Origin of the sequence: Azonexus sp., assembly GCF_041909095.1 — a bacterium.
Classification (GTDB): Bacteria; Pseudomonadota; Gammaproteobacteria; order Burkholderiales; family Rhodocyclaceae; genus Azonexus.
On the sequence record NZ_JAYREB010000005.1, the window covers coordinates 1 to 56,675 of the forward strand.

The window sequence follows — 56,675 nt, forward strand, 5'->3', positions numbered from 1 at the left end:
ACCGTGAAGCTCACCACCGTCAGCGTGTCGTCAAGATCGCTGTCGTTCTCCAGCACGTTGCCGCTCGCCACCGCGTCTTCGAACACCGTCTTCGTGTCCGCAACCAGAACGCTCGGGTCGTTCACCGGCGTGACGCCGATCGTCACCGTCGATGTCGCCGTGCCGCCCTTGCCGTCGTCGATCGTCACCGTGAAGCTGTCAGTTCCGTTGTAGTCCGGGCCCGGCACATAGGTCCAGGTACCGTCGCCATTGACCGTCACCGTGCCGTGCTGCGGGTCGTTGCCCTTGCCGTAGGTTAGCGTGTCGCCGTCCTTGTCCGAGCCGACGACGCGACCGGAAACCGGCGTGTCTTCCTGGGTCGTGACGTTGTAGTTGCCGGTCGTCGGATCGAAGTTCGGGTTGCTCGGATCGTCCGGAATCGGCGGGTCATTGACCGGCGTGACGCCGATCGTCACCGTCGACGTTGCCGTGCCGCCCTTCCCGTCGTCGATCGTCACGGTGAAGCTGTCAGTTCCGTTGTAGTCCGGGCCCGGCACATAGGTCCAGGTGCCGTCGCCATTGACCGTCACCGTGCCGTGCTGCGGGTCGTTGCCCTTGCCGTAGGTCAGCGGGTCGCCGTCCTTGTCCGAGCCGACGACGCGACCGGAAACCGGCGTGTCTTCCTGCGTCGTCACGCTGTAGTTGCCGCTCGTCGGGTCGAAGTTCGGGTTGGTCGGATCGTCCGGGATCGGCGGATCATTGACCGGCGTCACGCCGATCGTCACCGTCGACGTCGCGATTCCGCCATTGCCGTCGTCGATCGTCACCGTGAAGCTGTCGCCGCCGTTGTAGTCCGGGTCCGGCACATAGGTCCAGGTGCCGTCGCCATTGACCGTAACCGTGCCGTGCTGCGGGTCGTTGCCCTTGGCGTAGGTCAGCGGGTCGCCGTCCTGATCGACGGCGACGACACGACCGGAAACCGGGGTGTCTTCATCCGTGGTCACCGTGTAATCGGTGGCGGCAGGAGCTTCGTTTTCCTGATTGAGGTCGCCGCCGTTGAAGCTGTCTTCCGCCGCCAGACGCTCGGTGGAGAATTGATAGGACTGCCCGCCAACGCTTTCGACGATGCGGGCGAATTCGACGAAGCCATGCCCTTCGTTGCCGGCGCCAGCCTCACCGGCCGCGGTGGCTTCTGCTTCGAGCAGGGCATCGAGGTCGCTACCCTGGGCGATGACTGCGGCAATCGGCGCCAGTGCCTTGCCGTCATTGGCCAGCGCGCTGTCGCTGGCATCAGGCTTTTCAAGCGCCGCCACTTCGGCGTCGAGGGTCACGCTCTGCTGGCCGGCAACAGTGACATTGCGGCCATCATTCATGGTCAGCACGACTTGCGTGCCATTGCCGGAAACTACCGTTTCACCTTCGCGGAGGACATCCCCGACCTTGAGCGGGCGCAGATTACCGGACGCGTCGCGGGCGAACGCTTCGCCGTTGATCGACAATACTTTTGCAATGACAGCAGCCATTTTGATTCTCCAGACACGGAAGGTGATACCTCAGTGTAGGGAGTCAAATAGAGCTTGACTATTGAACCAAAGTCCAGTTGCCAATGGCATCTATAGCTTGACGCCGTTGATCCTCAGTGAAAGCTGCAAGCGGTCACGCGCACCGGTCTTCTCGAAGATCGCGGTAAGGTGCGCCTTGACGGTGCGCTCGGCGATCTGCAGGCGATCGGCGATTTCCTTGTTGCTGGCCCCTGCGGCGACCAGCCTGGCCACCTGCTGCTCGCGTTCGGAAAGCCCGGGCAGAGGGTCGTCGGAGGACAGCTTGCCGCGCTGCGCCAGGGCCCGGGTGGTATTGCCGATCACCTGCTGCAGCAGCGACTGGCCAACCCACAAGCCGCCATTGGCAACCACCAGCGCCACCTGCTTCAGCACCTCGGGCGCGGCATGCGTGTTGCAGCAACCGGCCGCGCCAGCGGAGAGGCTCTCCAGCGTCAGCGCGTCGCTCGGCTCGTCAGCCAGGATCACCGTCCGGTAGCCGGGCAAGGCGGCCGGCAGATGCGGCAGGACGTCGCCGAGCTTTTCGCCGGTGCGCAAGCGGCACCAGCGGATGCCAACCCCGCTGCCATCGCCACCGGCGGTCGCCCGCCGCGAGACGACTGCTGCTGCCGGCATCGCATCGCGCCAGTTGGGCAACATCCGGGCTTCCCGGTCTACGATCAGATGGTTCATCAACGCTCCGTCATGGCGACGCTCTTGGCCCGCAGGACGGGCTTGAGCAGGTAGGTCAGGACGCTCTTCTTGCCAGTCAGGATATCAACTTCCGCGACCATCCCGGGAATAATCGGCAGGTTGGCATCGCCAAAACCAGGCTTGCTGGTGCGCACGCGGACCAGATAGAAGGCGTTGCCCTTCTCGTCGGTCACGGTGTCGGCACCGATGTGCTCCAGCGTTCCCTCGAGACCGCCATAGACGGCGAAATCATAGGCCGAGAACTTCACCATGGCCGGCTGCCCCGGCCGCAGGAAGGCGATGTCGCGCGGCAGGACGCGGGCTTCCAGGAGCAGCGCGTCCTCGAGCGGAACGATCTCGATCATGTCCTTGCCCGGCTGGACGACGCCGCCGACGGTATTGACCAGCAGGCGCTTGACCACGCCGCGCACCGGCGAGCGGATCGACGACTGCTTGACCCGGTCGGACAGCGCGACGCTGCCTTCGGCCAGGCCGCTCAGCTTGGTCATCGTCTCCGACAGCTCACGCCCGGCTTCGTTACGGAAGCTCAATTCAACCTCCTCGATCTTGCGGTGCGCTTCGGAGATTGCCGCCTGGATGCGTGTGATCTGCGCCGACGCCATGTCGCGCTCACCGCGATAGCGCGAAACGTCGCGCTCCAGGCGCAACAGGTCGACTTCGGAAACGGCGCCGGAATTGATCAGCGGCCGCGTCTGCGCCAGTTCCTGCGAGGTCAGGTCATAGCCTTGCGAAGCCTGCGCCCGGCGGGCGCTCGCCTCGTTCAGTTCCTGCTGACGCTGGGCCAGTTGCTGGCGGGCGATCGACACGGCGGCGTCGAGTTCGCTGCGGCGGGCGAGGAAAAGCTGGCTTTCCTGGGTCGCTATATCCGGCGCTTCCTTGGTCACCTCTTCCGGCGGCACGAACGCCTTGCCTTCCGAAATTGCCCGCAGGCGCGCCGCCTTGGCGAGCAGGCCGAGATACTGGGCGCGGTTCTCCTTGACCGAGGAAACGAAGCGCGTCTCGTCAATCTTGATCAGCAGCTGGTTCTCTTCGACGACATCGCCTTCGCGCACCTGGATATCGGACACCAGGCCACCGTCGATCGACTGCAGCACCTGCACCTGGCGAGACGGAATGACCCGGCCTTCACCGCGCGTCACCTCGTCAAGCCGGGCAAAAGCCGCCCAGACGAAGAAGAGCACGAAGACGAGAATGATCGAACGCAGCAGGACGCGCGCCCGCAACGGCTCCTGACGCAGGATGGCAAGGTCGGCGTCGGTGGCGAAATCGACGACCTCGATTTCCTCGCGGTTGGGCAGGCGTCCGAGCAGGCGCTCGACGCGCGGCCGGGCACGCTGTGCCACCCTTTCCAACCAGGCGTGGAGGGCGCTCAGGAAGGCTTTCAAGCGACTCATGACGCCCTCCCGATGCGACCGCTCTGCAGCGCCTGGATGACCTGGTCACGCGGGCCGTCGGCGACCACCTTGCCATCGTCGATGACGATGATGCGGGTCGCCAGATCGAGCAGGCTGTTGCGATGGGTGACGATGATCACCGTCTTGTGTGCGGCGATCGTCTTCAGGCGCTCCTTGAACTGCTGCTCGGACGAGAAGTCCATCGCGCTGGTCGGTTCGTCGAGCAGCAGGATCGGCGGGTCCATCAGGAAGGCGCGGGCGATCGCCACGCCCTGGCGCTGACCGCCGGACAGCGATTCGCCACGCTCGCCGATCATCATTTCGAAACCGTCCGGATGGCGATTGACGAATTCCGTCAGGCCGCCCGCCTCGGCCGCCGCCAGGATCGCCGTGTCGTCGGCGAAGGGCGCGCCGATCGAGATGTTGTCGCGCAGCGTGCCGTAGAACAGCGTCACGTCCTGCGGCACATAACCGATGTTGCGCCGCAGGTCGGCCGGATCGAGCTGGCGCACGTCCACCCCGTCGATGCTGACCGCGCCGCCGGTGGTCTGGTACAGCCCCATCAGCAGTTTCTGCAAGGTCGTCTTGCCGGAGCCGATGCGACCGATGACGACCACCTTCTCGCCTTCACGGATCGCGAAGCTGACGCTCTTCAGCGCCGCCACCTGAGTGTTCGGATAGTTGAAGGCGACGTCGCGAAATTCGATGTTGCCGCGCAGTTCGGGACGATGGACGAAATTGGCGTCGTTCGGCCGCTCGACCGGGTTGGCCATGACCTGTTCGAGCGAGGTCAGCGCCACCTTGGCGTTGTGATACTGCATCAGCAGGCCAACCACCTGGCCGAGCGGCGCCACCGCCCGCGACGACAGCATGGTGCAGGCGATCAGCCCGCCCATGCTGAGCATGCCTTCGCTGATCAGATAGACACCGGCGATGACGACCATCACATTGACCAGCTGCTGCACTTCCATCGCCCCGTTGGTCGCCGCCGCCGAGAGGAAACGCATCTGGTTGTTGACGCGGGCGACGAAGGCCACCGATTTTTCCCACTTGTTCTGCATGACACCTTCGGCGCCCTGCGTCTTGATCGTTTCCAGCGCTGTCAGGCTCTCGATCAGCGTCGCGTTGCGCAAGGCGCCGGCGCGGTAGGTCGTTTCCGACAGTTCGTGCATCTTGTGCTGCAGCACGTAGGCGTAGATCGTCACCAGAATCATCGCCGCCAGCACCGGGAAGATCAGCGGCCAGGCAATGATGCCGATGACGAGCAGGAAGAGCAGCGCAAACGGCAGATCGATGAAGGTGGTGACCGTCGCCGAGGTGATGAAGTCGCGCACCGACTCGAAGGAGCGCAGGTTGGAGGCGAAGGAGCCGACCGCCGCCGGCCGCGCCTCCATGCGCACGCCGAGGACGCGTTCCATGATCCTGGCCGACAACTGCATGTCGATGCGGGCGCTGGCGAGATCGATGAAATAGCCACGCAGCGTGCGCAGCACCAGATCGACGACAATCACCAGCGCAACGCCGAAAGCCAGCACCCAGAGCGTCTCGATCGCCCGGTTCGGCACCACCCGGTCATAGACGTTCATCGTGAACAGCGGCATGGTCAGCGCCATCACGTTGATCAGCAGCGCGGCCGCCAGCACGTCGCGATAGACCGGCCACTGGTCGGCCATGGCGCCCCAGAACCAGTGGCGCAGCTTGACCTCGCCGACCTGCGGGGTGCGCTTGTCGAAACGGAAATGCGGCCGGGCAAAGATGGCGATCCCGGTATAGCGTGCGGCGAGTTCGGCGCGGCCGAGGACGACCGTACCCTGCCCGGTTTCCGGGAACAGCAGGCGGGCGCTTTCGCCGCTTTCGTCCCAGCCGAGCAGGACGCAGGCTTCCTCGCCGTGCAGCATGAGGACGGCCGGTAGCAGCACGGCGTCGATGCGCTCGAGCGGCCGCCGCGACAGTTTGGCGGAAAGGCCGGCGCGGGCGGCAGCACGCGGAAACAAGGACGGCGTGAGAACGCCCTTTTCCAGCGGCAGCCCGGCAACCAGCGCAGCGCGGGTGCCCGGACGACCATGAATACGGGTCAGTTCGACCAGGCAGTCAAGCAGTGGATCGTGGTGCAATAAATCCGCCCGCACGCCGGTTTTGACCGCCTCAACGGAAATGCTCATCCCTGTTGTTGCCCTTCATGTTATTCGTATGGTTGCGGGATTCTACCTTTCAGCCCCCCGGCAAATGCAAAACATTGCAAATGGCGTCGTTCCACGAGCATGCCTCAGGGCACGAAAGGCTGCAAGCGCCGGGGCACCCGATGATTGCCCAGATGCACGTAGTCGGGCAGACCGTCGCGAAAGGGCGGCGGGTCCTCGCCCTCGATCAGCGGCTGCAGATAGGCCCGGCAGATGTCGGTGATATGAAAACCGTCGGCGGCAATGAATTCAGCCGGCATCCGCCGCTCCCGGTTGGCCACCGCGGTCAGCGGGACTTCGCCGATTTCCCAGCGGTAGGGCCGCTCGCCCAGACGGCGCAGGGTCAGCATGATGTCGCTGCGCCCGGCCAGCGCCCGGTCGACGGCGGCAACGCCAAGGGCATGCGCCTGCGCGACGTCGGTGCCGGAAGCGAGGTGACGTGCCGCCCGCTGCAGGTAGTCGGCGAGCGCCAGGTGGTACTTGTAACCAAGGCGGGCGTGGATCAGTTCGGCGACGTAGCGGCCGACGCCGCCGGCCCGGGTGTGACTGGGCAGCTCGCTCTGCGGCAGGGCGCCGATCTCGCAGCCGCCCTCGTCGCACAGGCCTTCGGCGGCGGCGATGGTGCAGTAGCCGAAACGCTGGACACAGGCCTCGACGCGGGCGAGGAAGCGCTCGGCGTCGAAGCGGACTTCCGGAAACAACAGCAGGTGCGGCGGCTCGCCTTCGTGGCCGCTGGCCAGTCCGGCGGCGGCAGCGATCCAGCCGGCGTGGCGGCCCATCGCTTCGAGGATGAAGATGCGGGTCGAGGTGCGCGCCATCGAGGCGACGTCGAAGCCGGCTTCGCGCATCGAGGTCGCCACGTACTTGGCGACCGAACCGAAACCGGGGCAGGTATCGGTCAGCACCAGGTCGTTGTCGACGGTTTTCGGCAGGCCGATCACCTGCAGCGGATAGCCGAGTTCGGCAAGCGTCTGCGACAAATGCCAGGCAGCACCCATGCTGCCATCGCCGCCGTTGATGAAGAGATAGCCGATGTCGTAGGCGCGAAAGACCTCGACCAGCCGCTCGAAATGGCGCCGGTGCGTGGCCAGCGGCCCGAGGTGGTAGCGGCTGGAGCCGAAGGCGCCGCCGGGCGCGTAGCGCAGGCGGGCGATGTCGGTGTCGGTCTCGAGGTCGGTGTCGATCAGTTCCTCGGTCAGCGCGCCGAGGATGCCGTCGTGGCCGGCGTACACCTTGCCGATCCGCTCCGGGTACTGCAAACGCAAACGGCGTGCTTCCTGGATCAGGCCGCACGCCGTCGCGTTGATGACGGCGGTGACGCCTCCCGACTGCGCGTAGAAGGCGTTTCTCGCCACCATGGTTTTACTTCAGGGCGTCGAAAACCGCCGCGGTGATGTTGTCGACACTGCCGACGCCAGCAATCTTGCGCACCTGCGGCGCTGCCGCGTCGCCTTCGGCCGCCCACTTGCCGTAGAAATCGACCAGCGGCTTGGTCTGCGAGTGATAGACGTCGAGCCGCTTCTTCACCGTTTCTTCCTTGTCGTCGTCGCGCTGGACCAGGTCTTCGCCGGTGACGTCGTCCTTGCCTTCGACCTTGGGCGGGTTGAACTTGACGTGGTAGGTGCGGCCCGACGCCAGGTGGGCGCGGCGGCCAGCCATGCGTTCGATGATGTCGCTGTCGGGAACGTCGATTTCCAGAACGAACTCGATCGGCACGCCGGCATCCTTCATTGCCTGCGCTTGCGGAATGGTGCGCGGGAAGCCGTCGAACAGGTAACCGTTCTGGCAGTCGTCCTGTTGCAGGCGGTCCTTGACCATGCCGATGATCACGGCGTCCGGCACCAGGCCGCCGGCGTCCATGTGCTTCTTGGCTTCCAGGCCGAGCGGGGTGCCGGCCTTGACCTGGGCGCGCAGCATGTCGCCGGTGGAAATCTGCGGAATCCCGAATTTTTCGCAGATGTACTTGGCCTGCGTACCCTTGCCGGCGCCGGGTGCGCCCAAAAGAATCAGTTTCATGGAAAGTCCCTCTGGTTACGTATGAAAATTCTTGTTGTCGGCTGTTGTGGCGCCGTTCTCTAGGCGACCGAAATTACCTGCTTATTCAGGTACGGTCAAACAGTTTGCGCATCCGCTCGGCGTCTTCCGGCGTATCGACACCGGGCGCCGGCGCCGCCTCCACCAGGGCGACGCTGATCCGGTAGCCATGCCACAGGGCGCGCAGCTGTTCGAGCGCCTCGAACTGCTCGGTCGGCGCCACGGCGAGGCCGGCGTAGGCCTTCAGGAAGCTGGCCCGGTAAGCGTAGAGGCCGACGTGACGCAGCGCCGGCAGCCCGTCGGGCAGGCTGGCGCCACCGCCCTCGCGGGCGAAATGGTCACGCGCATAAGGAATCGGCGCGCGCGAGAAATAGGCGGCATCGCCGTCGGCACGGCAAACCACCTTGACCACGTTGGGGTTGAAGAAATCGGCCGGCTCGGCGATCGGATGCGCGACGGTGGCGATGTCGGCGCCGCTGACTGCAAGCTGGCGCGCGGTATGGACGATGACCTCCGGCTCGATCAGCGGCTCGTCGCCCTGCACGTTGACGACGATGGTGTCGTTGCTCCAGCCGCGCTGGGCCACTACTTCGGCCAGACGGTCGGTGCCGGTGGCGTGGTCGGCGCGCGTCATCAGCGCGGCGACTTCGTGCGCCTCGCAGGCAGCACGCACTTCCGGATGATCGGTCGCCACCCAGACCTCCTCGGCACCTGCCAGGCGCGCCCGCTCGGCAACGCGGACGACCATCGGCTTGCCGCCGAGATCGAGCAGCGGCTTGGCCGGCAGGCGGCTCGACGCGTAACGCGCCGGAATGACGATCTTGAACGCCGGCGCCATCAGGCTTCGTCGGCGCCCAGCGGCCGCGCCTCATCCTCGAGCATGACCGGGATGTCGTCGCGGATCGGGTAGGCCAGCTTGCACGGCTTGCACACCAGCTCCTGCGCCGCCTTGCGGAATTCGAGGGGGCCCTTGCAGATCGGGCAGACGAGTATTTCAAGCAATCGGGCGTCCACGGAGTTTCTCCACTATCAAATCGGTCAATGCCGGCGGCAGATCGGCGTCAACGGGCAGAACCCAGGTCTCCGCCGCCGTCAGTCCGGCGCATTTTACTGCATCCTTCTCGGTCATCAGCAGCACCGCGTCGTCGCCGAAAGCGAGGTCGCCGGCCGCATAGGCGTGATGATCGGGGAAGGGATGGGGCACACAGTCGAGTCCTAGGCCGGCCAGCGTGCGGAAAAACCGGCCGGGATCGCCGATCCCGGCCACCGCGTGCAGCGGCCGGCCGCGCAGTTGAGCGGCGGCGCAGCGAACGGCCGGATCGTCGAGGCGGTAGAAGTCGCCGGCGCGCAGGGTCATGGCAAACGCCGGTCGGCCACCGGCCAGCTCGGCCGCAGTGAAATCGTTGCCGACCACGGCATCGACTTCGGCCAGCCGCGCCAGCGGCTCGCGCAGCGGCCCCAGCGGCAGGCGCCAGCCGTTGCCGGCGCCGCGCCGGTCGAAGACGGCGATCTCGACATCGCGCGCCAGCCGGTAATGCTGCAGGCCGTCGTCGCAGAGCAGCAGGTCGACCCCGGGATGCGCCGCCAGCAGCGCCCGACCAGCCGCCGCGCGGTCGCGCCCGACCCACACCGGGACGCTGCTACGGCGGGCGAGCAGCAAGGGTTCATCGCCGACCTCGGCCGGCGTCGACGCCGCCAGCACCTGGCGCGGTAAAGCCGCCGCACCGCCGTAGCCGCGGCTGACGATGCCGGGGCGGAAACCGCGCGCCGCCAGCGCGCCGGCCAGCCACAGCGTCAGCGGTGTCTTGCCGGCGCCGCCGACAGTCAGGTTGCCGACGACGACGACCGGCACCGCCAGCCGTTGCGGCCGAGCCTGCCGGCGCCGCCAGGCGGCAAGGCCGACGAACAGCAGGTTGAGCGGCAAAAGCAGCGGCAGCAGAAGCCAGAACGCCGGCGTCAGCCGGCGTTCGTACCAGTTTCGCTGCAACCAGCCGGCGAGCATCACTCGGGCGACTGGGTGGCGAAGGAGATGTGCGGATAGCCCGCCGACTGCGCGGCCTGCATGACGTCGATGACGCGCTGGTGGGTCGCCTTGGCGTCGGCGTTGATGACGATCACCGGCTCCTTGCGCCCGGCTGCCGCCTGCTGTAGCGCCGCCGAAATCGCCTCGATCTCGCCGGAAGCGAGCGGCGCCTTGTTGACCAGGATCTGGCCGGCGGCGGTCACCGCGACGTCGATCTCGTTCGGCTGCTGGTTTTCCTGGGTGACGTCGGCCGTCGGCAGGTTGATCTCGAGGCCGGAGAACTTCGAGTAAGTCGTCGTCAGCATCAGGAAGATGATGATCACCAGCAGCACGTCGATCATCGGGATCAGGTTGATTTCCGGCTCTTCGCGGCCGCGTCCGCGCTGGAAATTCATCGCTTACTTCCGGTCGCCGTGCATCACTTCGACCAGGCGCACCGCCTGCTGCTCCATCTCGACGACGAAGCCGTCGACCAGCGCCCGGAAATGACGCCAGAAGATCAGGCTGGGAATCGCGATGAAGATGCCGAAACCGGTGTTGTACAGGGCGATCGAAATGCCGTGCGCCAGTTGCTGCGGGCTGCCGGTACCCGGCGCCTGCGAGCCGAAGATCTCGATCATCCCGATGACGGTGCCGAACAGCCCCATCAGCGGGCTGATCGAGGCGATGGTGCCGAGCGTCGTCAGGTAGCGATTGAGTTCATGCGCGACCGCCGAACCGGCTTCCTCAATCGACTCCTTCATCACTTCGCGCGAGTTGTTCACGTTGCGCAGGCCGGCCGCCAGCACGCGACCGAGCGGCGAATGACGGTCCAGCTCGTCGAACAGCTTGCCGTTATCGGCACCGCGCCGGAACTCGCCGACCGCCCGTTGCAACAGGCCCGTCGGCACAATCTTTGCCCGGCGCAGGCTGATCAGGCGCTCGATGATCAGCGCCATGGAGATGACCGAAGCCAGCAACAGAGGCCAGATGGGCCAACCGGCCGCTTTGACGATTTCAAACACTTGACGTTGTCCTTGGGGAAATTCCAGCCCGCAATTCTGCCTCCCCGGCGGCGCAGGGGCAAGCACGACGATTTTCCGGTGCCGCCGCGGCTTATCCCCAAAAGCTGTGGATAAGTCTGTGGAAGAGCTGTCATCAGTCGCCGCAAACCCGCAAGAAACAAGGCTTTCGCCTGCCCTGCCAAAAAACGAGGCATAGAATAAAAATCACCTAAAATCAACAACTTGAAAATCAACAGAAATGTCAAGCGCCTACCAGAAAAAGCCATCCGCAGGTAGAATGCCGCCATGCCTTCCCCCCTGCCGCCTGTCAATAACTCCGTACTCAGCGTCAGCGCGCTCAACCGTCTGGTGCGCGACTGCCTGGAATCGGCCTTCCCCTTGCTCTGGGTGAGCGGCGAAATATCCAACCTGACGCGGGCCGCCTCCGGCCACGTCTATTTCTCGCTCAAGGACGGCAACGCCCAGGTGCGCTGCGTGATCTGGCGCAACCGGGCGCAACTCCTCGGCTGGCGCCCGGAAAACGGGCAGAAGGTGGAAGCCAGCGCGCTGGTCTCCTTCTACGAGGCGCGCGGCGAATTCCAGCTCACCGTCGAATCGCTGCGTCGCGCCGGCCAGGGCGATCTCTACGAACGCTTCCTGCGGCTCAAGGCGCAACTTGAGGGCGAAGGCCTCTTCGCCGCCGAGCGCAAGCGCCCGCTGCCGCCCTACCCACGGCGCCTGGCCATCGTCACCAGCCTGCAGGCGGCGGCACTGCGCGACGTGCTGAGCACGCTGCACCGGCGCGCCCCCTACCTCGCCATCGAAATCCACCCGGCGCCGGTCCAGGGCGACGGCGCAGCCAGCCGCATTGCCGCCGCCCTGGCCGCCGCCGGCAACGGCAGCGCCGACGCCGTCATCCTCTGCCGCGGCGGCGGCAGCATCGAAGACCTCTGGGCCTTCAACGAGGAAGCCGTCGCCCGCGCCATCGTCGCCTGCCCGCTGCCAGTGGTCGCCGGCATCGGCCACGAAACCGACTTCACCATCGCCGACTTCGCCGCCGACCGCCGCGCCCCGACGCCGACCGCCGCCGCCGAACTGCTCTCCCCGGAACGCGCCACGCTGCTGGCCCGCGTCGACGAACTGCAACGACGCCTGCAGCGCGCCGGCCAACGCCGCCTCGCCGAACACCAGCAAAGCCTCGACTGGCTGCGCTCGCGCCTGATCCACCCGGCACAGGCCCTGCTCCGCCAGCGCCAGCACCTGGAGCGCCTCGGCGATCGCCTGCAGCGCGCCCAGGCCGCCGGCCTGCTGCGCCAGCGCCTGGCGCTCAGCACGCTGGCCCGCCGTGCCGCCGGCTGCCGACCGCAAACCGAGACGCACGAAAAAGCCCTGGCGCACCTCGCCCACCGGCTGCAACAGGCCAGCCGCGGGCTACTCGGCGAACAGCGGATGAAACTAAATGGCCTTGCCGGCAGTCTCAGGCAACTGGACCCGCAAGCAGTGCTGGCCCGCGGCTACGCGCTGGTCAGCAATGCCGACGGCAGGCCGCTGCGCGACAGCCTGGCGGTCAGTCCCGGCGACCGGCTGCAGATCCGGCTGGCGCACGGCGGACTGGCGGCGACGGTCAATCAGGTTGTCGCCCCGCAAGAAGCTGACTAGAATTTTCGAGTTACCCCTGACAAACAACGGAGAATATCAATGGAACACCAACTGCCCGCTCTGCCCTACGCCAAGGACGCACTCGTCCCGCACATGTCGGTCGAAACCTTCGACTACCACCACGGCAAGCACCATCAGGCCTATGTCACCAACCTGAACAACCTGATCAAGGGCACCGAATACGAAGCCCTCGACCTCGAGGCCATCGTCAAGAAGGCCCCGGCCGGCGGCGTGTACAACAACGCGGCGCAAGTCTGGAACCACACTTTCTTCTGGAACTGCATGAAGCCGAACGGCGGCGGTGCACCGAGCGGCGCGCTGGCTGCCGCGATCGACGCCAAGTGGGGTTCCTTCGACGCCTTCAAGAGCGCCTTCCAGACCTCGGCCGTCGGCAACTTCGGCTCCGGCTGGACCTGGCTGGTCAAGAAGGCTGACGGTTCGCTCGACATCGTCAACATGGGCGCCGCGGGCACCCCGCTCACCACCGGCGACCAGGCCCTGCTCTGCGTCGACGTCTGGGAACACGCCTACTACATCGACCACCGCAACCTGCGCCCGAAGTTCGTCGAAACCTTCCTGACCCACCTGGTCAACTGGGATTTCGTCGAAGCCAACTTCGCCGGCTGAGCGGGATATTTCTGGATAGAAACTCGTAACAAGGGTTTCTCAATCTAAAAAGAGGGAGCATTCAACTCCCTCTTTTTCATTGCACAATCGCTTGACGCTATCCACTTCTCGGCCGGAGTGGCCGGTCGTTTGAGAGGCCCCATGGCAACTATCGACCCAAAGGCGACGGCCAGGGTCTCGAAACGCGGACCTTCAACGTAGAGGTAACAGGCGACCGCCCGCAGGCGTTTCCCGGACTGACTGCGGCGCAATAATAGATAGCGCTTTCCCGCCCCACTTACCGGACGTCCTATTCACCAGAATGTTAGCCTGCCGGCGATTCGTGCTTGCTTCTGGTTTTCAGATATCTGTACCATCTTGGCAGCAGCCTTCAGCTGACAAGAAGTTAAATACCGAATAATAAAAGTGATGATATAACCTATGACAATATTTGCGACGAAGAAGATAGCCCCAATCTTCAGGTCTTTGAAAATCATGTAGTAAATGAAGTAGAACCAAGAGAAATACAGTGGGATTGCTATCAAATATAGCAATCCCTTGAGCAAAGTAATCAAATAGAACATTTGTTTTTCACGACTTGCAGAAGTGTTATGTTCGACACCATTAGTGAATGCCGTTGCGTGTCAAAGGCAAACATCTATCGTGTCGTTTTAAGGCTTATCGCATTTAAATGTGATACCGAGAGCGAGATAGGTTGCCATTGCCCCCCTGTCACCCGCACTACGACGCGCTAGCTCAATGAGTTCTGGACGCGCATTCAAAGCAACCACGACTTGGCGAGCAAGTTCGCTTGGCCTAATAGAAGGCCTGTCAAAACATGGGTCCGGGAGAGGAACTGCGGTTTGGCGCTTAAGTGTTGCTGCCATGATTCCATCAAGGACTCCAAGGCAGTAAACGCCGTGAATCGCGTCCTCACCAGTGGCGTTTTTTTGCTGTTCAGCAACTACTTTGCAACCTCTAACCAAGTCCGGAGTGAACGCCCATGAAGGAGCAGGCATGAAAGCGCTTAGCAGCAATACAGCGGCAAGTGTGTTTTTTAGCATATTTGACCTTTAAAAAGGATTAACTGCTTTCTGTGCCCAAAAGCACCGGCCTGCACATTTTTTCGCGCAGGTCCGTGAATAGAAGGTTAGCCCCCAGCATGGAGACGCCCCCTGAACATGTGGATATTCCTAGCTTCGCTTTTTGGTAGAAGCCCAACTTTTTCCGATGCGAAGGGCCTGGGAAGATTGGCCCCCTTGGTAATTCTGCTGTCGATATACCAGTCGGCGCGGTGATGCTTTAGCGCCTTCTCGATAATGAAGCAATTCGCCATAGCCCAACTTGATGTCTTGAGCACAACGGCCCGTGGTTGGTTTGCAATTTGACCGTTGAAAACAGCCGGCGCTGTTGTGTCGTCTGGAAATGCTAGGCCCTTGACCGATATCGCATACATCGCGGCGCCACACTGTTGCTCAATGAACGACTTGAAATCGTCTAGTTCTGTAAAAAATGTCTTTTTCGTCCAATTTTGTTCTGTCGTGTAAGACAGCAGAAGAACCGAGTCATTCCAAACGTAGCCATGGCTATGGAGGGGAAGGCCGTGATTAATCTTTGCCACCGCATGGTTATGCATCTTAATCATGGCCGAGGACCCCTTTCCGGATACCGCAAGGGTTCTGGTCCCGGCGAGATCAAAGGCCGTAATTATGCAGGAAGGCCAATTGCCAGTGCGCATATCTCTGAAGGCTAACGTTTCAATTCGAACAGCAAAATTGCTGCATAACTTGGCTGGTTGCCGGATAACCTGGCCGGGCGCGCCTTGCGGGAAACGGCTTGTGCGCTCGGCTTTCGTAACGGCCATGCGGTTTTATACCGTATTAAATCGAGCATGAAAACCGGCACGGCACGTTTGACGACGTCAGCACCGATCAATTCGAAAGGCATCTTGCCACAACCTGGAACAGGCGTCTGAAAGCAAGCAGGTTCAAAGGGAACGTGCACGACTTTCTGCTCCCTCCCCCATCCACTGACCGGCAGGTTTCTGGAGCCTGCTGTCAGGGACGGCTCCTGGCCGATGGCTGCCAATTGCTGATCGAAGTTCCAAGGTCCGTTCAGGCGGAAAAGCTGTCGTTGGCCAGCCCCCCATCTGCAACAGCACTCAGAAGTTGAATCAGCCAATAGAACCGCTTTGGTTTCGGGGGGACGTCGTTCCAACAAGAGCGCGCTGATCGCCTGGCGGCTTGATAGAATCCTCAAGCTTGGATCATCAGTTTCGATCCCGATTTTGCCGACCATTTGCCTTTGACAACACCGACCGAAGCCTCGCGCCGCCATCCGCCTCGCGGTGACCGCCGGGGAGGTTTTCCGATGAGTGATTTCGCTTGAGAATCCTGCTCGCCGAAGATGACGCGCTGATCGCTTCGGCGATCCTGTCCAGCCTGCGCAAACACGATTTCTCCGTGGACTGGGTCAGCGATGGCCAGGCCGTCGACGGGGCGATCCAGGCCCACGATTATGGAATGCTGATCCTCGACCTCGGCCTGCCGCACGTCGACGGCATCGACATCCTGAAACGCCTGGCTCACCGCAACAAACCCCTGCCGGCCCTCGTCATCACCGCTCGCGGCGGTCTCGACGACCGGGTCAGCGGCCTCAACGCCGGTGCCGACGACTACCTGGTCAAACCTTTCGAGCTCGACGAACTGGTCGCCCGCGTCTTCGCCCTGCGCCGCCGCACCCAGGGCTGGTCGCAGAGCGAACTGCGCCTCGGCGCACTCAGCGTCGACCCGCGCAAACGCCAGGTCAAGCTCGCCGACCAGGAAATCCACCTGTCGGACCGCGAATTCCGCCTGCTGATGGCGCTGATCGAAGTCCCCGGCGTCGTCCTCAGCATCCCGCAGCTCGAGGAAAGGCTGTACGGCTGGGGCGAGGAGATCGCCAGCAACTCGATCGAGGTGCAGCTGCACCGTCTGCGCAAGAAGCTGGGCAAGGCCTGGATCCGCAACATCCGCGGCATCGGTTTCAAGCTGGTCGATCCGTCGTGAATTCCGTCCTCGCCCGCCTGCTCGCCTGGCAGATCGGGACGCTGATCATCACCGCTGCCTTCGTCACCGCGCTGACCTACCGGATGACCTGGAACGAGTTCAGCCGCAGCCGTGACCTGTCGCTGGAACAGGTGGCCTGGGCGGTGATGCGTCACCACGGCATGCACCCGGAGATCTACGATCTCTCCAACCAGCAGCAGAGCATCATCAGCCAGGTCTGGGGCAGCGACGGCAAACTGCTTTTCGCTTCCCGCCCCGACCAGCCGCTGCCGCGCCAGAAGCCGGGGCTGAGCACCTTCACCTGGGCCGAGCAGGAATGGCACGCGATGGTCATCGAGGATCGCGGCAGCACCGTCCAGGTGGCCAATCCCGCCGATTCGCATGCCCTGTGGTTCCGCGAGTTCGGCAGCTCACTGATCGTCCCGTTCACGGTACTCGTCGTCATCATGGGCAGCTTCATCGCGATTGCTGCCGCCCAGGCCTTCCAGCCACTACGCCAGTTGCGCCAGGAAATCCGCGAGCGCAGCCCGGGCTTTCTCTCGCCGTTGCCGCGCACCGGCTATCCCGACGAGATGCTGGTCATCGTCGACGCCCTCAATGACATGTTCCAGCGCCTCGATCACGCCTTCCTTGCCCGCCAGCGCTTCATCGCCGACGCCGCCCATGAACTGCGTACGCCGCTCACCGCCATCGGCCTCAACGCCCAGGTCGTCGACAACGACAGCGACCCACTGGTCCGCCGGGAAGCCCTGAACAACCTGCGCAGCGGAGTCGACCGGGCATCGCACCTGGTCAGCCAGCTGCTCCACCTGGCGCGCTTCGATCCGCAGTTCGTCGCCCGCCGGACGATGGGCAGCGTCGACCTGCTGGCACTGGCGAAAACCGTCATCATCGAATGCGACATCCTCGCCGCCACCAAGGGCATCGACCTCGGTCTCGCCGAACAGATGCCGACTTCGCTGGTGGGCGACCCGGAAGCCCTGCGCATCCTGCTCTCCAACCTGATCGACAACGCCATCCGCTACACCCCGGCCGACGGTTGCATCGACGTCAGCATCACCCACGACCACGAATGCGCCCGCCTGAGCGTTGCCGACAACGGGCCGGGCATCCCGGCCAGCGAGCGCGAGCGGGTTTTCGAGGCCTTCTGCCGACTCGCCACGGCGGTCCCCGGCAGCGGCCTGGGGCTGGCCATCTCGCTCGAAATCGTCCGCCAGCACCACGGCCGGATCAGGCTCGACGACACGCCGGGCGGCGGTCTGACGGTGCTGGTCGAACTGCCGCTGAGTCAGCCTCAACTCATCCCGTCATCCTGATTTTCCTTAAGTCGTTTGTAAGCTCGCCTCGTTGATCATGCAAGGCGTTACATATCCCGTAACCCTGACAACGAGATGAGGAGGTCGATCATGTCGCAAGACGTGTATGCCCGGATCCGGGCAAATCCAAAATACGAGCAACTGAAGTCGGTTCGTAACACCTACGGCTGGGTCATGACCCTGCTCATGCTGGTCGTTTATTACGGCTATATCGCGCTGATCGCGTTCGACAAGGAATTCCTGGCCAAGCCGCTGGGCACCGGCGTGTCGACCATTGGCATTCCTATCGGCGTCGGCGTCATCCTGTTCACCATCGTCATCACCGGCATCTACGTGCGTCGCGCCAACGGCGAGTTTGACCAGCTGAAGGCGGAAATCGTCAAGGAGGCCAACAATGGCTAAGCCGTATCAACAAATCCTCGGCGCGCTCGCCCTGGCCGCCGTTGCCGGCACTGCCTTCGCAGCCGGCGCCGACCTCGGCCAGGCCGAGAAGCAAGCGACCAACTGGACCGCCATCGCGATGTTCGCCATCTTCGTCGCCTTCACGCTGTGGATCACCAAGTGGGCGGCGGCCAAGACCAAGTCGGCGGCTGACTTCTACACCGCTGGCGGCGGCATCACCGGCTTCCAGAACGGCCTGGCGATCGCCGGCGACTACATGTCCGCCGCGTCCTTCCTCGGTATTTCCGCCGCGGTCATGGCCAACGGCTACGACGGCCTGATCTTCTCGATCGGCTTCCTCGTCGGCTGGCCGATCATCACCTTCCTGATGGCGGAACGCCTGCGCAACCTCGGCAAGTTCACCTTCGCCGACGTCGCCGCCTACCGCTTCCAGCAGACCCCGATCCGCGCCTTCGCCGCCACCGGCACGCTGGTCGTCGTCGCCTTCTACCTGATCGCCCAGATGGTCGGTGCCGGTCAGTTGATCAAGCTGCTGTTCGGTCTCGAGTACTGGATGGCGGTGGTCATCGTCGGCGCGCTGATGATGGTGTACGTGCTGTTCGGCGGCATGACCGCCACCACCTGGGTGCAGATCATCAAGGCGATCCTGCTCCTGTGCGGTGCCTCCTTCATGGCCTTCATGGTGCTGCTGCACTTCGGTTTCAGCCCGGAAGCGATGTTCGCCGAAGCGGTGAAGATCAAGACCGAACTGGCCGCCAAGGGCCTGCTCGCCGAAGCCCTGAAGACCGATCCCGCCGCCACCGCGGAAGGCGTCGCCGCCGCTGCCGCGGCCAAGGGTCTGTCGATCATGGGCCCGGGCAACTTCGTCAAGGACCCGATCTCGGCGATCTCCTTCGGCATGGCGCTGATGTTCGGTACCGCCGGCCTGCCGCACATCCTGATGCGCTTCTTCACCGTGCCGGATGCCAAGGAAGCCCGCAAGTCCGTCTTCTGGGCGACCACCTGGATCGGCTACTTCTACATCCTGACCTTCATCATCGGTTTCGGCGCCATCACCTTCGTGCTGACCAACCCGGAGTTCCTGGACGCCAAGGGCGCCCTGCTCGGCGGCGGCAACATGGCGGCTATCCACCTGGCCAACGCGGTCGGCGGCAACATCTTCCTCGGCTTCATCTCCGCGGTTGCCTTCGCCACCATCCTCGCCGTCGTTGCCGGCCTGACGCTGTCCGGCGCCTCGGCCGTGTCGCACGACCTGTACGCCACCGTGTTCAAGGAAGGCAAGGCTGATTCGGCTGCCGAACTGCGCGTTTCCCGGATCACCACGATCGTCCTCGGCATCATCGCCGTCGTGCTGGGTATCGCCTTCGAGAAGCAGAACATCGCCTTCATGGTTTCGCTGGCTTTCGCCATCGCTGCCTCGGCCAACTTCCCGGTGCTGTTCATGTCGGTGTTGTGGAAGAACTGCACGACCAAGGGCGCAGTGATCGGCGGCTTCCTCGGCCTGATCTCCTCGGTTGCGCTGACCGTCGTCTCGCCGTCGATCTGGGAAGCCACGCTGGGCAATCCGAAGGGTTCTGCCTGGTTCCCCTACACCTCGCCGGCCCTGTTCTCGATGACCATCGGTTTCGTCGGCATCTGGCTGTTCTCGATCCTCGACAACAGCGCGCAGGCCGCGAAGGAACGCGAAGCCTACCTGGACCAGGAAGTCCGCTCGGAAACCGGCATCGGTGCCGCCGGCGCCAGCGGTCACTAAACAAAACAAGAAAAACACCCCTGGCCGGCGCTCTGCCGGCCACCTGCAAGGCCCCCGCCCCGGCGGGGGCCTTTTCTTTGCTCGATCGCAAAACCCATAACAGTTTCACCTAATCGAAAAAAATTGTCAGGGAACTGTAAGTTTACAAACCCAGACTGTGTCTCGTGGCGATGTTGCATTTCAGTGCAGCCCGCCCATCACATTTTATGGAGGAGACAAATAATGGACGATCAAGGCAAGGCCTACTGGTCAGCCACACTCGGACTGCTGGGAAAAATCCTGGCGATCTGGTTCGTGTGTTCATTCGGTGCCGGCATCCTTTTTGCCGACGCGCTGAACGGCATCAAACTCGGGGGTTACCCGCTGGGCTTCTTCTTTGCCCACCAGGGTTCGATCTACATCTTCATTGCCCTGATCTTTTATTACGCCAAGGCAATGGGCAACCTCGACCGCAAGTTCGACGTGCACGAAGATTAAGGAGCCAGCATGGATCTGCAAACTATGACTTACCTGGTGGTCGGCGCGTCGTTTGCGCTGTACATCGGGATCGCGATCTGGGCACGTGCCGGTAGCACGTCCGAGTTCTACGCTGCCGGCGGCAGCGTCCACCCGATCACCAACGGCATGGCAACCGCCGCCGACTGGATGTCGGCCGCTTCGTTCATCTCGATGGCCGGCCTGATCGCCAACATGGGTTACGGCGGCGGCCTGTTCCTGATGGGCTGGACCGGCGGCTACGTTCTGCTGGCGATGCTGCTCGCCCCGTACCTGCGGAAGTTCGGCAAGTTCACGGTGCCGCAGTTCATCGGTGACCGCTTCTACTCGCAGACCGCCTCGACGGTGGCCGTGATCTGTCTGCTCACCGCGTCGATCACCTACATCATCGGTCAGATGACCGGCGTCGGCGTCGCCTTCTCGCGCTTCCTGGGCGTTTCCAGCGACACCGGCATCTACATCGGTATGGGCATCGTCTTCGCCTACGCCGTGTTCGGCGGCATGAAGGGCATCACCTACACCCAGGTCGCCCAGTACATCGTGCTGATCCTGGCCTACACCGTCCCCGCCATGTTCATCTCGCTGCAGCTGACCGGCAACCCGATCCCGCAACTGGGCCTGGGCTCCAACATCTCCGGCACCGACATCTCGCTGCTGCAGAAGCTCGACCAGGTCGTCACCGACCTCGGTTTCGGCCAATACACGACCTCGGTTCCGGGCAGCACGCTGAACATGTTCGTGTACACGATGTCGCTGATGATCGGTACCGCCGGTCTGCCGCACGTCATCATGCGCTTCTTCACCGTGGCCAAGGTTTCCGACGCCCGTTCGTCGGCCGGCTGGGCGCTGGTCTTCATCGCGATCCTGTACACCACCGCCCCGGCGGTCGGCGCGATGGCCAAGCTCAACCTGCACGGCACCGTCAACACCGCGGTCGGCCTGCAGACCGCTGCCGATGGCTCGATGGTCGTCAATGCCGACGCGGTCAAGGCCAACGCTGACGTGTTCGCCACCGAAGCCTCGTTGGTCTACGAACAGCGTCCGGAATGGATGAAGCGCTGGGAAAAGACCGGCCTGCTGAAGTTCGAAGACAAGAACGGCGACGGTCGCATCCAGTACTACAACGACAAGACGAAGAGCGCCGATGCCAAGGCCAAGGCCGAAGCTGCCGGCTGGAAGGGCAACGAGCTGACGGTCAACGCCGACATCATCGTGCTGGCCAATCCGGAAATCGCGCTGCTGCCGAACTGGGTTATCGCCCTGGTTGCTGCCGGTGGTCTGGCTGCCGCTCTGTCGACCGCTGCCGGTCTGCTGATGGCGATCTCCGCCGCCGTGTCGCATGACCTGGTGAAGGGTGTGTTCATGCCGAACATCTCCGAGCAGGCCGAACTGCGCGCCGGCAAGATCTCGATGGCGGTCGCCATCGTCATCGCCGGTTACCTCGGCCTCAACCCCCCGGGCTTCGCTGCCGGCACGGTTGCCCTGGCCTTCGGTATCGCCGCCTCGTCGCTGTTCCCGGCGATCATGATGGGTATCTTCTCGAAGAAGATGAACAAGGAAGGCGCCATCGCCGGCATGCTGGCTGGCCTCTTCGTCACCCTGTTCTACGTGTTCGCTCACAAGGGTATCTTCTTCATCAAGGGTACCGACTTCGTCGATATGATCGGCGGCGCCAACAGCTTCTTCGGCATCACGCCGGAAGCCTTCGGTGCGATCGGTGCGCTGGTCAACTTCGCCGTCGCCTTCGTGGTCGACAAGATGACCAAGGAACCGCCGGAGCACATCCAGCACATGGTCGAAAACGTCCGCATCCCGCGTGGCGCCAAGGCTGTGGATGGCGCGCACTAAGCGCGATTGAGGTAAGCTCCCGTCCGGTGCCCCCGGACGGGATTCCGAACCCCGTCGGTCGTTTCCACGGGGTTTTTTATTGCGCGGCTGCCCCGGCGTCCGCGGCTGTACCGAGGTGCAACATGGCTTTCAACGTCCATATCGCAATGACCTGGATCCTGTTCCTGGCGCTCTTCCCGATGGCCTTCATCTGGCTGCGGCGCGCCTGGCGCATCGCCATCAACAAGGATTTTTCCGAAGTCGCCCTGAAGCACGGCGAATCACCGGCCAACCCCGAGAAATATGCGCCCTACGAAGCGGTGATCAACCTGGTCGCCGGCAGCGTCGCGCTCGCCGTGATCGGCGGCGTGCTGGCCGGCGAACTGGCCTACGACAGCTGGATCGCCATTGCCGGCTCGACCATCTGGTGCAAGATTTTCCTCAGCTTCGCGCTGAGCCGACAGGCCCACCCGATGAATCTGCCCGGCTTCATGCAGCGCCGCATCAGCCTGCGCCCGCAACCGCCGGCCGCCGAGCGCGACGACAAGTAATCGGCAATTTCAGGCGAGGTCGAGGATCGTCGGCAGGAAGACCTCGCTCACCAGCACGCTGCCGCCATCGAGATGATGGCGCGAACGACGCGCCCAGAGCGGCGGCAGCGGCCGGCCAAGCACCTGACAGACCCGGCGATGCAAGGCATCGCGCTGGCGCAGGCGGACGAATTCGATATCGCCGCGCCCGAAGCCGGGATGGGTAAACAGCAGCGAGCCGAGCGAACGGCTGCCCAGGCGGGCAAACCAGCGCCCGAGACGACCGCAACGCCCCGTCGACAGCACACTTTCGGCGAAAATCACCGGCACGCCGTCGCATTCGAGCAGCACCTCGCGCACCGGCCGGCGCGCGTTCGCGGTTTCGTCGGCCAGCGCCAGCCGCCAGCCCTGGGCGACGACCCGGACGCGGAATTCGCTGCAATGGCGCCGACAGCGCGCAGTCAGCGAATGCGCCTCGACCAGCCAGCCGCGCAGCGATTGCGCCGCCGGCAGACGGCTGCCCCAATCGAGCCGGGGCGGCATCAGCGTGGCGTCGGCGCGCGTTCGAGACCGCGCAGGCGGGCGCCGCGGGCGATGCCGCGTTTGGCGAACCAGCCCTGGTTCATTTCCAGCGCGTAACGCGCCGGCAGCTTGGCGCAGTGGTTGTCCTCGGTCTTCGGCGCCATCTCCTCGATGTTGATGATGTAGCCTTCACGGTCGATGAAGGCGACCGAGAGCGGGATCAGCGTGTTGCGCATCCACATGCAGTGGGTGTTTTCCTGCGGGAAGACGAAGAGCATGCCGCGCTGCACCGGCATCGTCTCGCGCTGCATCAGGCCGGTCTGGCGGTGGCGGTCCTCGGCCGCCACCTCGGCTTCGATGCGGTGCATGCCGGCGCTCAGTTCGATCACCGGCATCGCCTCGCCGGCCGTCGCCAATCCGGCCACGCCCGCCAGCCACCAGCCGCAGAACGCGGCCCATCCGAGTTTCTTCATTCCATCAACCTCGCAAATCATCAATCGTCGCCTCGCGCTGGCGCCATTCGCCGAGGCCGAGACCATCCAGTGTCAACCGGCCGATCGCCGCCCGCACCAGGCGCAGCACAGGATAACCGATCGCCGCGCCCATCCGCCGCACCTGCCGGTTCTTGCCCTCGGCGATGCGGATTTCCAGCCAGCTGGTGGGAATCGCCGCCCGGTAACGGATCGGCGGATCGCGCGGCCAGAGGCCGGGCGGCTCGTCGATGCGGCGCACCTGCGCCGGCTGCGCCGTGAAATCGGACAGCCGGATGCCGGCGCGCAGGCGCTCGAGATCTGCTTCGCCGGGCTCGCCCTCGACCTGCGCCCAGTAAGTCTTGACCAGCTTGTGCTTGGGATCGGCAATGCGCGCCTGCAGGCGGCCGTCGTCGGTGAGCAGCAACAGGCCTTCGCTGTCGGCGTCAAGGCGCCCGGCGACATAGACGCCCTTCAACGGAATGTAGTCGACCAGCCCCCGCCAGCGGCCTTCCGGCGTAAACTGGCTGAGTACGCCGTAAGGCTTGTTGAAGATGACGATTTTCGACACGTCGCCCGAATCCGCAGAAAAACCGGGATTTTACGGCAGCCACCGTCAACCGTCCGCCATTCGCCGCGTTATTGCTGAAACCTCCTCCCCAAGCCCTTTGATGCCGCAACCGCAAGCTCCGTCACCCGAGCGCCAGCCCGCCCTCCCCGCCGCCTGGCAAACCACCGTCAACCTCATTCTGCAAGCCGGCGAAGGCGTCGAAGCCTGGCTGGAAACCGATCTCGACGACCAGTTGCACTTCTGCCACGGCCTGCTTGTCGTCACCGGCCAGCGCCTGCTGGCGTGGACCAGTCCCACGGGCGAAGCCCGCGCCTGGCCGCTGCAGCCCGGCCTGCGCCTGGAACACCACGACCACGCCGGCGTCGGCAGCCTGGAACTGGTCGACGACCGTGGCCGGCACGCCCTCTGGCGCTACACCATGGGCCGCAACCTGGCCGCCCTGCGCCTCGCCGGCGAGTTCGCCCAGCAACGCGACAGCCTGGTCAGCGGCACGGCCATCGTCCGCGACAGCGAGGACCTCTGCCCCAAGTGCAAGGCACCGCTACCGCCGGGCGAGGACGAATGCCCGATCTGCACCACCGAAGGCAGCACACCGCCCTCGACCTGGACCCTGTTTCGCCTGTGGCGCTTCGCCCGCCCCTACAAGGGCCGGCTGCTCGCCGGTTTCCTGCTGACGCTGGCGTCGACGGCGGCGACCCTGGTGCCGCCCTACCTGACCATGCCGCTGATGGACGAGATCCTGATCCCGTTCCAGAACGGCCAGCCAATCGACCGCGACCTGGTCAGCCTCTACCTCGGCGGCCTGTTCGGTGCCGCCATGCTGGCCTGGATTCTCGGCTGGCTGCGCACCTACATCCTGGCGCTGGTTTCGGAACGGATCGGCCGCGACCTGCGCACCGCCACCTACGAACATCTGCTCGGCCTGTCGCTGGAGTATTTCGGCGGCAAGCGCACCGGCGACCTGATGGCGCGCATCGGTTCGGAAACCGACCGCATCAACGTCTTCCTGTCGCTGCACCTGCTCGACTTCGCCACCGACGTGCTGATGATCGCCATGACCTCGGCCATCCTCTTTTCGATCAACCCCTGGCTGGCGCTGGTCACGCTGCTGCCGCTGCCCTTCATCGCCTGGCTCATCCATACCGTGCGCGACCGCCTGCGCACCGGCTTCGAGAAGGTCGACCGGGTCTGGGCCGAAGTGACCAACGTGTTGGCGGATACCATTCCCGGTATCCGCGTGGTCAAGGCCTTCGCCCAGGAAAAGCGCGAAGCCGGCCGCTTCCGCGACGCCAACAAGCACAACCTGGCGCTCAACGACAAGCTCAACCGCACCTGGTCGCTGTTCGGCCCGACCGTCACCCTGATGACCGAAATCGGCCTGCTCGTCGTCTGGGCCTTCGGCATCTGGCAGATCTCGCATAACGACATCACCGTCGGCGTGCTCACCGCCTTCCTCGCCTACATCGGCCGCTTCTACACCCGGCTCGACTCGATGAGCCGCATCGTCTCGGTGACGCAGAAAGCCGCCGCCGGCGCCAAGCGCATCTTCGACATCCTCGACCACGTGTCGTCGGTGCCGGAGCCGACGCGCCCGGTCCATCTCGAGCGGGTCGAAGGCCGCATCACGCTCAAGCAGGCGAGTTTCCGCTACGGCACCCGCGCCGTCACCCGCGCCGTCGACCTGACCATCGAACCTGGCGAGATGGTCGGCCTGGTCGGCCATTCCGGCTCGGGCAAATCGACCCTAGTCAACCTGATCTGCCGCTTCTACGACGTCAGCGAAGGCGCCGTGCTGATCGACGGCGTCGACGTGCGCAGCGTGCCGGTCGCCGAATACCGCCGCCACATCGGCCTGGTGCTGCAGGAACCTTTCCTCTTCTTCGGCACCATCGCCGAGAACATCGCCTACGGCAAACCGGAGGCGACGCGCGCCGAAATCATCGCCGCCGCCCGCGCCGCGCACGCGCACGAATTCATCCTGCGCCTGCCGCAAGGCTACGATTCGCTGGTCGGCGAGCGCGGCCAGGGGCTGTCCGGCGGCGAGCGCCAGCGCATCTCGATTGCCCGCGCCCTGCTCATCGACCCGAAGATCCTGATCCTCGACGAAGCGACCTCGTCGGTCGATACCGAAACCGAGAAGGAAATCCAGAAGGCGCTCGACAACCTGGTGCGCGGCCGCACGACGATCGCCATCGCCCACCGCCTGAGCACGCTCAGGAAAGCCGACCGGCTGGTGGTAATGGACCGTGGCCAGGTGGTCGAAACCGGCAACCATGATGCATTGATCGCCGCCGAAGGGCATTATTACAAGCTCTACCAGGCGCAGGCACGAAACGTCGATAATGAAGACGCCGAGCCGGCCGCGCCGGTCGTCCCGAAAACCCCAACCGTCTGAGTCCGTCATGGCCCATTCCGGATTTACCCTGCAGCGCGACGCTTTCGCTCGCCTGGTGCTGACCGACGCCGACGGCGAGCGCCACGAGGGCGTCGTCCCGGTGCGCGCCTTTCCCATCGCCGCGCCCGACGAAAGCCTGTCGCTGCTTAGCAGCGACGGCCACGAAGTCGGCTGGACCGACAGCATCGCCGAATTGCCGGCCAACGAGCGCGCGCTGATCGAGGAAGAGCTCGCCGGCCGCGAGTTCATGCCGGTGATCGAGGCCATCGTCGAAGTTTCCAGTTTTGCCTGCCCGAGCACCTGGCAGTTGCGCACCGACCGTGGCCCGGCCGAGCTGCTGCTCAAGGGCGAGGAAGAAATCCGCCGCCTGCCCGGCGGCCGCCTGCTGATCGCCGACAGCCACGGCATCCAGTTCCTGATTCGCGACGTCGCGGCACTCGACCGGCACAGCCGGCGACTGCTCGACCGCTTCCTGTGAGTCCGACACCATGAAAAACATCGTCATCCGCGACATCGTCACGCTGCGCGGCCCCAACATCTGGACCTATCGCCAGGTGCTCGAAGCCTGGGTCGATATCGGCGAGCTGGAGGATTTCCCCTCCAACACCATTCCCGGTTTCTACGACCGCCTGGTCGCCCTGCTGCCGTCGCTGATCGAGCACCGCTGCAGCTACGAAGAACGCGGCGGCTTCCTGCGCCGCGTTCAGGAAGGCACCTGGCCCGGCCACATCCTCGAACATGTGACCCTGGAACTGCAGAATCTCGCCGGCCTCCCTGGCGGCTTCGGCAAGGCCCGCGAAACCAGCGAGCGCGGGGTGTACAAAGTGGTGATCCGCGCCTGGCACAAGGACGTCACCGCGCGCGCCCTGCACCTTGGCCGCGATCTGGTGATGGCCTGCATCGACGACACGCCTTTCGACATCGCCGCCGCCGTCGAGGAACTGCGCGACATGGTCGACTCCTGCTGCCTCGGCCCGTCCACCGCCAGCATCGTCGATGCCGCCGACGACCGCGACATTCCGGCGATCCGCCTGCTCGCCGACGGCAACCTGGTGCAACTCGGCTACGGCGCCGCCATGCGCCGCATCTGGACGGCCGAAACCGACGCCACCAGCGCCATCGCCGAAACCATCTCGCGCGACAAGGACCTCACCAAGTCGCTGCTCGCCGATTGCGGGGTGCCGATCCCCGAGGGCCGCGAGGTCAAGGATGCCGCCGACGCCTGGGAAGCGGCCGAGGACATCGGCCTGCCGGTCTGTGTCAAACCGGTCGACGGCAACCACGGGCGCGGCGTCTTCATCGACCTGAACAGCCGCGAGGAGATCGAGAAAGCCTGGTCGGTCGCCGTCGATGAAGGCTCCGGCGTCCTCGTCGAGCGCTCCATCCCGGGCGTCGAACACCGCCTGCTGATCGTCGGCGACAAGCTGGTCGCCGCCAACCGCAGCGAAATGATCACCGTCACCGGCGACGGCAAGTCGACCGTGCGCGAACTGATCGACAGCCAGGTCAACACCGACCCGCGCCGCGGCCCGACCGAACTGCACCCGCTGTCGGTGATCCGCATCGACTCGGCGGCGCGCATGGAACTCGAACGCCAGGGGCTGGACGCCGACGCGATCCCGGCTGCCGGGCGCGAGGTGCTGATCCAGCGTACCGCCAACCACGCCTTCGACTGCACCGACGAAGTCCATCCCGAAACCGCCGCCGTCTGCGCGCTGGCCGCCCGCATCGTCGGCCTCGACATCGCCGGCGTCGACCTGGTGTGCAAGGACATTTCCCAGCCGCTGCGCGGCCAGGGCGGCGCCATTGTCGAAGTCAACGCCGGCCCCAGCCTGCTCATGCACCTCAAACCCGGCGTCGGCCAGCCGCGCCCGGTCGGCCGCGCCATCGTCGACAACCTGTTCGGCCCCCACCAGAGCGGGCGCATTCCGGTGATCGGCGTTGCCGGCTCGCGCGGCAAGACGCCGGTCGCCCATCTCGTTGCCCACCTCCTCCACCTGTCCGGGCGAGCCGTCGGCCTGGCCTGCAGCGACGGCGTCTTCCTCGGTCGCCGCCGGGTGCAGAAGCAGGACGCCGCCAACTTTGCCGGCGGTCGCCGGCTGCTGCTCAACCGCGCCGTCGAAGCGGCGGTGATCGAGAACGGCGGCCGCGTCATCCTCGGCGAAGGCCTGCCCTACGACCGCTGCGCGGTCGGCATCGTCACCAACATCCTGCCCGACGCCGAGGATCTCTCGCGCTGGGACATCCAGCCGAGCGGCGGCGAGTTCTTCACGACCTGGCGCGCCACCTACCGCACCCAGGTCGACGTCGTGCTCAACAGCGGCTACGCCGTGCTCAACGCCTGCGACCCGCAGGTGGCCGACTTGGCCGGGCTGTGCGACGGCGGCGTCATCCTGTTTGCCGCCGACCCCGACTGCCCGGCCCTCGACCAGCACCTGGCGGCGGGCGGTCGTGCCGTCTATGTCAGCGAAAGCCGGATTTATCTGGGCACCGGCCAGGACGAGATCCGCCTCTGCCGCCTCGGCGACATTCCCGCCATCGGCAAGGCCAGGAAGCCGGAAACCATCGCCAACGTGCTCGCCGCCGTCGCCGCCGGCTGGGCGCTCGGCCTGACCCAGGATGTCATCGTTACCGGCATCAAGACCTTCGGTCTCGACCTCGCCGATCCCTTCGCCCTGCTGCCGCGTCGTGCCCGCAAGTCGGCCACCGTCGCCAGCCGTATCTGACCCAAGGAAGCAGCCATGGACGTTTCCCGTATCCGTGCCCTGCGCGGCCCCAACCTGTGGAGCCGCCACACCGCCATCCAGGCGATCGTCACCTGCACCGGCGCCGAGCGCGCCATTGCCGACCTGCCCGGCTTCGAAACCCGCCTGCGCGCGCGCTTTCCGGAACTCGGCGAGCTGATCCCGACCGATCACCTCGATACCGTCTCGATGGCCCACGCGCTGGAGTTCGCCGCCCTCGGCCTGCAGGCCCAGGCCGGCTGCCCGGTCACCTTCAGCCGGACGGCCCAGACCGTAGATGCCGGCGTCTATCAGGTGGTCGTCGAATACACCGAGGAGGATGTCGGCCGGCTCGCCTTCGAGCGCGCCGAACAGCTCTGCCGGGCGGCGCTCGACGACACCCCCTTCGACCTTGACGCCACCCTGAAAGAGTTGCGCGACCTCGACGAGGACATCCGCCTCGGCCCGTCGACCGGCGCCATCGTCGCCGCCGCCGTCGCCCGCGGCATTCCCTTCCGCCGCCTGACCCAGGGCAGCCTGGTGCAGTTCGGCTGGGGCAGCAAGCAGAAGCGCATCCAGGCCGCGGAAACCAGCCACACCAGCGCCATTGCCGAATCGATCGCGCAGGACAAGGAACTGACCAAGCAGTTGCTGCATGCCGCCGGCGTCGCCGTGCCGACCGGCCGCCCGGTCGCCGACGAGGACGACGCCTGGGCCGCCGCCCAGGAGATCGGCCTGCCGGTGGTGGTCAAGCCGCAGGATGGCAACCAGGGCAAGGGCATCTCGGTCAATCTGACGAGCGAGGAACAGGTGCGCCGCGCCTACCGCGTCGCCATCGAGTTCCGCGACGACATCATGGTCGAACGCTACCTGCCCGGCCACGACTACCGCCTGCTGGTCATCGGCGACAAGCTGATCGCCGCCGCCCGCCGCGACCCGCCGCTGGTCATCGGCGACGGCACGCACACGGTCAAGGAACTGGTCGACATCGTCAACAGCGACCCGCGCCGCTCCGACGGCCATGCCACCTCGCTGACCAAGATCCGCTTCGACGACATCGCCCTGGCCCGCCTCGCCGAGCAGGGCTACACCGCCGACGCGGTGCCCGAGCGCGGCGTCCGCGTCGTCCTGCGCAACAACGCCAACCTGTCCACCGGCGGCAGCGCCAGCGACGTCACCGACGACGTCCATCCCGAACTCGCCGCCGCCGCCGTCGCCGCCGCGCAGACGGTCGGCCTCGACATCGCCGGCATCGACGTCGTCTGCGACACGATGCTGAAGCCGCTCGAAGAACAGGGCGGCGGCATCGTCGAAGTCAATGCCGCGCCCGGCCTGCGCATGCACCTCGACCCCTCGTTCGGCAAGGGCCGCCCGGTCGGCGAAGCCATCGTCGGCATGATGTATCCCGACAGCGACAACGGCCGCATTCCGGTCGTCGCCGTCACCGGCACCAACGGCAAGACCACCACCAGCCGGCTGATCGGCCGCATCTTCGAAGCCAACGGCCTGCGCGTCGGCATGACCAGCACCGACGGCATCTACGTGCAGAACCAGCGCATCGACGACGGCGACTGCTCCGGTCCGCGCAGCGCGCGCAACGTGCTCGCTCACCCCGACGTCGACGCGGCAGTGCTGGAAACGGCGCGCGGCGGCCTGCTGCGCGAGGGGCTCGGCTTCGACATGTGCGACGTCGCCGTGGTTACCAACCTCGGCCTTGGCGACCACCTCGGCCTCAACTACATCACCACCGTGCACGACCTGGCGGTGATCAAGCGCGTCATCGTCCAGAACGTCGCGCCCACCGGCACCGCCGTGCTCAACGCCGCCGACCCGGTGGTGGCGGCGATGGCGCCGCACTGCCCGGGCCACGTCTGCTTCTTCGCCGTCGATCCGACGCACCCGGTGCTGGCCACCCATCGCGCCCAGGGCAAGCGCGTGCTCTACGTCGAACAGGGCGACATCGTCTGCGGCGAGGGCCGGCGCAAGCACCGCATTCCGCTGTCACGGGTACCGCTGACGCGCAACGGCACGATCGGCTTCCAGATCGAGAACGTAATGGCCGCCGTCGCCACCGCCTGGGCGCTCGGCTACGACTGGGAGACCGTCGAACAGGCGCTGGCCGGTTTCGTCAGCGACGCGGCGACCGCGCCCGGCCGCTTCAACGTCTTCGATTACCGCGGCGCCACCCTGATCGCCGATTACGGCCACAACCCGGACGCCATGCTCGCCCTGGTCGGCGCCGTCGAGGCGATGCCGGCGAACAAGCGCATGGTGGTGATCAGCGGCGCCGGCGACCGGCGCGACGAGGACATCCGCCAGCAGACCGAAATCCTCGGCGAAGCCTTCGACGAGGTCGTCCTCTATCAGGATGCCTGCCAGCGCGGCCGCGCCGACGGCGAGGTGATCGGCCTGCTGCGCGAAGGTCTCACCAAGACGACACGGGTCCGCCATGTCGAAGCAATCAACGGCGAATTCCTCGCCATCGACACCGCGCTCGCCCGGCTGCAGGCCGGCGACCTGTGCCTGATCCTGATCGACCAGGTCGAGGAAGCGCTCGCCCACATCGCGCGGCGCATCGCCGAGTGCGCTCAGTGACCGGCAAGGTCTGGCTGGTCGGGGCCGGCCCCGGCGACCCCGATCTGCTGACGCTGAAGGCCGCCCGCCTGATCGGCAGCGCCGACGCCATCGTCTACGACCACCTGGTCGGCGAAGGCGTGCGCGCGCTGTTCCCGGCCGCTGCTCGCCAGGTCTATGTTGGCAAGAAGGCGGCGAAACACACGTTGAAGCAGGAGGAAATCAACCGCCTGCTGGTCGAACTGGCTGACGAAGGCCTCGCCGTGGTCCGCCTCAAGGGCGGCGATCCCTTCATCTTCGGCCGCGGCGGCGAGGAGCTGGAAGTCCTGCACGCTGCCGGCATTTCCTTCGAAGTCGTCCCCGGCGTCACCGCCGCCGCCGGTTGCGCCGCCTACGCCGGCTTCCCGCTGACGCACCGCGAGCATGCCCAGTCGGTCACCTTCGTCACCGGCCATCTGAAAGACCACACCATCGACCTCGACTGGCCGGCACTCGCACGCCCCGGCCAGACCGTCGTCTTCTACATGGGCGTCGGCGGCGCCCCGGAAATCTGCCGCCAGATGATCGCCCACGGCCTGCCCGCCGACACCCCAGCCGCCATCGTCCGCCGCGGCACCCTGCCCGACCAGCGCACCCTGCTGTCCACACTGGGGCAACTGCCGCAATGCATCGTAGAATCCGCCATCAAGCCGCCGGCGCTGATCGTCGTCGGCAGCGTCGTCGGCCTGCACGACAAACTTTCCTGGTTCGAGACCCCATGACCCGCCTCCTCCTGCTCCTCGCCCTCCTCATCGCCGGCAACGCCCACGCCTACAACGCCAGGGAACTGCTCGACGACTGCCGCGCCGCCGAAAAGCTCTACGCCGGCGAGAAGAGTAGCGACCCCTACGTCGCGCTGCGCAGCGGCCGCTGCATTTCCTACGTCGCCGGCTTCGCCGACGGCTACTCGGTCGGCGACCACCTCGCCGACAAGGTCGGCCTGCGCATCAACGCCTTCTGCCTGCCCAAGGACGATCCCGACCTGTCGCTGCGCCTGGTCCGTGCCGTCGTCATCCATGTCGAACGCGTACCGCCCGACACGACGATGGGCACCGCCACCCTGGTCGCCGGCGCGCTGGCCCGAGCCTTCCCCTGCCCGGAAGTGCTTGAACCGAAGAAGTGATTCAGGGATAATCCGCGCTCCATTCGCCCCGATGGCGGAATCGGTAGACGCAGCGGATTCAAAATCCGCCGCCGAAAGGTGTGCCAGTTCGAGTCTGGCTCGGGGCACCAAGATTCAGAATCAAGCGCTTAGGCCAATTCTCCGGAATTGGCCTTTTTGCTTTTCTGGCTTCAGATTTTCCCTGTAGCCCCGGCGGGTAAAGAAATCCCGTTTTTCGGTTCGCGGGCCCGGGGTCGGCTTGCTCGGTCAGACAATGCTTTGAATGACTGCCTTGATAACGGTCGGCGCCCCAGCTTGGCGTGCTTGCCAAAGGTCGTATGCGGCTTGCTGCGCGAGCCAGGCATCGGCGCTGCCGCCGTTCTCAACGCCCAGCCAAGCCTCGATACGCAGCGCCATGGTCGGAAAAATTGCTGTGCGGCCATTCAGCACGCGGGAAAGGACGGCACGGCTGACGCCCAGTTGTGCAACCGCATCGGTAGCCGTAAGCCCTAGAGCAGGTAAAACGTCATCGCGCAGGGTTTCGCCGGGGTGGGGGGGGGGATTGAACATTTTGTGTGATGCGGCCCATCAGGCAGCGGCGTGATCGCGCGCAACAGACAGCTTGAGGCCGGCGGCGCCGAGCACGGCGAGGAGCGTTTTCAAAGTGGGGTTTCCTTTGGGACTGAGAGCCTTGTACAGGCTCTCCCGCTGGATGCCGGCACGTTCCGCCACTTGCGCCATGCCTTGCGCTTCGGCAACCTGGCGCAGCGCCATCAACAAGGCTTCACGACCTCCCGGCTGGTCGATATCTTCCAGGCTGGCGGCAAGGTATTCATCGGCAAATGCGGGATCATCCCTGAGCAGTTGCACCATGCTTTCGTCGTGCGGGCGGCTTGCTTGCTTCATTTTTTGTTCCTCTGTTGCCAGTCTTTCCAGTAATCCACTGCGGTTGTTATGTCTGCCTGCTGGCGGCGCTTGTCGCCCCCGACCAGCAGCAATACAAGCTGCTTGCCGGACAGCGCGTAATAAACGCGATAGCCCGGCCCTTGATCGATGCGCAACTCCCAGACGCCATCCGTCAGCGGCTTGTGGTCACCGAAGTTGCCAGCGGCAACACGCTGCACCCGAGCGGCAATTTTGGCCTTCGCAATGCGATCCGCCAATCCGGCAAGCCATTCCTTGAAGGGAACGCTGCCGTCAGGCGCCTGATAATCATGCAGTTCAAACATGTTTGTAGATTATAGATTACAATCGGTCAAGCGCCGGCAAATTCCTCGCCGGAACAGCCTCTGCTATAGTACTGCCTGATCCAGAAACGCCCCGCCTGTGCACGATGCCGGAACGGGATAGTGATGAAAGTTCGGCTTTCCATTGGGAAAGCCGTTTTTGTTTGCCTGCCTTGTTGGTGTCATGTCCCTGACTGTCGACGACTTCGACTTCCCCCTCCCCCCTGAACTGATCGCCCAGCACCCGGCGCCCGAGCGCACCGGCAGCCGTCTGCTGCACGTCGCCGGCACAGCGCACGTCGACCGCCGTTTCGCCGATCTGCCCGGACTGCTGCGGGCCGGCGACCTGCTGGTGTTCAACGACACCAAGGTGATCAAGGCGCGCTTCTTCGGCATCAAGGACACCGGCGGCCAGGTCGAGATCATGCTCGAACGCATCGTCGATGCCACGCACGCGCTGTGCCAGATCCGCGCCAGCAAGGCACCCAAGCCGGGGTGCCGGCTGCGTCTGGCCGACGCCTTCAGCGTGCGCATGACCGGCCGCGCCGGCAAGGATGGCGACCTGTTCGCCATCGAGCTGGTCGACCGCGACGATTTCTGGGCTGTCGCCGAACAGTATGGCGCGCTGCCGCTGCCGCCCTACATCGAACATCCCGCCGAGGGCGCCGACGAAACCCGCTACCAGACAGTCTATGCCCGCGAACCCGGCGCCGTCGCCGCGCCCACCGCCGGCCTGCATTTCGACGAGGCGATGCTGGCAACGCTGCGCGCCCATGGCGTCGATACCGCCTTCGTCACCCTGCACGTCGGCGCCGGCACCTACCGGCCGGTGCGCGTCGAGAAGATCGCCGACCACCGCATGCACAGCGAACGCTACGAAGTCACCGCCGAAACCGCCGCCGCCATCGCCGCCACGCGCGCGGCCGGCGGCCGCGTCATCGCCGTCGGCACCACCAGCCTGCGCACGCTCGAATCGGCCGCCACCGACGACGGCGTCGTCAATGCCGGCAGCGGCGAGACCGACATCTTCATCACCCCCGGCTACCGCTTCAAGGCGGTCGACCGGCTGATCACCAATTTCCACCTGCCGAAATCGACGCTGATGATGCTCGTCTCGGCCTTCGCCGGTTACGACGCGATCCGCGCCGCCTACGCCCACGCGGTGGCGGAACGCTACCGCTTCTTCAGCTACGGCGACGCCATGCTGCTCGAACGCGCCCAGCCATGACCGCCGCCGAGGAGATCCGCGCCGCCTGCTTTCCGGAAGACCGGGAAGCGGTACAGGCAATCTTCCGCGAGTACGTCGCCAGCCCCAGCGTCAGCCTCGACTACCAGGGCCACGCCGCCGAATTCGCCGGCCTGCCCGGCAAGTATGCGGCCCCCGACGGCGGCCTGCTGCTCGCCTGGCAGGCTGGCGCGGTGATCGGTTGCGCCGCCTGGCGCCGGGTCGACGCCGAACGTTGCGAACTCAAACGCGTTTACGTCCGCCCGACCGCCCGCGGCACCGGCCTTGGTCGCCGCCTGGTCGAACGGGCGCTGACGCTGGCCGGCGCAGCCGGCTACCGCCGCGTCTGCCTCGACGTCCTGCCCGAATTCACCGCCGCCCGGCAGCTCTACGCCGATCTCGGCTTCATTGACGACGCCCCGGTCAGCTTCAACCCGATCCCGGGCACGGCCTTTCTTGGCCGCGACCTGCCTTACGCCCCCAGCCCCCGGGCGCCCGACGAGACCATCCGCGCATGCAATTCGAACTCCTGAAAACCGACGGCGGCGCCCGCCGCGGCACCCTGACGCTGGCCCACGGCGTCGTCCAGACGCCGGTCTTCATGCCGGTCGGCACCTACGGCACGGTCAAGGCGATGACGCCGCTGGCGCTCGCCGAGATCGGCGCGCAGATCTGCCTGGGCAACACCTTCCACCTCTGGCTGCGCCCCGGCCTCGAGGTGATCCAGGCCCATAACGGCCTGCACGACTTCATGAACTGGCAGAAACCGATCCTCACCGACTCCGGCGGCTTCCAGGTGTTCTCGCTCGGCGCGCTACGCAAGATCAGCGAGGAAGGCGTCAAGTTCAGCTCGCCGCACGACGGCGCCAAGCTCTTCCTGTCGCCGGAAATCTCGATGCAGATCCAGAAGGTGCTCAATTCCGACATCGTCATGATCTTCGACGAATGCACGCCCTACCCGGCCAGCCACGACGAAGCGGCGAAGTCGATGCGCATGTCGATGCGCTGGGCCAAACGCTCGCGCGACGAACACGACCGGCTGGAAAACAGCAACGCACTGTTCGGCATCGTCCAGGGCGGCATGTACGAAGACCTGCGCGACGAATCGATCGCCGGCCTGTGCGACATCGGTTTCGACGGCATGGCCATCGGTGGCCTCTCGGTCGGCGAGCCCAAGGACGACATGGCGCGCGTCCTCGCCCACACCGCGCCGCGCCTGCCGACCCACAAGCCGCGCTACCTGATGGGCGTCGGCACGCCGGAAGACCTGGTCAACGGCGTGAAGAACGGCATCGACATGTTCGACTGCGTGATGCCGACGCGCAACGCGCGCAACGGCCACCTGTTCACCCGCTTCGGCGACGTCAAGATCAAGAACGCCCGCTACCGCGCCGACACCGGTCCGCTCGACCCGTCGTGCACCTGCTACACCTGCACCAACTTCACGCGCAGCTACCTGCACCACCTCTTCCGCAACGGCGAAATTCTCGGCGGCATGCTGAACACCATCCACAACCTGCATTTCTACCAGACCATCATGGCCGAGATGCGCGCCGCCATCGAAGCCGGCAGCTTCACCACCTGGTCGGCGACCTTTGCCCGGGACCGTTCGTCCGGCCAGTAAGCAAGCCTGGAATCGGCAGCATCATTACGTCCGGATTGGAGATAATGCAGGGATCATTAGCCCAAATGATTCCTTGCCATGCAGATCGTTTGCCAACTCATCAACTCGCAGGAAAATCGCACCGCCCTCGTTCGCTTGTGGCATCTAGCCAAACAAGCCACACCGGGCGGCGGCACGCTACTTGATCAGTGGTCGCAACGCCCCTTCGACGATCTCGCCCAGCAACGCATCCGGCAACATTTCAACAAGCGCAAAAACCCCCTCTGCCTGCAAGACCTTGAGAGCCGCCCCACCAAAGTCATCGAAGAACTCGACCGACTGATTGCGACCCCGAGAGGCAAAAAACCCGCCTTCACTCCCATTGAGGTCGAAGGCGTCGCCTATTTCCTCATCCAGGGCAGCCCGCACAATGGTGTGGACCGTCGGCAAGCCGTGCGCTTTGGCAACTACATGCGCAATCATCAGGTTGTTCCGGCCAAGCTTCTCCACAACGTCTCCGCCTGCATCCGCACCCTGGCCGAGCAAGCGCCATTCAGCCACAAGCACCTGACCAAGCGGCTCAGAGAGCACGAACCCGTGTTGCGCGTCGCCCTCGGCCATTTCCCGGATTTTCACCAAATTTCATGGTCGACCGTGAAAACGGACGAAAACCGGCAAATCGGTTTTGCCACAGGGACCGAGGGCGAAAACAATCGCTTTGCCCAAGCCCAGGAGCAAATCCTCGCAGCGGAAAAATCCGGGGCCGACCTGCTGATCTTTCCGGAACTCACCCTCGCCGAATCCGTGCAGGAAAAAATCCGTGACTGGCTGCTTCAACGCGATGAACAAAATGACGCCTGCTCGATTTCGCTGATTGTTCTCGGCAGCTTTCACGTCCGCAGTGAAACTTACGCGCGCAACCGCTGCCGGCTGCTTCAAGGCAAGAACGGCCGCAACATTCTTACCCACGACAAATTCTCGCCGGCCTCAATTGGCGGTTTTACGGAAGGGTTCACGCCGGGTGAATCAGCCAGCCTGCTCTGCACCCCCATCGGCAATCTCTCGCTCGCCATCTGCAAGGATTGCATCGGCGAATACTGGGATATCTGGCTCAAGCAGCTCTGCCCCGACTGGCTGATCATCCCCAGCCTCAGCGACGGAATCACGCTGCATCAACAAGCCACCAGGAGTCTCTGGAACCTTCATCGCAGTACCAGCCTGGTTGCCAACCAGCCAATAGACAACACAATCCAGACCGCAACCTCCAGCGCCGGATCGCCGCATTTCGGCTACGTCCACACCAGCCACTCCCAACGAAACGACAAACTGGATGCAACAGCTTTTCACCCCGGCACACCGCCATTGTGGATACTCGAGATTGCCATCCCGGCATACAAAACTAAACAATGCTAAACTTTCCAACCAAGAACACTTTAGGACGATTCAGTCATGGCACTCAATCTCCGCACCAGCGACCCGGAACTCCGTGTCGACGACAGTTCCCCGCTTGAACTACTGGCCGCTGCCCGCGAGCTTTCTGCATGGGACGACACCACTCGCTACGTCGCCGACTACCTGCTCAATGCCTGGACGCTACGCGCCTGCAGCAATGACGACCCGGAAAGCATCGGCGAACTGGAAACCGTGCTTGATGCCCTGCTCGAACGCCTGCCCAACGCCGCCCAACTTCCGGAATCCTTGCGCGGCCGTTGGCAAGGCTATCTTTCGCTGCTCGCCGGGCAACTCTTACGCCTGCCGTCGGCAGACGATCTCAAGGATTTGCTCGCCCGCGAGCAAATCCACAAGCTGCTGCAATCGTTGCCAACTGACGGCCGCTATCTTGCCCAGAGCGAACTCAAGGATGCCGAAAGCTACAGCGCCTCGCGCCTGTCGCAGCTACTGGGTGAAATTGCCGATCATGGCCTGATCAGCTCGCGCAAACGCGGGCGCCACAAGGATTGGCGCTTGACCGAACGCGGACAGCAACTGCTAGCCGAGCCAAACCCAATGCGCCAGCCTCGCCCGAGCAAAGTTGCCGCCCAGGCAGCAGTAACCGCAAACCCGAAAGCCAGCGCGCAGCGCGGCATGAGCGCATTCAAAGAAATCAAGAAAGCCGCCTGATGTCCCTCACCGTCACCCTCTACAGCTACAAGGGCGGCGTTGGTCGCAGCATTCTGGCGGCCAATCTGGCCGTGCTGCTGGCCCGGCGCGGCAAGACCCTGCTCTGCGACTTCGATTTTGAAGCCCCCGGGTTGCATCGTATCGACGACCTCTCCACCAGCCGCGCGAACCAAGGCGGGCTGTTCGAATGGCTGCGCGACTGGCAAGAGAAACGTAAATTCGACGCGCCAAACCCGCGCGACTTGGCGCGTCTGGGTAAAAGCGTCCTGCCTTGCGAAAAGCAGAGCAATCTCTACCTCCTCCCGGCGCATGGCGACGAAAAGGACGCCGCCGAACTTTACCAGCAGATCAACTGGGGACATTTTCTTGCGATCAACCCCGAAATCGGCCTAAAAATGCTGCACGGCATGCTCAAGCACATGCGCGAAAAAGAGGGGTTTCGCTACATCGTGCTCGATTCGCGTACCGGCATCACCGACATCGGCGGCTTTCTAACCGCCTGGTTGCCCGACGTGACCCTGCTGCTCGGCAACTATGGCGCGCAGAACACTGGCGGTCTGCGTCAAATCTGGAACGCCCTGAAAGACCACGTCAACGACTCCCAGCGCGGCGAAAACGGCCAATACGAGGAACTCAAGCTCGAACTTGTCGCCTCGCCCATCCCGGAAGATCAACCCGAAATCGCGGCCAAACTGCGTAGCCAATGGGAGAAGGACTTCGGCCTCGCCAGCGGCAGCCTGATCGAAATCCCAGAGCGTTCCGAACTGCGGCGCAGCGAAACCCTGTTGGCGCTGACCGAAACCGATTCGCTCATCGTCCGCAAATACCACGAAGTCGCCGCTCGTCTGCTCGCCATCGAAGCCGAGAACGAGAGCGCCAGCCAGATGGATAACATCGCCAAGCGCCAACGTCCCGACCTTTTCCTCAACCTCGAAAAGCCCGGCGACCGCGCCAAGCAAGGCAAAACCTTCGAAGAACGCATCGCCGATCTGCTACGCCTGCTCGGCTATCACGTCGAGCCGGAACAGACCGTCGACGGCAACCGCATCGACCTGATCGCCAGCTTCCAGCAGGGGCTGGACACCGCCACCTACTTTGTCGAATGCAAGGACCACCAGAAGGCCGTAGGCAAGGAAATCGTCGAAACCTTCGATGTCTGGCTGCGCACGCCCAAGGCGCTGGAACGCGCCGCGCGCGGCATGATCGTCGCCCGCCGCTTCAGCCCGCAAGCCATTGAACTGGCCCGCGCCCGCAACATCCGCTGCGTTACACCGGAAGACCTCGAACGGGCGCTGATCAATTTTTCCACCTACCTCAACCGCCTGGTTTCCGAATTCGCCAACAGCTCGCTCGCTAGCTGCTATGTCGAACAAACCGTACGGCCGGAAAAACAGCAGGACACAACCCTGCCGCTGCTACCCTACGCCCTTGCCTGGAGCCGTGGCGAAGGCAGCCGCCTGTGGGTCCTGCTCGGCGATTACGGCACCGGCAAGACCGTTTTCACCCGCCGCTTCGCCTACGAACTGGCGCAACAGTCGCTGGGCAACGGCGACAACCCGGTCCCGCTGCTGATCAACCTGCGCGACTTCCCCAACAAGGCCACGCTTGGCGATCTGTTGCACGAGCACTGGCACCGGCAAACCGGCGAGCGGCGCGATCCGGCCATCTTCCTGCACCTGCTGGCGCGCGGTCGGCTCATCCTGCTGATCGACAGCTTCGACGAAATGGGCGTCGCCCAGTCCCATCGCAACATCGTCGAACAGTTCCGCATGCTCGCTCAACCCAGCGATAGTCAGGGTGATGACCCACGCGCCAACCGCGTGCTCATCACCTGCCGCGAACAGTTCTTCCGCGAACACGGTGAAGCCCAGCAGACCGTGCAACGCATCGCCGACCGTCTGGCCCTACTCGAACAGGCAACGCGCAGCTTCGATGGCAGTATCGACGTATTGCCGCGCTTCAACGAAACGCAAATCAAGGAATATCTGAGCAAACGCTTCGGCGCAAGAGGGGCCAAACAGGCCTGGGAGGATATTCAAGGCATCTACAACCTGCCCAACCTCGCCGACCGACCGCAGCTACTGGACATCATCATCGACTCTCTGCCCGACCTTAAAAACAGCGGAGAAACCGTCACCGCCGGCGCCCTCTATCTGCGCTACACCAACCGCTGGCTCGATGATTACCACCACATCGACCGACAAAGCAGCAGCAACGATCTGCTCCTGATTCTCGAAGCCCTTGCCGTCGAACTCTGGCGGCGCGACGGACAACGGATTCACCACGGCGACCTCTACGCCCTGATCAAGGACCGCCGCCTGCCCGGCAAACTCGATCCCAGCATTCTCGATATCGAGCTGCGCACTGCCGCCTTCCTGTCGCGCACGCCGGACGGCTACTACGGCTTTTCCCACCGCAGCTTCCTCGAATTTTTCTACGCCCGAGCCTTGTTGGCGGCGGCAACCCTAGATCCGCTAATAGATTCAGCCACCGACCAGCTCGCCGCTCACCTCGCAGGCCCTATTCCCAGCCGCGAAGCCGCCGGTTTTTTTGCCGACCTGCTCGCCCTGCACGATAGCGTTACGCAAACACAAGTGCACGGCGTGGTGGCCGAAATTCTGGCAAGGCCTGCCGAAAATACTGGCAGCGCGCCCACGACGTTCCTCACAGCCACGAGCACATACTCCGCCAGCACCCGCCGCAACGCCTACCTGCTTGGCTACTGGGCCAGCCGGCAAGGCAACGGCGGTGAGCAGACAGACTGGCTGCCCACCGCGCCCTACACCATCAACCTGGACGGCTGCCAGTTCCGGGAATTGACGCTGCCCGGCGCCCTGCTGCGCGGTGCAACGCTAGCAGACAGCCGCTGGTCACACTGCGTTCTCGACAACGCTGACCTCAGCCTGGCATTTGCCGACGACGCCCATTTCGAGCGAACCTCGTTGCGCAGTGCCAATCTGCGTGGCACCTCGCTGAACAAAGCCAATGGCGACGACGCCGATCTGGACGGCGCCGATCTGAGCCAGGTTTCCGCACGGGATAGCCGCTGGATCAACGCTCGCTTCCGCAACAGCAATATCGATGCTGCCGATTTTTCCGGTGCCGACCTGCGCGCCAGCCGTTTCGCCAACTGCCGTGGCGAGGCGGTCTTGAGCGACGCCGTCCTGGCCGGCTGCACCGCCCCCGGCGCCCAATCCGCCAGCTTGCCCCGCCCGCCCGCCCGCCTCTTGTTGCCAAGCCTGCGCCAGGGGCATTCCGCCCCCGTCAAATTCGCCGCCTTCTCCCCCGACGGCAAGCGCATCCTCTCCGCGAGCAACGACAAAACCCTCCGCCTTTGGGATGCCCTTTCCGGCAAAGAAATCCGCCAATTCAACGGCCATCAGGGCCCAGTTAACAGCGCCGCCTTCTCCCCCGACGGTAAACATATCCTCTCCGCAAGCGACGACATGTCGTTGCTCCTTTGGGACGCACTATCCGGCAGCAAAATCCAACGCTTCGACGGTCATCAAGGTCCAGTTCACAGCGCCACCTTCTCCCCCGACAGCAAACTCATCCTCTCCGCAGGCTTCGACAGCACCCTCCGCCTTTGGGATACCCTATCCGGCAGCGAAATCCGACACTTCGACGGCCATCTGGGCTGGGTTAACTGCGCCGCCTTCTCCTCCGACGGCAAATTCATCCTCTCCGCAAGCGACGACAAGTCGCTGCTCCTTTCGGATGCCCTATCCGGCAGCGAAATCCAACGCTTCAACGGTCACCAAGGCTGGGTTCGGTGCGCCACCTTTTCCCCCGACGGCAAATTCATCCTCTCCGCAAGCAACGACCAAACCCTGCGCCTTTGGGATACCCTATCCGGCAGCGAAATCCAACGCTTCAATGGCCATCAGGGCTGGGTTAACTGCGCCGCCTTCTCCCCCGACGGCAAATTCATCCTCTCCGCAAGCGACGACAAGTCGCTGCTCCTTTGGGACGCCCTATCTGGCAGCGAAATCCGACGCTTCGACGGTCATCAGGGCCCGGTTAACAGCGCCGCTTTTTCCCCCGACGGCAAACTCATCCTCTCCGCAAGCGACGACAATACCCTCCGCCTTTGGGATACCCTATCCGGCAGCGAAATCCGACGCTTCAGCGGCCACCAGGGCTGGGTTAACTGCGCCGCTTTCTCCCCCGACGGCACACGTATTCTCTCCGCAAGCGACGACAATACCCTCCGCCTTTGGGATACCCTATCCGACAGCGAAATCCAACGCCTCAACGGTCATCAAGGCTGGGTTCGGTGCGCCGCCTTTTCCTCCGACGGCAAACTCATCCTCTCCGCCAGCAACGACCAAACCCTCCGCCTTTGGGATACCCTATCCGGCAGCGAAATCCAACGCTTCAACGGCCATCAGGGCTGGGTTAACTGCGCCGCCTTCTCCCCCGACGGCAAACGTATTCTCTCCGCAAGCAACGACCAAACCCTGCGCCTTTGGGATGCCCTATCCGGCAGCGAAATCCAACGCTTCAACGGCCATCAGGGCCCGGTTTTCAGCGCCACATTTTCCCCCGACAGCAAACTCATCCTCTCCGCAAGCAGCGACAACACCTTCCGCCTTTGGAATGCCCTATCCGGCAACGAAATCGAACGCTTCAACGGCCATCAGGACTGGGTCCTTAGCGCCGCCTTTTCCCCTGACGGCAAACTCATCCTCTCCGCAAGCACCGACAATACCCTCCGCCTTTGGGATGCTCTATCCGGCAACGAAATCCAACGCTTCAATGGCCATCAGGATTGGGTTAACAGCGCCGCCTTCTCCCCCGACGGCAAACTCATCCTCTCCGCCAGCAACGACCAAACCCTGCGCCTTTGGGATGCACTATCCGGCAAAGAAATCCGCCGCTTCGATGGCCATCAGGGCAGCGCTCTCAGCACCGCCTTTTCCCCCGACGGCAAACTCATCTTCTCCGCAAGCACCGACAACACCCTCCGCCTTTGGGATGCACTATCCGGCCTGCCATTGCGCTGCATCTGGCATGAAAACGACACCTGGTTCAGCCTGGATTTGCGTTCCTTCACCCCCGCTGCCCGCCTCGACGCCCTGCCCGGCCCCATCCTGCGCGGTCACGGCCCGACGCCGCTGGTCTTCCGCGACCCGGAAGAACCTTGCCAGCCGGCGCCGTGGATTCCCCGCCTCTGGCATGCCGACGACTTCCCGGAATTATGGTTTGGCGAGACGTGATTTTCCGCCCAGTGTTAGAATCCCCCGTTCCGATTTTCACGATTCCCGGAGTTAAACCCATGATTAGCCTTGCCCACGCCCAGACCGCCGGCGCCGCTGCCGACCCGACCGGGGGCTTCATGCAACTGTTGCCGATGATCCTGATGTTCGTCGTGCTGTGGTTCCTGATGATCCGCCCGCAGATGAAGAAGGCCAAGGAACACAAGGCGCTGCTTGCCGCACTGCAGAAGGGCGACGAAGTGGTCACCGGCGGCGGCATTGTCGGCCGCATCACCAAGGTTGACGAAGCTTACGTCACCGTCGAGATCGCCAAGGACACCGAAGTCGTCGTCCAGAAGCCGGCCATCGGCATCGTCCTGCCCAAGGGCACGCTGAAGTCGCTGTAATCCATCACGAAGGGCGGCTGCGGCCGCCCTTTTCGCTGCAAAGCCGCCATGAACCGCTACCCCCTCTGGAAGTACGTCACCGTCGCCATCGCGCTGGTCTTCGGCTTCATCTACACCCTGCCCAATTTCTTCGGCGAATCGCCGGCCGTCCAGGTCTCCAGCGCCAAGGTGACGCTCAAGATCGACGCTGCCACCCAGGCCCGCGTCGAGGATGCGCTGCGCACCGCCGGCATCGTCCATGACGGCGTGCAGCTCGACAACGTCGGCGTCAAGGTCCGCTTCAAGGACACCGACACCCAACTGAAGGCCAAGGACGCCATCGAGCGCGCCTTCAATCCGGATGCCGCCGACGCGCAATACGTCGTCGCCCTCAATCTGCTGAGTGCTTCGCCGCAATGGCTGACCTCGCTGCACGCGCTGCCGATGTACCTCGGCCTCGACCTGCGCGGCGGTGTGCACTTCCTGCTCCAGGTCGACATGCCGGGCGCCGTCACCAAGCGCCTCGATTCGACCGCTGCCGACCTGCGCACCCTGCTGCGCGACAAGAGCATCCGCCACGCCGGCATCAACCGTGAAGGCGAGCGCATCGTCATCAAGTTCCGCGACGCCGAAACCCGCGCCGCCGCCAGCAAGGCACTGGGCAGCAATGCCGACGACCTGGCGCTGAGCGAAGCCGGCCAGGGCGACGACCTGCGCCTGCTGGCGACACTGAAGCCGGAAGCGCAGAAGAAGATCGCCGAATTCGCGATCAAGCAGAACATCAACACCCTGCACAACCGGATCAACGAACTTGGCGTCGCCGAGCCGGTGATCCAGCAGCAAGGCGCCGACCGCATCGTCGTTCAGCTGCCGGGCGTCCAGGACACGGCCAAGGCCAAGGACATCCTGGGCCGCACGGCGACCCTGGAAATCCGCATGGTCGACGACAGCCCCGGCGCGCTGGAAGCCGGTCTCGCCGGCAACCCGCCGTTCGGCACCGAGGTGTATACCGAGCGCGGCGGCTCGCCGCTGCTGGTCAAGAAGCAGGTCGTCCTGACCGGCGACCGTCTGACCGACGCCCAGCCCGGCTTCGACGGACAGACCCACGAAGCCGCCGTGCACCTGACGCTCGACGCCGCCGGCGCCCGCATCTTCAAGGACGTCACCCGCGACAACGTCGGCAAGCGCATGGCCATCCTGCTGATCGAGAAGGGCAAGGGCGAAGTGGTCACGGCGCCGGTCATCCGTACCGAAATCGGCGGCGGCCGGGTGCAGATTTCCGGCCGCATGAGCACCAGCGAAGCCAACGACGTCGCCCTGCTGCTGCGCGCCGGCTCGCTGGCGGCGCCGATGGACATCGTCGAGGAACGCACCATCGGCCCGTCGCTCGGCGCCGAGAACATCAGTCGCGGCTTCCACTCGACGATGTGGGGCTTCCTGGCAATCGCCGCCTTCATGATCCTCTACTACCAGGTGGTCGGCCTGGTCTCGGTGATCGCGCTGGCCGCCAACCTGCTGCTGCTGGTCGCCCTGCTCTCGCTGCTGCAAGCGACGCTGACCCTGCCCGGCATCGCCGCCATCGCGCTGACGCTCGGTATGGCGATCGACGCCAACGTGCTGATCAACGAACGCATCCGCGAGGAACTGCGCAACGGCATGCCGCCGCAGGCGGCGCTGTCGGAAGGTTACGAACGCGCCTTCGGCACCATTCTCGACTCCAACATCACCACGCTGATCGCCGGCCTGGCGCTGCTCATCTTCGGCTCCGGCCCGGTGCGCGGCTTCGCCGTGGTGCACTGCCTGGGCATCCTGACCTCGATCTTCTCCGCCGTCGTCGTCTCGCGCGCCATGATCAACCTGATCTACGGCCGCCAGAAGAAACTCACCCGGATCGCCATCGGCGCCATCTGGAAACCGGGCAGCCAAGCCCCGGCCAACGGCAAGCAATAAGGAAACACGGCGATGGAATTCTTCCGCATCAAAAAAGACATCCCCTTCATGCGCCATGCGCTGGTGTTCAACGTCATCTCGCTGATCACCTTCCTGGCCGCCGTCTTCTTCCTTGCCACCAAGGGCCTGCACCTGTCGGTGGAATTCACCGGCGGCACGCTGATCGAGGTCAATTACCAGCAAAGCGCCGACCTCGAGAAGATTCGCGGCGCGCTGAGCCGGACCGGCTTCACCGATTACTCGGTGCAGAACTTCGGCTCCTCGCAGGACGTCATGATCCGCCTGCCGCTACGCGGTGCCGAAAACAGCGCACAGCAGGGCGAACGCGTCATGCAGGCGCTCTCCGCCGATGCCCCGGGTGCCGAACTGCGCCGCGTCGAATTCGTCGGCCCGCAAGTCGGCCGCGAACTCGCCGAGAACGGCGCCATGGCGCTGCTCGTGGTGATCACCGGCATCATGCTCTACCTGGCCTTCCGCTTCGAATGGCGCTTCTCGGTCTCGGCCATCATCGCCAACCTGCACGACGTGGTGATCATCCTCGGCTTCTTCGCCGCCTTCCAGTGGGAGTTCTCGCTCTCGGTGCTGGCGGCGGTACTCGCCGTGCTCGGCTACTCGGTGAACGAGTCGGTCGTCGTCTTCGACCGCGTCCGCGAAACCTTCAAGAAGGTACGCGGCATGAGCACGCCGCAAGTGCTCGACCACGCCATCACCAGCACGATTTCCCGGACGATCATCACCCACGGCTCGACCCAGGTCATGGTGCTGTCGATGCTCATCTTCGGCGGCGAAACGCTGTACTACTTCTCGCTGGCGCTGACCATCGGCATCTGCTTCGGCATCTACTCGTCGGTGCTGGTCGCCAGCCCGCTGGTCATGTGGCTGGGCGTTTCGCGCGAACAGTTCGTCAAGCCGAAGAAGGTGGCGGCTGAGGGCGTCACCGACGACGGGGCATGCGTCTGAGTTGACGGCCTAGCGGCCTGGATTTTCTGACCCGGTCTGCTGATGGCAGGCCGGGTTTTGTTTTTTGGGGCGGTGGTTTTTTGGGGGTTAGTGGTGGGCGAGTTTGGTTTTTTAGGCGCCGTTTTCCGCGCCTGACGCGCGGGCGTACTTTTTCTTGGTGGCCAAGAAAAAGTAGCCAAAAAGAAGGCCACCCCCAGGTCGGCGCCGGGCTGCGCCCGGTCCCTTGCGCTACTCGACGGTCCGGGCGGCTGGCTAAACTCGCCGCTGCGCGGCTCAGACAACGCCAGCCGACTTCCCCCGGACCGCCTGCGTTGCTCAGCGCCTCTCAGGGGGACCCCGAACACCGACCGGGCACAACCGCTTGCGGTCGACAGGACTTTTCGGGGGAAAACCAGTCGCTTGCGGTCGACCTGTCGTTTGAGCAAAAAACCAAACTTGTGGCGGAGTACCCCCCGGAAATCATCGCCTGTTCGTGGATGAATCATATTCTGACCAGCAGGCGCTGACAGCATTCGGCCAACAGCGGCCTTTCAGAAAATTTCCGCAAAGTAGACGCTCAGCAAGATGTCCATTGCATGAGCGACATCAGTACAATGGCACGCAGCCCGGTTTCAGTCTCTTTTGCCCACAGACTGCATAAAATGCTTCTCTCTGAAAATGCTCAGCAGCCAAAGACTGTGGCCTGTCACGTATTTCAGCTTATCGGATACTTTTGTCGTTTACTACTAGAATCATGGCCACACCTACGGATGTCAAAACTCTGCTGCGCGCCCTAAACCCTACGGAGGTAATTTCCGAGGGAGACGATTTCGCCGTGACCATTGGTGGCACGACGATCAAGGTTATTGGTACGGATGTGGGTGCTTATCTCAAAGACAAACCAACTCTTGCCCATTCATCTGACACTTCAATATCTGCACCCGGCTATCACGAGCAGGTTGTAGATATACAGGGCCGCGGACCCTTGTCTTGGCGACTATTTCGAGAATCTGAGGAGCTTTCATTAAAACACCCGAACAACGGCTTCGAAATTACCGTTGGTCCGGTTTCTACTAACCTCGTATTCTTCCTCACAGATTCTGACGCCATCGCCAAAGATCTACGCAGAGCCGTGATGATGCGTCGCAACCCTTACCGCGACAAGGAAAGCTTTAATCTTCGCGACCTGTTCTCCCGCATCATTTCAGTGAAAATTCGTGCGCCGTCTGGTCACTCTCTATTTAACAACCAAAGACAACTTCGCGCCCTCGCCGAAGCGAGCCTGTATCACATCGCCTTTGGCTACGGTGTGAGCATCATCCCGATTCAGTCTTGGGAACGCTCCTTTTACTCATTGGAAACGCGGAAGAAGGAAGTAGTGCAGTTTCCGCTTCGCACTTACAACTCAGAGTTAGTCGCCTATTACCAACTCGCACTCGGGGCAGAAAGCTTGATCCTTTCGTACTTAGCGCTCTACAAAATTCTTGAGTACTTCTTCACCTCTGCTGCCGAGCATGTGTTATTCGCCCGCGTTAAGGAACAACTCGTAGCTCCAGACTTTTCCCATCTAAAGACAGGCAAGCTCAGGGAGCTGACAAAGACGATTCGGCGGTTCGACCAAAAGATGGACGAACGAAAGATGCTGCAAACTGTATTGGAGCAGTATCTTGAAAAGGATGCCGTTCGCCAATGGATTGCTGCCTATGAAGGTAACAACGGGCCGCACTACACCCAGGAGCGTGAAGTATTTGGCGAACCTCTTCGCATTGATATCTCTGACAATCAGCTATTCCCAGCTATCGCCGCGCGTGTTTATCACATCAGAAATGCGCTCGTGCATAACAAGGAAGGTGAAATCTCTCGATTCATTCCCTTTTCTGGGCAAGAGAAGATTTTGCTCAGTGAAGCTCCTCTGCTTCAACTTATAGCGGAGGAATTGATCCTTAAGACAGGGAAAGATGTTCAGTTCTAAATTCGCCAACCCGGCAGCCAACACGGACGCTGCGCGATAAAGTCGGTCCTGCGCAGGTGACTTCTACGTTAGATTTCTCAAGGAGGATACGTTTGCCCAGCGTCATTCCACAATGGATTCAGGACGTGAACACGGGGCTGTCACTTCTCGGGTTCGCAATAACCTTGTACGTTCTATTCGAGGTTAAATTCATCAAAAATACATTTTTATCGCGGGCTCGCCTTCCTGAAATTATCCGGGACCTAACGAAAGCAGGATCTACGCTGAACGGACATCTCGGAGAATGGCCCGCTCAGCGCAACGAAGCACTCTGCCAAATCAAGGTAGCCGCGTCTCTCCTGAAGTCTGCTTCGACCATGGTCCCCAAGACCGAAAAAAAAGAGCTACTACAAACACACAAGAAACTAACAGGTGCAGCGCAGTCATTTGCTAGCGGGCAAGACATCAGTACAGATTTGATCTGGGACCTGTACTCCGATATTCAATCGAGTATTGCGAGCATGACTCAGATTTCGAAGAACAACAGGTGGGAGTAGCCAATGATCCCAGATGACAAGATCACAGCACTTATCGTCAAACTGAATAAGCTCACATCGCTTGAGCAACTGAAGTGGCATGTGGAGGATGCACCTCGCTCTATTCTCCGCGGCACTGACGATTTCGTTCCTCTCTATATGGCTGCATTGTACAAGGGGCAGCGATTTGGCTTGTACCAGCATCGATATCAATCATATGACGGAGAGCATGACCGATTTTATTGGAGTGAAAGGGTTGTGCTCGTCATCCTTGACTACGAAGGCCGGGTTCTTTGGGAAAGTCCCCACGCTTCTTCCGCCCTCTACGATCTCTTCGAGACCGTTCGGAAAAAGGTATCCAACATTGACGGAATTCTCGATGACCTTCTCTCCGACGACGAAATTTAACATTCCGATCCGCTGGAGCTCCGGCAAGCTGCGCTTGCCTCCGTCCTGTGAGTTACAACGTTGAATGTCCGCTTTTCCAAGCACCGAACTTCCGCTATGGGTCGATAGGAGCCAGTCACGATCCAATGCAACGCCAAAACCCTTCGCCACGAAACCCTCACGGTCGACTGCCCCGAAATCCGAAAAACTGCATTCGGTGTACCGGGCCCCTTGGGAGGTGCCGAGCAACGCAGGCGTTGGCGGAAAAAGGGCGAGCACTGTCTGAGGGGCAAAGCCCCGAGTTGCGCAGCCCCCGCCAACGGCGAGTAGCGCAGGGTACCCGCGCAGCGGGCGCCGACCTAGGGTCGCCTTCTTCTTTGGCTACTTTCTTCTTGGCGAAACAAGAAGAAAGTACGCCCGCGCGTCAGGCGCGGAAAACAGCGTCCCAGAAACCAAAGCCGCCCGCCGGGCAACAGCAGAACCCAGCGCTTAGTCGACCAAACACACCCGCCAGGCGCAGAACACAGCAGTTCAAAAAACCCCAACCCGCATCAAAAAAAGGCCCCGGAATCGCTTCCGAGGCCTGAAGTTACCACTGAGAGAGACTCGGTAAACGCTTACGCGTAAGTCGGTGCAAAAGACGCTTCCGGGTTGGCGGAAGGGCCCTTTTCGCCCCAGTACGGTGACAGCTTGCGCAACTGGGCGATGATCGGTGGTACCGCTTCGATCACCCGGTCCACTTCGGCTTCGGTGTTGTAACGCGACAGCGAGAAGCGGATGGTGCCGTGAGCGGCGGTGTAGGGAATGCCCATCGCCCGCATCACGTGCGACGGTTCGAGCGAGCCCGAGGTGCAGGCGGAGCCGGAACTGGCGGCGATGCCCAGCTTGTTGAGCAGGAGCAGGATCGCTTCACCCTCGATGTATTCGAAGGCGATGTTGCTGGTGTTGGGCAGGCGGTTGCTGACGTCGCCGGTCGGGAAGCAGTGCGTGATCTGGCTCAAGATGCCCTGCTCCAGCTTGTCGCGCAGACGGCGGACTTCGGTGTTCTCGGTAGCCATGTGCTGCATCGCCTGTTCGCAGGCCATGCCGAGGGCGACGATGGAGGCCGAGTTCTCGGTTCCGGCACGACGGCCGCGTTCCTGGTGGCCACCACGCAGCAGCGGCCGGAAACGGCAACCGCGACGCAGGTAGAGAACGCCGATGCCTTTCGGCGCGTGCAGCTTGTGGCCGGACAGCGAGAGCATGTCGATCTTGCTGTTCTTCAGGTCGATGGGAATCTTGCCCACGGCCTGCACCGCGTCGGTATGGAACATGATGCCCTTGGCGGCGGCGAGTTCGGCCATTTCCTCGACCGGGAAGATGGTGCCGGTCTCGTTGTTAGCCCACATCACCGAAACGACGGCAACCCGGTCATGGAGCAGCGACTTGTACTCGTCCATGTCGATGCGGCCCTTCTTGTCCACCTTCAGCTTGTGGACGATGTAGCCTTCCTTCTCCAGCCATTCGCAGAGCGTCAGGATCGCCGGGTGCTCGACGACGGTGGTGATCACCGTGTTGCGTTCCGGCTGCGCCTTGAGCGCCGACAGGATGGCGGTCGAGTCGGACTCGGTGCCGCAGGAGGTGAAGATGATTTCCGAGTCGTGCTCGGCGCCGAGCAGCGCCTGCACCTGGCCGCGCGCCTTTTTCAGCGCCTTGCCGACTTCGCTGCCGAAGGCATGGATCGACGAGGCGTTGCCGAAATGCTCGGTGAAGAAAGGCAGCATGGCCTCGACGACGGCGGGGTCGACCCGCGTCGTCGCATTGTTGTCCAGATAGATCGGGGTCATGGCGCAGTCCTTGTCAGAATTTCCGTTGGGGTCGGGGGATCGTTGTCTTTTTTGAACTTACGCTTCGGCCGGCATCAGCGAGGCGGGCAGCACTTGCACCAGTTCGCCGAGGGCCTCGATCATCTTCTGCTGGACGCCGCCGAGCGTTGCCGCTTCCATCATGCAACCAGAGCAGGCGCCCTTCAGGTGGACGTAGATCTTCTTGCCCTGGACGTCGGCCAGTTCGATGTCGCCGTGGTCGCGCTGGAGCATCGGGCGGACCTCTTCCAGCACTTCTTCAATCTTGCGGATTTTCTGCACCAGCGACAGCTTGGCGGCCGGCTTCGGCGCCGCGGCGGGCTTGGCGGCTTCCGTCTGCAGCACCGGCAGGTGGCCCGGCGGCGGCGAGACTTCGCCCGGGCCGGCGCGCTCGGCCTTGACCTTGGCGAGGATTTCCTCGATGCCTTCGTGACAGGCCGCGCAGCCGCCGCCCGCCTTGGTGTAGAAGGTGACCTGTTCGACCGTGTTGAGGTTGTTGGCCTTGACCACGTCCTCGATCATCACGGCATCGATGGCAAAGCACTTGCAGATCAGCGCGCCCTCTTCATGGTCGTCCGACCATTCCTCGCCGCGGTAGTTGGCGACGGCAGCCTGCAGCGCTTCGCGGCCCATCACCGAGCAGTGCATCTTTTCCGGCGGCAGACCGTCGAGGAAGTCGGCGATGTCCTGGTTGGAAACCTTGAGCGCCTCGTCCAGCGTCATCCCCTTGATCATCTCGGTCAGTGCCGACGACGAGGCAATGGCCGAGCCGCAGCCGAAGGTCTGGAAGTGCGCGTCCTCGATCACCTCGGTTTCCGGGTTGACCTTGAGCATCAGGCGCAACGCGTCGCCGCACTGGATCGAGCCGACGTCGCCGATGCCGTTGGCTTCTTCCAGCGGACCGGAGTTGCGCGGGTTGAAGAAGTGCTCGCGGACCTTGTCAGAATATTCCCACATGATTGTTTCCTCAGACCGAGAACGACGAGCCGCAGGAACACTGGGCGCTGGCGTTGGGGTTGTCGAACTTGAAGCCGGTGTGGGTCAGGGTGTCGACGAAGTCGATGGTGACGTTGTCGATCATCGGCATGGTCATCGGATCGACCAGCAGCTTGACGCCGTCGACCTCGAGTTCCCAATCGTCCTCGGCCTTCTCGGCCTCCAGTTTCATGCCGTACTGCAGGCCGGAACAGCCGCCGCCGGAGATCATCAGGCGCAGGCCGATAACCGGCGTTTCGGAACCGCGGATGAAGCGTTGTACGGCCTTCGTGGCGGCGGGGGTCAGATTGATCATGGCAATTCTCCCAGGGGTGGATGAGCTATCCATTGCAAGCCCCGTGCCATCCCATAGAACAATCTCAAGCCATTGAATTCAATGTATTGTTGCGCCGCACCAGGTTTGTCGGCTTTGCAACAATCAACCCAGGACGTGTTCGTAAGCGCGCCGCATCAGGTCGCGCTCGATGGCGCTCAGCGGGCGCGCCTCGGCAATCGTGATGAAACGACCGCCCAGCCGCTCGGCAGCGGCGAACGGCGGATCGATGCTGGTGAAGCCGCCGAGCAGCACCGCCACGTCGCCGGCCGGCGTATCGACCCAGCAGTGGAAATCGGGCACTGCCTCGATCGCTCCTTCGGCCAGTCCGAGGCGGGTTTCCGCCTCGCGCAACGGCGCGCCCGGATGCGGTTGCACCGTCGGCGACCAGTCTTCCGGGCGCAGCGCCGCCGGCGCCGGCAAGGGAGAAAACAAGGCAACGCCGTCGGGCAGACAAAGGTAGCGCAAACGACCGCTGGTACCCTGCTTGTGCAGGAGGATCAAACGCGTGTCGAGGTTCATGCCGGATACTCCACGATGACCGCTTCGCCGCGCCAGGCCTGGGGCCGCCCCCAGACCTGCACGGCATCGACATAGGCGCCGGACTGCGCGGGATGCGGCAGCAGCACCTGGTATTCGGCGAACACCCGGCCGTCCGGGAAGAAGGTCGCCTTGCCGAAACGCTCGCCGCCGCGCCAGACGGCGACGACGCTCTCCTCCTGCGAGAAGGGGTCGCATTCCGTTGCGAAACTGGCGCTCTGCCAGACCGGCTCGTCGCCGATCGACAGGCCGAGTCGTTCCACCTGCTGGCGGACGGCCCGGCACAGCGATTCGCCCAGTTCGGGCGACGGCGCAGTCATCGCCGCCCCCCGGTGGCACCCGCTTTCAAGCGCGCGCCTTCTGCGCCTCGGCCAGCTTGCGGTTGGCTTCGGCCCAGGCCTGACAGGCGTCGTAGGTCGATTGCGCGATCCCGGGGATTTCCTGATAACCGGCCGGCAGCCGGTCTTCCACCAGATCGTGCAATTGCGAGGCCCACTCGGAAGCGATGCGCTTGAGCTTCTTCACTTCCTTGTCGAGGGCGGCAAATTCCTCGTCGCTCACGGCCGTCTCCTTACAGACCGGCAACGACCGGGTACTGGCCGATGCGTTCGAGGGCGATGCCGAGCAGCTTGTCGGCTTCGTCCTTCATCTTGGACAGGCTGGCGAAGCCGAAGCGATGCACGTCGCGCAGGGTCTTGTCGACGGCGACCAGCTTGCCGACGGTGATCAGGGCGCGGCCGAAACCTTCGTGCGTCAGGTGCACCAGCGGCACCGCCAGCAGCTTGCATTCCTTCTCGATCAGCACGGCGATCGCGTTGTAGAACGCCTTGACGCGCGAAATCGTCTCGTCGTCCGGGTCGCCGATCAGCGGGATGGTCGCCTTGCGTTCCTTGGTCATGATGAAGGGATCGAGAATCTGTTCGACGGTCCACCCGCTGTAGGTGCCGTAGGTGTCGAGCGCGCGCATCTGGCGCGCCATCTCCTTGACGAAGTCGGTCTCGAAAATCGGATCAGTGCTCATGGTGAAACTCCTTGGGGGAAATTCTTGCGGGTTGCGGCCGGGCCAGCAGTTGCGGTGCCGGCATCAGCCCGGGCAGCAGGCCGATGACCAGGCGGGCGACGACGATGGCGATCAGGAAACCGAGCATGGCGCCGATCGCCGTGCCGCCGTCGCTGCCGTCGAAGCTGGTGCCGAGCCCGGCGCCGATCAGCATGGCGAGCGCCGGAAACAGGTAGCCGAGCAGCGCCGAGGTGGTCAGGCGGCTCTGCGGCAGAACGATGGCGACCACGTCGCCGGGTCGCAGTTCCTCGCTGGTCGGCAGCGTCAGCAGGGTTGCCGGGCGCCCCGCCGCCATCTTGCCGACGCCGCAGCTGCCGCCGTGACCGCAGGAGGAACAGCCGCTCGTTTCCATGGCGATGACGGCCTTGCCGTCGGCCACCCGCTGCACGACGCCGCGGTGCTCAAGAAGCGCACTCATCCCTGCCAGCCCTCGTCTTCCATTGCCGAAAAACGGTCGTCGTCCTTGCGCTGCGCGGCCAGCGCGCGATCGATCCAGGGCACGCCGCCGTCGCGCATGGCGCCGGAAATCTCGACCAGCAGGTCGTCGATGGCATCGACATCGCCGACACGGATCGGCTGGATGCCTGCGGCCAGCAGCTTCTTGATCGCCGAAGCGCCGATCGCCATCACATAGACCGCGGCGCAGCCGGACAGGTAGCCGACCTTGGCCAGCAGCTTGTCCTCGTTGCCGTCCATCGCCTCCTCGGCGAATTCGGCGACGCCGACCAGCGTCGCCTTGTCCGGCGTCACGTCATAGACGGCGAAACCTTCGGCGGCGCCGAAGTGCTGGTTGACCCGGGTCCGGTCGGTGGAGGCGAAGGCAACGCGCAACACGGCCTGCGGCGCCTGTTTAATGGACCAGACCAGCTGCAGACGACGTGACGACATGGCGCTGTCCGACGCCATCGCGGTCGTCGCTCCAGTAGAAAGAACGATAGGCTTCGAGTTCATGGTGTTGTCCCAGCATCAAATTGGCGATATCGAACAGGGCCTGCCGCGAACCGCGGTAGCCCACCCAGGTACGGGCGTAGCCGCCCATCGTGTCGTACTGCGGGAAGCCGGCGCGGAGCAGCGGCAGAGCCAGCCGGTGCGCGGTATCCACCGCGTGCGAGTTGGCGATCACCAATTGCGCGCCGCCGGCGCGCGCCGCCACTTCCATGTCTTCCAGATCGCCGACGATGACCTTGGCGAGCGGCAGCCCGGCGAGGCTTTCGTGACGATGCGGGCTGACCGCCGCCACCACTTCGGCGCCCATGCCGGTCAGGAAACGCACCTGCATGCCGAGCAGGTCGGGATCGGCGGCAAGCGCGATGCGCGCGAAGCCGAGCATGAAATGGCTGTCGACCATCGCGTCCTGCAACTGGGCGCGCTGCCGCTCCACCTTCGCCGGCACCTCGCGCCCGGAAATCTCCGCCAGCGCCTGGGTGAAGGCATCGCAATCGTCGAGCCCCATCAGGCCGGTGAAGCGAAAATCGGGAACGCCGGTGCGTTCCTTGAGAATGTCGGCCGCCTTGGCCAGCGACG

The 56,675-nt window shown here is 63.8% G+C and carries 56 protein-coding genes and 1 tRNA gene (1 of these 57 running past the window's edge); 27 read left to right on the plus strand and 30 right to left on the minus strand.

Annotated features, from left to right (window positions below):
* From ACE3OV_RS10865 to ACE3OV_RS10920, 12 genes are all read right to left on the minus strand, one after another.
* Positions 1-1,502: retention module-containing protein (locus ACE3OV_RS10865; protein ID WP_374327114.1), on the minus strand; the 1,502-nt coding region annotated here is incomplete at its 3' end.
* Positions 1,503-1,592: 90 nt separating this feature from the next.
* Positions 1,593-2,210 carry a LuxR C-terminal-related transcriptional regulator gene (locus ACE3OV_RS10870; RefSeq protein ID WP_374327115.1) on the minus strand — a complete coding sequence of 206 codons (618 nt, stop codon included), beginning with the start codon at positions 2,208-2,210 and terminating at the stop codon, positions 1,593-1,595.
* Entirely contained in the window at positions 2,210-3,625 is a 1,416-nt protein-coding gene (locus ACE3OV_RS10875) for an HlyD family type I secretion periplasmic adaptor subunit (protein ID WP_374327116.1), read from the minus strand. Before ACE3OV_RS10875 ends, ACE3OV_RS10870 begins: the two co-directional genes overlap by 1 nt.
* Positions 3,622-5,787, minus strand: coding sequence for a type I secretion system permease/ATPase (locus ACE3OV_RS10880; protein WP_374327117.1), 2,166 nt, complete (start codon positions 5,785-5,787; stop codon positions 3,622-3,624). Before ACE3OV_RS10880 ends, ACE3OV_RS10875 begins: the two co-directional genes overlap by 4 nt.
* A gap of 104 nt (positions 5,788-5,891) precedes the next feature.
* Complete coding sequence (locus ACE3OV_RS10885; RefSeq protein WP_374327118.1) at positions 5,892-7,163, minus strand: 6-phosphofructokinase; 1,272 nt, start codon at positions 7,161-7,163, stop codon at positions 5,892-5,894.
* 4 nt (positions 7,164-7,167) lie between these two features.
* Positions 7,168-7,821 (minus strand): adenylate kinase, encoded by a 654-nt coding sequence (gene adk / locus ACE3OV_RS10890; protein ID WP_374327119.1) that lies wholly within the window; start codon positions 7,819-7,821, stop codon positions 7,168-7,170.
* Positions 7,822-7,906: 85 nt separating this feature from the next.
* Positions 7,907-8,677, minus strand: a complete 771-nt coding sequence (gene kdsB / locus ACE3OV_RS10895) for a 3-deoxy-manno-octulosonate cytidylyltransferase (RefSeq protein WP_374327120.1) — start codon at positions 8,675-8,677, stop codon at positions 7,907-7,909.
* Positions 8,677-8,853, minus strand: a complete 177-nt coding sequence (locus ACE3OV_RS10900) for a Trm112 family protein (protein WP_374327121.1) — start codon at positions 8,851-8,853, stop codon at positions 8,677-8,679. Before ACE3OV_RS10900 ends, kdsB begins: the two co-directional genes overlap by 1 nt.
* Positions 8,834-9,841, minus strand: a complete 1,008-nt coding sequence (gene lpxK / locus ACE3OV_RS10905) for a tetraacyldisaccharide 4'-kinase (protein ID WP_374327440.1) — start codon at positions 9,839-9,841, stop codon at positions 8,834-8,836. Before lpxK ends, ACE3OV_RS10900 begins: the two co-directional genes overlap by 20 nt.
* Positions 9,841-10,257: an ExbD/TolR family protein gene (locus ACE3OV_RS10910; RefSeq protein ID WP_374327122.1), complete on the minus strand. Its 417-nt coding sequence runs from the start codon at positions 10,255-10,257 to the stop codon at positions 9,841-9,843. Before ACE3OV_RS10910 ends, lpxK begins: the two co-directional genes overlap by 1 nt.
* A 3-nt stretch (positions 10,258-10,260) precedes the next feature.
* Positions 10,261-10,866: a MotA/TolQ/ExbB proton channel family protein gene (locus tag ACE3OV_RS10915; protein WP_374327123.1), complete on the minus strand. Its 606-nt coding sequence runs from the start codon at positions 10,864-10,866 to the stop codon at positions 10,261-10,263.
* Complete coding sequence (locus ACE3OV_RS10920; protein ID WP_374327454.1) at positions 10,791-11,153, minus strand: hypothetical protein; 363 nt, start codon at positions 11,151-11,153, stop codon at positions 10,791-10,793. Before ACE3OV_RS10920 ends, ACE3OV_RS10915 begins: the two co-directional genes overlap by 76 nt.
* Between ACE3OV_RS10920 and xseA the strand changes: the two genes are divergently transcribed.
* Together xseA and ACE3OV_RS10930 are read left to right on the plus strand one after the other, a co-directional pair.
* On the plus strand, positions 11,152-12,504 hold the full coding sequence (xseA, locus tag ACE3OV_RS10925) for an exodeoxyribonuclease VII large subunit (protein ID WP_374327125.1): 1,353 nt from the start codon (positions 11,152-11,154) through the stop codon (positions 12,502-12,504). The genes ACE3OV_RS10920 and xseA overlap by 2 nt on opposite strands.
* A gap of 39 nt (positions 12,505-12,543) precedes the next feature.
* A complete protein-coding gene (locus tag ACE3OV_RS10930) occupies positions 12,544-13,131 on the plus strand; it encodes a superoxide dismutase (protein ID WP_374327126.1) in 588 nt (195 codons plus the stop codon).
* Between the two features lie 1,129 nt (positions 13,132-14,260).
* On the opposite strand, the gene ACE3OV_RS10935 is transcribed toward ACE3OV_RS10930, so the two are convergent.
* Together ACE3OV_RS10935 and ACE3OV_RS10940 are read right to left on the minus strand one after the other, a co-directional pair.
* Positions 14,261-14,755, minus strand: a complete 495-nt coding sequence (locus ACE3OV_RS10935) for a hypothetical protein (protein WP_374327128.1) — start codon at positions 14,753-14,755, stop codon at positions 14,261-14,263.
* A gap of 104 nt (positions 14,756-14,859) precedes the next feature.
* On the minus strand, positions 14,860-15,408 hold the full coding sequence (locus ACE3OV_RS10940; protein ID WP_374327129.1) for a hypothetical protein: 549 nt from the start codon (positions 15,406-15,408) through the stop codon (positions 14,860-14,862).
* Positions 15,409-15,494: 86 nt separating this feature from the next.
* On the opposite strand from ACE3OV_RS10940, the gene ACE3OV_RS10945 reads away from it, so the two are divergent.
* From ACE3OV_RS10945 to ACE3OV_RS10975, 7 genes are all read left to right on the plus strand, one after another.
* On the plus strand, positions 15,495-16,157 hold the full coding sequence (locus tag ACE3OV_RS10945) for a response regulator (RefSeq protein ID WP_374327131.1): 663 nt from the start codon (positions 15,495-15,497) through the stop codon (positions 16,155-16,157).
* Positions 16,154-17,473 (plus strand): sensor histidine kinase, encoded by a 1,320-nt coding sequence (locus ACE3OV_RS10950; protein WP_374327132.1) that lies wholly within the window; start codon positions 16,154-16,156, stop codon positions 17,471-17,473. The genes ACE3OV_RS10945 and ACE3OV_RS10950 overlap by 4 nt, the downstream gene beginning before the upstream one ends.
* A gap of 90 nt (positions 17,474-17,563) precedes the next feature.
* Positions 17,564-17,875 (plus strand): DUF485 domain-containing protein, encoded by a 312-nt coding sequence (locus ACE3OV_RS10955; RefSeq protein ID WP_374327134.1) that lies wholly within the window; start codon positions 17,564-17,566, stop codon positions 17,873-17,875.
* On the plus strand, positions 17,868-19,628 hold the full coding sequence (locus ACE3OV_RS10960; RefSeq protein ID WP_374327136.1) for a cation acetate symporter: 1,761 nt from the start codon (positions 17,868-17,870) through the stop codon (positions 19,626-19,628). Before ACE3OV_RS10955 ends, ACE3OV_RS10960 begins: the two co-directional genes overlap by 8 nt.
* Before the next feature lie 222 nt (positions 19,629-19,850).
* On the plus strand, positions 19,851-20,105 hold the full coding sequence (locus tag ACE3OV_RS10965; protein ID WP_374327137.1) for a DUF4212 domain-containing protein: 255 nt from the start codon (positions 19,851-19,853) through the stop codon (positions 20,103-20,105).
* A gap of 9 nt (positions 20,106-20,114) precedes the next feature.
* Positions 20,115-21,971 (plus strand): sodium:solute symporter family protein, encoded by a 1,857-nt coding sequence (locus tag ACE3OV_RS10970; RefSeq protein WP_374327139.1) that lies wholly within the window; start codon positions 20,115-20,117, stop codon positions 21,969-21,971.
* Positions 21,972-22,093: 122 nt separating this feature from the next.
* Positions 22,094-22,501: a hypothetical protein gene (locus ACE3OV_RS10975; protein ID WP_374327140.1), complete on the plus strand. Its 408-nt coding sequence runs from the start codon at positions 22,094-22,096 to the stop codon at positions 22,499-22,501.
* A 9-nt stretch (positions 22,502-22,510) separates the two neighbouring features.
* Here the strand turns inward: ACE3OV_RS10975 and ACE3OV_RS10980 are convergent, their stop codons facing one another.
* Genes ACE3OV_RS10980 through ACE3OV_RS10990 form a run of 3 tightly spaced genes read right to left on the minus strand, consistent with a single transcriptional unit; the run spans position 22,511 to position 24,043 of the window.
* On the minus strand, positions 22,511-23,023 hold the full coding sequence (locus ACE3OV_RS10980) for a chorismate lyase (RefSeq protein ID WP_374327141.1): 513 nt from the start codon (positions 23,021-23,023) through the stop codon (positions 22,511-22,513).
* Positions 23,023-23,475, minus strand: coding sequence for a DUF192 domain-containing protein (locus ACE3OV_RS10985; protein ID WP_374327142.1), 453 nt, complete (start codon positions 23,473-23,475; stop codon positions 23,023-23,025). Before ACE3OV_RS10985 ends, ACE3OV_RS10980 begins: the two co-directional genes overlap by 1 nt.
* Before the next feature lie 4 nt (positions 23,476-23,479).
* Positions 23,480-24,043 carry a pseudouridine synthase gene (locus tag ACE3OV_RS10990; RefSeq protein ID WP_374327144.1) on the minus strand — a complete coding sequence of 188 codons (564 nt, stop codon included), beginning with the start codon at positions 24,041-24,043 and terminating at the stop codon, positions 23,480-23,482.
* A gap of 100 nt (positions 24,044-24,143) precedes the next feature.
* Here ACE3OV_RS10990 and ACE3OV_RS10995 point away from each other — a divergent pair, with 100 nt between their 5' ends.
* From ACE3OV_RS10995 to ACE3OV_RS11025, 7 genes are all read left to right on the plus strand, one after another.
* Positions 24,144-26,438, plus strand: coding sequence for an ABC transporter transmembrane domain-containing protein (locus ACE3OV_RS10995; protein ID WP_374327145.1), 2,295 nt, complete (start codon positions 24,144-24,146; stop codon positions 26,436-26,438).
* Between the two features lie 7 nt (positions 26,439-26,445).
* On the plus strand, positions 26,446-26,916 hold the full coding sequence (locus ACE3OV_RS11000) for a DUF1854 domain-containing protein (protein ID WP_374327146.1): 471 nt from the start codon (positions 26,446-26,448) through the stop codon (positions 26,914-26,916).
* Positions 26,917-26,926: 10 nt separating this feature from the next.
* Complete coding sequence (gene cphA / locus ACE3OV_RS11005; RefSeq protein ID WP_374327147.1) at positions 26,927-29,164, plus strand: cyanophycin synthetase; 2,238 nt, start codon at positions 26,927-26,929, stop codon at positions 29,162-29,164.
* A 15-nt stretch (positions 29,165-29,179) separates the two neighbouring features.
* On the plus strand, positions 29,180-31,756 hold the full coding sequence (gene cphA, locus ACE3OV_RS11010; protein ID WP_374327148.1) for a cyanophycin synthetase: 2,577 nt from the start codon (positions 29,180-29,182) through the stop codon (positions 31,754-31,756).
* Positions 31,753-32,496 (plus strand): uroporphyrinogen-III C-methyltransferase, encoded by a 744-nt coding sequence (gene cobA, locus ACE3OV_RS11015; RefSeq protein ID WP_374327149.1) that lies wholly within the window; start codon positions 31,753-31,755, stop codon positions 32,494-32,496. Before cphA (ACE3OV_RS11010) ends, cobA begins: the two co-directional genes overlap by 4 nt.
* Positions 32,493-32,897: a Rap1a/Tai family immunity protein gene (locus tag ACE3OV_RS11020; protein ID WP_374327150.1), complete on the plus strand. Its 405-nt coding sequence runs from the start codon at positions 32,493-32,495 to the stop codon at positions 32,895-32,897. The genes cobA and ACE3OV_RS11020 overlap by 4 nt, the downstream gene beginning before the upstream one ends.
* 25 nt (positions 32,898-32,922) lie before the next feature.
* Positions 32,923-33,007 (plus strand) — tRNA-Leu (locus ACE3OV_RS11025).
* A 136-nt stretch (positions 33,008-33,143) separates the two neighbouring features.
* On the opposite strand, the gene ACE3OV_RS11030 is transcribed toward ACE3OV_RS11025, so the two are convergent.
* The 3 genes from ACE3OV_RS11030 to ACE3OV_RS11040 are packed head-to-tail and all read right to left on the minus strand — an operon-like array spanning position 33,144 to position 34,105.
* Positions 33,144-33,446, minus strand: a complete 303-nt coding sequence (locus tag ACE3OV_RS11030) for a HigA family addiction module antitoxin (RefSeq protein ID WP_374327151.1) — start codon at positions 33,444-33,446, stop codon at positions 33,144-33,146.
* An 18-nt stretch (positions 33,447-33,464) separates the two neighbouring features.
* Positions 33,465-33,749 (minus strand): addiction module antidote protein, encoded by a 285-nt coding sequence (locus tag ACE3OV_RS11035; RefSeq protein ID WP_374327152.1) that lies wholly within the window; start codon positions 33,747-33,749, stop codon positions 33,465-33,467.
* A 29-nt stretch (positions 33,750-33,778) separates the two neighbouring features.
* The gene (locus ACE3OV_RS11040) at positions 33,779-34,105 is read right to left on the minus strand and encodes a type II toxin-antitoxin system RelE/ParE family toxin (RefSeq protein WP_374327153.1); all 327 of its coding nucleotides are present in this window, start codon (positions 34,103-34,105) and stop codon (positions 33,779-33,781) included.
* Between the two features lie 181 nt (positions 34,106-34,286).
* Here ACE3OV_RS11040 and queA point away from each other — a divergent pair, with 181 nt between their 5' ends.
* The 11 genes from queA (at position 34,287) to ACE3OV_RS11095 (ending at position 50,419) form a co-directional block, all read left to right on the plus strand.
* Positions 34,287-35,330: a tRNA preQ1(34) S-adenosylmethionine ribosyltransferase-isomerase QueA gene (queA, locus tag ACE3OV_RS11045; protein WP_374327155.1), complete on the plus strand. Its 1,044-nt coding sequence runs from the start codon at positions 34,287-34,289 to the stop codon at positions 35,328-35,330.
* Entirely contained in the window at positions 35,327-35,860 is a 534-nt protein-coding gene (locus ACE3OV_RS11050) for a GNAT family N-acetyltransferase (protein ID WP_374327157.1), read from the plus strand. Before queA ends, ACE3OV_RS11050 begins: the two co-directional genes overlap by 4 nt.
* Entirely contained in the window at positions 35,842-36,951 is a 1,110-nt protein-coding gene (tgt, locus tag ACE3OV_RS11055; protein WP_374327158.1) for a tRNA guanosine(34) transglycosylase Tgt, read from the plus strand. The genes ACE3OV_RS11050 and tgt overlap by 19 nt, the downstream gene beginning before the upstream one ends.
* A gap of 78 nt (positions 36,952-37,029) precedes the next feature.
* On the plus strand, positions 37,030-38,343 hold the full coding sequence (locus ACE3OV_RS11060; protein WP_374327159.1) for a hypothetical protein: 1,314 nt from the start codon (positions 37,030-37,032) through the stop codon (positions 38,341-38,343).
* A gap of 36 nt (positions 38,344-38,379) precedes the next feature.
* Positions 38,380-39,051, plus strand: a complete 672-nt coding sequence (locus ACE3OV_RS11065) for a hypothetical protein (protein ID WP_374327160.1) — start codon at positions 38,380-38,382, stop codon at positions 39,049-39,051.
* Positions 39,051-44,270, plus strand: a complete 5,220-nt coding sequence (locus ACE3OV_RS11070; RefSeq protein WP_374327161.1) for a KGGVGR-motif variant AAA ATPase — start codon at positions 39,051-39,053, stop codon at positions 44,268-44,270. Before ACE3OV_RS11065 ends, ACE3OV_RS11070 begins: the two co-directional genes overlap by 1 nt.
* A 59-nt stretch (positions 44,271-44,329) precedes the next feature.
* Positions 44,330-44,656: a preprotein translocase subunit YajC gene (gene yajC, locus ACE3OV_RS11075; RefSeq protein WP_374327162.1), complete on the plus strand. Its 327-nt coding sequence runs from the start codon at positions 44,330-44,332 to the stop codon at positions 44,654-44,656.
* Between the two features lie 48 nt (positions 44,657-44,704).
* The gene (gene secD, locus ACE3OV_RS11080; protein WP_374327163.1) at positions 44,705-46,585 is read left to right on the plus strand and encodes a protein translocase subunit SecD; all 1,881 of its coding nucleotides are present in this window, start codon (positions 44,705-44,707) and stop codon (positions 46,583-46,585) included.
* A gap of 12 nt (positions 46,586-46,597) precedes the next feature.
* The gene (gene secF / locus ACE3OV_RS11085; RefSeq protein WP_374327164.1) at positions 46,598-47,545 is read left to right on the plus strand and encodes a protein translocase subunit SecF; all 948 of its coding nucleotides are present in this window, start codon (positions 46,598-46,600) and stop codon (positions 47,543-47,545) included.
* A gap of 733 nt (positions 47,546-48,278) precedes the next feature.
* On the plus strand, positions 48,279-49,496 hold the full coding sequence (locus ACE3OV_RS11090; RefSeq protein WP_374327165.1) for a hypothetical protein: 1,218 nt from the start codon (positions 48,279-48,281) through the stop codon (positions 49,494-49,496).
* Between the two features lie 539 nt (positions 49,497-50,035).
* On the plus strand, positions 50,036-50,419 hold the full coding sequence (locus ACE3OV_RS11095; RefSeq protein ID WP_374327166.1) for a hypothetical protein: 384 nt from the start codon (positions 50,036-50,038) through the stop codon (positions 50,417-50,419).
* Positions 50,420-51,015: 596 nt separating this feature from the next.
* Here ACE3OV_RS11095 and nifS read toward each other — a convergent pair.
* The 10 genes from nifS to nifN form a co-directional block, all read right to left on the minus strand.
* Positions 51,016-52,224, minus strand: coding sequence for a cysteine desulfurase NifS (nifS, locus tag ACE3OV_RS11100; RefSeq protein ID WP_374327167.1), 1,209 nt, complete (start codon positions 52,222-52,224; stop codon positions 51,016-51,018).
* 57 nt (positions 52,225-52,281) lie between these two features.
* Positions 52,282-53,199, minus strand: coding sequence for a Fe-S cluster assembly protein NifU (gene nifU, locus ACE3OV_RS11105; protein WP_374327168.1), 918 nt, complete (start codon positions 53,197-53,199; stop codon positions 52,282-52,284).
* 10 nt (positions 53,200-53,209) lie between these two features.
* Positions 53,210-53,533 (minus strand): HesB/IscA family protein, encoded by a 324-nt coding sequence (locus ACE3OV_RS11110; protein ID WP_374327169.1) that lies wholly within the window; start codon positions 53,531-53,533, stop codon positions 53,210-53,212.
* Positions 53,534-53,656: 123 nt separating this feature from the next.
* Entirely contained in the window at positions 53,657-54,073 is a 417-nt protein-coding gene (locus ACE3OV_RS11115) for a hypothetical protein (RefSeq protein WP_374327171.1), read from the minus strand.
* Entirely contained in the window at positions 54,070-54,411 is a 342-nt protein-coding gene (locus ACE3OV_RS11120; protein ID WP_374327172.1) for a hypothetical protein, read from the minus strand. Before ACE3OV_RS11120 ends, ACE3OV_RS11115 begins: the two co-directional genes overlap by 4 nt.
* Positions 54,412-54,436: 25 nt before the next feature.
* Complete coding sequence (locus tag ACE3OV_RS11125; RefSeq protein ID WP_374327173.1) at positions 54,437-54,652, minus strand: CCE_0567 family metalloprotein; 216 nt, start codon at positions 54,650-54,652, stop codon at positions 54,437-54,439.
* Positions 54,653-54,662: 10 nt separating this feature from the next.
* Entirely contained in the window at positions 54,663-55,112 is a 450-nt protein-coding gene (locus ACE3OV_RS11130; RefSeq protein ID WP_374327174.1) for a NifX-associated nitrogen fixation protein, read from the minus strand.
* A complete protein-coding gene (locus ACE3OV_RS11135; RefSeq protein WP_374327175.1) occupies positions 55,102-55,569 on the minus strand; it encodes a SoxR reducing system RseC family protein in 468 nt (155 codons plus the stop codon). The genes ACE3OV_RS11130 and ACE3OV_RS11135 overlap by 11 nt, the downstream gene beginning before the upstream one ends.
* A complete protein-coding gene (locus ACE3OV_RS11140) occupies positions 55,566-56,039 on the minus strand; it encodes a NifB/NifX family molybdenum-iron cluster-binding protein (RefSeq protein WP_374327176.1) in 474 nt (157 codons plus the stop codon). The genes ACE3OV_RS11135 and ACE3OV_RS11140 overlap by 4 nt, the downstream gene beginning before the upstream one ends.
* Positions 56,002-56,675 carry the 3' end of a nitrogenase iron-molybdenum cofactor biosynthesis protein NifN gene (gene nifN, locus ACE3OV_RS11145; RefSeq protein ID WP_374327177.1) on the minus strand. The gene runs 730 nt beyond the window's last position, so 674 of the gene's 1,404 nt are visible here — the last part of the coding sequence; its start codon lies off the right edge, out of view; the stop codon is at positions 56,002-56,004. The genes ACE3OV_RS11140 and nifN overlap by 38 nt, the downstream gene beginning before the upstream one ends.

Coding starts and splice junctions, on each gene's coding strand:
- ACE3OV_RS11135 (WP_374327175.1), bottom strand. CDS start 55,569: ATGAGTGCGCTTCTTGAGCACCGCGGCGTCGTGCAGCGGGTGGCCGAC.
- cphA (WP_374327147.1), top strand. CDS start 26,927: ATGAAAAACATCGTCATCCGCGACATCGTCACGCTGCGCGGCCCCAAC.
- ACE3OV_RS11115 (WP_374327171.1), bottom strand. CDS start 54,073: ATGAACCTCGACACGCGTTTGATCCTCCTGCACAAGCAGGGTACCAGC.
- ACE3OV_RS11060 (WP_374327159.1), top strand. CDS start 37,030: ATGCAGATCGTTTGCCAACTCATCAACTCGCAGGAAAATCGCACCGCC.
- ACE3OV_RS10985 (WP_374327142.1), bottom strand. CDS start 23,475: ATGAAGAAACTCGGATGGGCCGCGTTCTGCGGCTGGTGGCTGGCGGGC.
- ACE3OV_RS10880 (WP_374327117.1), bottom strand. CDS start 5,787: ATGAGCATTTCCGTTGAGGCGGTCAAAACCGGCGTGCGGGCGGATTTA.
- secF (WP_374327164.1), top strand. CDS start 46,598: ATGGAATTCTTCCGCATCAAAAAAGACATCCCCTTCATGCGCCATGCG.
- adk (WP_374327119.1), bottom strand. CDS start 7,821: ATGAAACTGATTCTTTTGGGCGCACCCGGCGCCGGCAAGGGTACGCAG.
- ACE3OV_RS10940 (WP_374327129.1), bottom strand. CDS start 15,408: ATGGTCGGCAAAATCGGGATCGAAACTGATGATCCAAGCTTGAGGATT.
- ACE3OV_RS11030 (WP_374327151.1), bottom strand. CDS start 33,446: ATGTTCAATCCCCCCCCCCACCCCGGCGAAACCCTGCGCGATGACGTT.
- ACE3OV_RS10885 (WP_374327118.1), bottom strand. CDS start 7,163: ATGGTGGCGAGAAACGCCTTCTACGCGCAGTCGGGAGGCGTCACCGCC.
- ACE3OV_RS11040 (WP_374327153.1), bottom strand. CDS start 34,105: ATGTTTGAACTGCATGATTATCAGGCGCCTGACGGCAGCGTTCCCTTC.
- ACE3OV_RS11095 (WP_374327166.1), top strand. CDS start 50,036: ATGATCCCAGATGACAAGATCACAGCACTTATCGTCAAACTGAATAAG.
- tgt (WP_374327158.1), top strand. CDS start 35,842: ATGCAATTCGAACTCCTGAAAACCGACGGCGGCGCCCGCCGCGGCACC.
- nifU (WP_374327168.1), bottom strand. CDS start 53,199: ATGTGGGAATATTCTGACAAGGTCCGCGAGCACTTCTTCAACCCGCGC.
- ACE3OV_RS10980 (WP_374327141.1), bottom strand. CDS start 23,023: ATGCCGCCCCGGCTCGATTGGGGCAGCCGTCTGCCGGCGGCGCAATCG.
- ACE3OV_RS10975 (WP_374327140.1), top strand. CDS start 22,094: ATGGCTTTCAACGTCCATATCGCAATGACCTGGATCCTGTTCCTGGCG.
- kdsB (WP_374327120.1), bottom strand. CDS start 8,677: ATGGCGCCGGCGTTCAAGATCGTCATTCCGGCGCGTTACGCGTCGAGC.
- ACE3OV_RS10960 (WP_374327136.1), top strand. CDS start 17,868: ATGGCTAAGCCGTATCAACAAATCCTCGGCGCGCTCGCCCTGGCCGCC.
- ACE3OV_RS10935 (WP_374327128.1), bottom strand. CDS start 14,755: ATGATTAAGATGCATAACCATGCGGTGGCAAAGATTAATCACGGCCTT.
- yajC (WP_374327162.1), top strand. CDS start 44,330: ATGATTAGCCTTGCCCACGCCCAGACCGCCGGCGCCGCTGCCGACCCG.
- ACE3OV_RS10955 (WP_374327134.1), top strand. CDS start 17,564: ATGTCGCAAGACGTGTATGCCCGGATCCGGGCAAATCCAAAATACGAG.
- ACE3OV_RS11065 (WP_374327160.1), top strand. CDS start 38,380: ATGGCACTCAATCTCCGCACCAGCGACCCGGAACTCCGTGTCGACGAC.
- xseA (WP_374327125.1), top strand. CDS start 11,152: ATGCCTTCCCCCCTGCCGCCTGTCAATAACTCCGTACTCAGCGTCAGC.
- ACE3OV_RS10965 (WP_374327137.1), top strand. CDS start 19,851: ATGGACGATCAAGGCAAGGCCTACTGGTCAGCCACACTCGGACTGCTG.
- secD (WP_374327163.1), top strand. CDS start 44,705: ATGAACCGCTACCCCCTCTGGAAGTACGTCACCGTCGCCATCGCGCTG.
- ACE3OV_RS10970 (WP_374327139.1), top strand. CDS start 20,115: ATGGATCTGCAAACTATGACTTACCTGGTGGTCGGCGCGTCGTTTGCG.
- ACE3OV_RS10870 (WP_374327115.1), bottom strand. CDS start 2,210: ATGAACCATCTGATCGTAGACCGGGAAGCCCGGATGTTGCCCAACTGG.
- nifS (WP_374327167.1), bottom strand. CDS start 52,224: ATGACCCCGATCTATCTGGACAACAATGCGACGACGCGGGTCGACCCC.
- ACE3OV_RS11070 (WP_374327161.1), top strand. CDS start 39,051: ATGTCCCTCACCGTCACCCTCTACAGCTACAAGGGCGGCGTTGGTCGC.
- ACE3OV_RS11035 (WP_374327152.1), bottom strand. CDS start 33,749: ATGGTGCAACTGCTCAGGGATGATCCCGCATTTGCCGATGAATACCTT.
- ACE3OV_RS10930 (WP_374327126.1), top strand. CDS start 12,544: ATGGAACACCAACTGCCCGCTCTGCCCTACGCCAAGGACGCACTCGTC.
- ACE3OV_RS11130 (WP_374327174.1), bottom strand. CDS start 55,112: ATGAGCACTGATCCGATTTTCGAGACCGACTTCGTCAAGGAGATGGCG.
- ACE3OV_RS11120 (WP_374327172.1), bottom strand. CDS start 54,411: ATGACTGCGCCGTCGCCCGAACTGGGCGAATCGCTGTGCCGGGCCGTC.
- ACE3OV_RS11020 (WP_374327150.1), top strand. CDS start 32,493: ATGACCCGCCTCCTCCTGCTCCTCGCCCTCCTCATCGCCGGCAACGCC.
- ACE3OV_RS10920 (WP_374327454.1), bottom strand. CDS start 11,153: ATGGCGGCATTCTACCTGCGGATGGCTTTTTCTGGTAGGCGCTTGACA.
- ACE3OV_RS11110 (WP_374327169.1), bottom strand. CDS start 53,533: ATGATCAATCTGACCCCCGCCGCCACGAAGGCCGTACAACGCTTCATC.
- ACE3OV_RS11090 (WP_374327165.1), top strand. CDS start 48,279: ATGGCCACACCTACGGATGTCAAAACTCTGCTGCGCGCCCTAAACCCT.
- ACE3OV_RS11050 (WP_374327157.1), top strand. CDS start 35,327: ATGACCGCCGCCGAGGAGATCCGCGCCGCCTGCTTTCCGGAAGACCGG.
- queA (WP_374327155.1), top strand. CDS start 34,287: ATGTCCCTGACTGTCGACGACTTCGACTTCCCCCTCCCCCCTGAACTG.
- ACE3OV_RS11000 (WP_374327146.1), top strand. CDS start 26,446: ATGGCCCATTCCGGATTTACCCTGCAGCGCGACGCTTTCGCTCGCCTG.
- ACE3OV_RS11140 (WP_374327176.1), bottom strand. CDS start 56,039: ATGTCGTCACGTCGTCTGCAGCTGGTCTGGTCCATTAAACAGGCGCCG.
- ACE3OV_RS10910 (WP_374327122.1), bottom strand. CDS start 10,257: ATGAATTTCCAGCGCGGACGCGGCCGCGAAGAGCCGGAAATCAACCTG.
- lpxK (WP_374327440.1), bottom strand. CDS start 9,841: ATGCTCGCCGGCTGGTTGCAGCGAAACTGGTACGAACGCCGGCTGACG.
- cphA (WP_374327148.1), top strand. CDS start 29,180: ATGGACGTTTCCCGTATCCGTGCCCTGCGCGGCCCCAACCTGTGGAGC.
- ACE3OV_RS10995 (WP_374327145.1), top strand. CDS start 24,144: ATGCCGCAACCGCAAGCTCCGTCACCCGAGCGCCAGCCCGCCCTCCCC.
- ACE3OV_RS10875 (WP_374327116.1), bottom strand. CDS start 3,625: ATGAGTCGCTTGAAAGCCTTCCTGAGCGCCCTCCACGCCTGGTTGGAA.